Origin of the sequence: Actinoplanes sp. NPDC026619 (assembly GCF_040638295.1) — a bacterium.
In the GTDB taxonomy this organism is placed as follows: Bacteria; Actinomycetota; Actinomycetes; order Mycobacteriales; family Micromonosporaceae; genus Actinoplanes.
Map to the genome: position 1 here is coordinate 115344 of NZ_JBEZYA010000016.1, position 57671 is coordinate 173014.

Annotated in this window: 48 protein-coding genes (2 of these 48 cut by a window edge); 23 read left to right on the top strand and 25 right to left on the bottom strand. The window is 71.0% G+C overall.

Features of this window, described 5'->3' with window-relative positions:
- Together AB0E90_RS30935 and AB0E90_RS30940 are read right to left on the bottom strand one after the other, a co-directional pair.
- Positions 1-804, bottom strand: partial view of a MaoC/PaaZ C-terminal domain-containing protein gene (locus AB0E90_RS30935; RefSeq protein ID WP_360413641.1) — the 5' portion only. The gene continues 21 nt to the left of window position 1, outside the view; 804 of the gene's 825 nt are visible here — the first part of the coding sequence; its start codon is at positions 802-804; its stop codon lies beyond the left edge, outside the window.
- A complete protein-coding gene (locus AB0E90_RS30940) occupies positions 804-2129 on the bottom strand; it encodes a 3-oxoacyl-ACP reductase (RefSeq protein WP_360413644.1) in 1326 nt (441 codons plus the stop codon). Before AB0E90_RS30940 ends, AB0E90_RS30935 begins: the two co-directional genes overlap by 1 nt.
- A gap of 61 nt (positions 2130-2190) precedes the next feature.
- Between AB0E90_RS30940 and AB0E90_RS30945 the strand changes: the two genes are divergently transcribed.
- Positions 2191-3468, top strand: a complete 1278-nt coding sequence (locus tag AB0E90_RS30945; RefSeq protein ID WP_360413647.1) for an acetyl-CoA C-acetyltransferase — start codon at positions 2191-2193, stop codon at positions 3466-3468.
- Here the strand turns inward: AB0E90_RS30945 and AB0E90_RS30950 are convergent.
- The gene (locus tag AB0E90_RS30950) at positions 3438-5669 is read right to left on the bottom strand and encodes an EAL domain-containing protein (protein ID WP_360413650.1); all 2232 of its coding nucleotides are present in this window, start codon (positions 5667-5669) and stop codon (positions 3438-3440) included. The genes AB0E90_RS30945 and AB0E90_RS30950 overlap by 31 nt on opposite strands.
- A gap of 204 nt (positions 5670-5873) precedes the next feature.
- Between AB0E90_RS30950 and AB0E90_RS30955 the strand changes: the two genes are divergently transcribed.
- The 5 genes from AB0E90_RS30955 to AB0E90_RS30975 all read left to right on the top strand — a co-directional run bounded on the left by AB0E90_RS30955 (position 5874) and on the right by AB0E90_RS30975 (position 13085).
- Positions 5874-7463 (top strand): MFS transporter, encoded by a 1590-nt coding sequence (locus AB0E90_RS30955; protein WP_360413653.1) that lies wholly within the window; start codon positions 5874-5876, stop codon positions 7461-7463.
- Positions 7464-7485: 22 nt separating this feature from the next.
- Positions 7486-8100, top strand: coding sequence for a TetR/AcrR family transcriptional regulator (locus AB0E90_RS30960; RefSeq protein ID WP_360413656.1), 615 nt, complete (start codon positions 7486-7488; stop codon positions 8098-8100).
- Positions 8084-8488, top strand: coding sequence for a cupin domain-containing protein (locus tag AB0E90_RS30965; RefSeq protein WP_360413659.1), 405 nt, complete (start codon positions 8084-8086; stop codon positions 8486-8488). The genes AB0E90_RS30960 and AB0E90_RS30965 overlap by 17 nt, the downstream gene beginning before the upstream one ends.
- Positions 8489-8572: 84 nt before the next feature.
- A complete protein-coding gene (locus AB0E90_RS30970) occupies positions 8573-9847 on the top strand; it encodes a cellulose binding domain-containing protein (RefSeq protein ID WP_360413662.1) in 1275 nt (424 codons plus the stop codon).
- Positions 9848-9857: 10 nt separating this feature from the next.
- Positions 9858-13085, top strand: coding sequence for a hypothetical protein (locus AB0E90_RS30975; RefSeq protein WP_360413665.1), 3228 nt, complete (start codon positions 9858-9860; stop codon positions 13083-13085).
- A 41-nt stretch (positions 13086-13126) separates the two neighbouring features.
- Here the strand turns inward: AB0E90_RS30975 and AB0E90_RS30980 are convergent, their stop codons facing one another.
- Entirely contained in the window at positions 13127-15556 is a 2430-nt protein-coding gene (locus AB0E90_RS30980; RefSeq protein ID WP_360413668.1) for a glycogen/starch/alpha-glucan phosphorylase, read from the bottom strand.
- Positions 15557-15592: 36 nt separating this feature from the next.
- Positions 15593-17011: a diguanylate cyclase gene (locus tag AB0E90_RS30985; protein WP_360413671.1), complete on the bottom strand. Its 1419-nt coding sequence runs from the start codon at positions 17009-17011 to the stop codon at positions 15593-15595.
- A 209-nt stretch (positions 17012-17220) separates the two neighbouring features.
- On the opposite strand from AB0E90_RS30985, the gene AB0E90_RS30990 reads away from it, so the two are divergent.
- Positions 17221-19725: a glycoside hydrolase family 3 C-terminal domain-containing protein gene (locus AB0E90_RS30990; protein WP_360413674.1), complete on the top strand. Its 2505-nt coding sequence runs from the start codon at positions 17221-17223 to the stop codon at positions 19723-19725.
- 435 nt (positions 19726-20160) lie between these two features.
- On the opposite strand, the gene AB0E90_RS30995 is transcribed toward AB0E90_RS30990, so the two are convergent.
- Positions 20161-21204 (bottom strand): serine/threonine protein phosphatase, encoded by a 1044-nt coding sequence (locus tag AB0E90_RS30995; RefSeq protein WP_360413677.1) that lies wholly within the window; start codon positions 21202-21204, stop codon positions 20161-20163.
- Entirely contained in the window at positions 21201-21800 is a 600-nt protein-coding gene (locus tag AB0E90_RS31000; protein ID WP_360413680.1) for a TetR/AcrR family transcriptional regulator, read from the bottom strand. The genes AB0E90_RS30995 and AB0E90_RS31000 overlap by 4 nt, the downstream gene beginning before the upstream one ends.
- Before the next feature lie 71 nt (positions 21801-21871).
- Here AB0E90_RS31000 and AB0E90_RS31005 point away from each other — a divergent pair, with 71 nt between their 5' ends.
- Positions 21872-23281 carry an MDR family MFS transporter gene (locus AB0E90_RS31005; protein WP_360413683.1) on the top strand — a complete coding sequence of 470 codons (1410 nt, stop codon included), beginning with the start codon at positions 21872-21874 and terminating at the stop codon, positions 23279-23281.
- Here the strand turns inward: AB0E90_RS31005 and AB0E90_RS31010 are convergent.
- Together AB0E90_RS31010 and AB0E90_RS31015 are read right to left on the bottom strand one after the other, a co-directional pair.
- Positions 23265-24131, bottom strand: coding sequence for a sigma-70 family RNA polymerase sigma factor (locus AB0E90_RS31010; protein ID WP_360413686.1), 867 nt, complete (start codon positions 24129-24131; stop codon positions 23265-23267). The genes AB0E90_RS31005 and AB0E90_RS31010 overlap by 17 nt on opposite strands.
- A complete protein-coding gene (locus AB0E90_RS31015; protein ID WP_360413688.1) occupies positions 24104-24931 on the bottom strand; it encodes an alpha/beta hydrolase in 828 nt (275 codons plus the stop codon). The genes AB0E90_RS31010 and AB0E90_RS31015 overlap by 28 nt, the downstream gene beginning before the upstream one ends.
- 50 nt (positions 24932-24981) lie before the next feature.
- Here AB0E90_RS31015 and AB0E90_RS31020 point away from each other — a divergent pair, with 50 nt between their 5' ends.
- Positions 24982-25467: a GNAT family N-acetyltransferase gene (locus AB0E90_RS31020; protein ID WP_360413691.1), complete on the top strand. Its 486-nt coding sequence runs from the start codon at positions 24982-24984 to the stop codon at positions 25465-25467.
- Here AB0E90_RS31020 and AB0E90_RS31025 read toward each other — a convergent pair.
- The 4 genes from AB0E90_RS31025 to AB0E90_RS31040 are packed head-to-tail and all read right to left on the bottom strand — an operon-like array spanning position 25464 to position 28903.
- Positions 25464-26108, bottom strand: coding sequence for a response regulator transcription factor (locus tag AB0E90_RS31025; RefSeq protein ID WP_360414064.1), 645 nt, complete (start codon positions 26106-26108; stop codon positions 25464-25466). The two genes, AB0E90_RS31020 and AB0E90_RS31025, sit on opposite strands and share 4 nt — an antisense overlap.
- A gap of 2 nt (positions 26109-26110) precedes the next feature.
- On the bottom strand, positions 26111-27397 hold the full coding sequence (locus AB0E90_RS31030) for a sensor domain-containing protein (RefSeq protein WP_360413694.1): 1287 nt from the start codon (positions 27395-27397) through the stop codon (positions 26111-26113).
- Positions 27398-27410: 13 nt separating this feature from the next.
- A complete protein-coding gene (locus AB0E90_RS31035) occupies positions 27411-28184 on the bottom strand; it encodes an ABC transporter permease (RefSeq protein WP_360413697.1) in 774 nt (257 codons plus the stop codon).
- Entirely contained in the window at positions 28181-28903 is a 723-nt protein-coding gene (locus tag AB0E90_RS31040; RefSeq protein WP_360413700.1) for an ATP-binding cassette domain-containing protein, read from the bottom strand. The genes AB0E90_RS31035 and AB0E90_RS31040 overlap by 4 nt, the downstream gene beginning before the upstream one ends.
- A 384-nt stretch (positions 28904-29287) precedes the next feature.
- Between AB0E90_RS31040 and AB0E90_RS31045 the strand changes: the two genes are divergently transcribed.
- The 3 genes from AB0E90_RS31045 (at position 29288) to AB0E90_RS31055 (ending at position 33321) form a co-directional block, all read left to right on the top strand.
- Positions 29288-32038 carry a S8 family serine peptidase gene (locus AB0E90_RS31045; protein ID WP_360413703.1) on the top strand — a complete coding sequence of 917 codons (2751 nt, stop codon included), beginning with the start codon at positions 29288-29290 and terminating at the stop codon, positions 32036-32038.
- 89 nt (positions 32039-32127) lie between these two features.
- Positions 32128-32340: a hypothetical protein gene (locus tag AB0E90_RS31050; RefSeq protein WP_360413706.1), complete on the top strand. Its 213-nt coding sequence runs from the start codon at positions 32128-32130 to the stop codon at positions 32338-32340.
- A 45-nt stretch (positions 32341-32385) separates the two neighbouring features.
- Complete coding sequence (locus tag AB0E90_RS31055; RefSeq protein WP_360413709.1) at positions 32386-33321, top strand: cation diffusion facilitator family transporter; 936 nt, start codon at positions 32386-32388, stop codon at positions 33319-33321.
- Here AB0E90_RS31055 and AB0E90_RS31060 read toward each other — a convergent pair.
- Positions 33313-34182: a PfkB family carbohydrate kinase gene (locus AB0E90_RS31060; protein WP_360413712.1), complete on the bottom strand. Its 870-nt coding sequence runs from the start codon at positions 34180-34182 to the stop codon at positions 33313-33315. The two genes, AB0E90_RS31055 and AB0E90_RS31060, sit on opposite strands and share 9 nt — an antisense overlap.
- The gene (locus AB0E90_RS31065) at positions 34172-34783 is read right to left on the bottom strand and encodes a hypothetical protein (protein WP_360413715.1); all 612 of its coding nucleotides are present in this window, start codon (positions 34781-34783) and stop codon (positions 34172-34174) included. Before AB0E90_RS31065 ends, AB0E90_RS31060 begins: the two co-directional genes overlap by 11 nt.
- A gap of 214 nt (positions 34784-34997) precedes the next feature.
- Here AB0E90_RS31065 and AB0E90_RS31070 point away from each other — a divergent pair, with 214 nt between their 5' ends.
- From AB0E90_RS31070 to AB0E90_RS31080, 3 genes are all read left to right on the top strand, one after another.
- Positions 34998-35372: a hypothetical protein gene (locus tag AB0E90_RS31070; protein ID WP_360413718.1), complete on the top strand. Its 375-nt coding sequence runs from the start codon at positions 34998-35000 to the stop codon at positions 35370-35372.
- 65 nt (positions 35373-35437) lie between these two features.
- Positions 35438-36172: an NAD(P)H-binding protein gene (locus AB0E90_RS31075; protein WP_360413721.1), complete on the top strand. Its 735-nt coding sequence runs from the start codon at positions 35438-35440 to the stop codon at positions 36170-36172.
- Between the two features lie 205 nt (positions 36173-36377).
- Complete coding sequence (locus AB0E90_RS31080; protein ID WP_360413724.1) at positions 36378-37085, top strand: GAF domain-containing protein; 708 nt, start codon at positions 36378-36380, stop codon at positions 37083-37085.
- 5 nt (positions 37086-37090) lie between these two features.
- On the opposite strand, the gene AB0E90_RS31085 is transcribed toward AB0E90_RS31080, so the two are convergent.
- From AB0E90_RS31085 to AB0E90_RS31105, 5 genes are all read right to left on the bottom strand, one after another.
- Positions 37091-37426 carry a siderophore-interacting protein gene (locus tag AB0E90_RS31085; protein WP_360413727.1) on the bottom strand — a complete coding sequence of 112 codons (336 nt, stop codon included), beginning with the start codon at positions 37424-37426 and terminating at the stop codon, positions 37091-37093.
- A gap of 6 nt (positions 37427-37432) precedes the next feature.
- Positions 37433-38317, bottom strand: coding sequence for an RNA polymerase sigma factor SigJ (gene sigJ, locus AB0E90_RS31090; protein WP_360413730.1), 885 nt, complete (start codon positions 38315-38317; stop codon positions 37433-37435).
- Between the two features lie 69 nt (positions 38318-38386).
- The gene (locus AB0E90_RS31095) at positions 38387-40738 is read right to left on the bottom strand and encodes an excinuclease ABC subunit UvrA (RefSeq protein WP_360413733.1); all 2352 of its coding nucleotides are present in this window, start codon (positions 40736-40738) and stop codon (positions 38387-38389) included.
- A 15-nt stretch (positions 40739-40753) separates the two neighbouring features.
- Positions 40754-41197: a pyridoxamine 5'-phosphate oxidase family protein gene (locus AB0E90_RS31100; protein WP_360413736.1), complete on the bottom strand. Its 444-nt coding sequence runs from the start codon at positions 41195-41197 to the stop codon at positions 40754-40756.
- A complete protein-coding gene (locus AB0E90_RS31105) occupies positions 41194-41538 on the bottom strand; it encodes a VOC family protein (protein ID WP_360413739.1) in 345 nt (114 codons plus the stop codon). Before AB0E90_RS31105 ends, AB0E90_RS31100 begins: the two co-directional genes overlap by 4 nt.
- 102 nt (positions 41539-41640) lie before the next feature.
- On the opposite strand from AB0E90_RS31105, the gene AB0E90_RS31110 reads away from it, so the two are divergent.
- From AB0E90_RS31110 to AB0E90_RS31120, 3 genes are all read left to right on the top strand, one after another.
- Entirely contained in the window at positions 41641-41811 is a 171-nt protein-coding gene (locus AB0E90_RS31110; RefSeq protein ID WP_360413742.1) for a hypothetical protein, read from the top strand.
- A 162-nt stretch (positions 41812-41973) separates the two neighbouring features.
- Entirely contained in the window at positions 41974-44388 is a 2415-nt protein-coding gene (locus tag AB0E90_RS31115; protein ID WP_360414067.1) for an immune inhibitor A domain-containing protein, read from the top strand.
- Between the two features lie 525 nt (positions 44389-44913).
- The gene (locus AB0E90_RS31120) at positions 44914-45207 is read left to right on the top strand and encodes a hypothetical protein (protein ID WP_360413745.1); all 294 of its coding nucleotides are present in this window, start codon (positions 44914-44916) and stop codon (positions 45205-45207) included.
- Positions 45208-45220: 13 nt separating this feature from the next.
- Here the strand turns inward: AB0E90_RS31120 and AB0E90_RS31125 are convergent, their stop codons facing one another.
- A complete protein-coding gene (locus AB0E90_RS31125; RefSeq protein ID WP_360413748.1) occupies positions 45221-46402 on the bottom strand; it encodes a hypothetical protein in 1182 nt (393 codons plus the stop codon).
- 142 nt (positions 46403-46544) lie between these two features.
- Between AB0E90_RS31125 and AB0E90_RS31130 the strand changes: the two genes are divergently transcribed.
- From AB0E90_RS31130 to AB0E90_RS31140, 3 genes are all read left to right on the top strand, one after another.
- Positions 46545-48092 carry an alpha/beta hydrolase gene (locus AB0E90_RS31130; RefSeq protein WP_360413751.1) on the top strand — a complete coding sequence of 516 codons (1548 nt, stop codon included), beginning with the start codon at positions 46545-46547 and terminating at the stop codon, positions 48090-48092.
- Positions 48093-48140: 48 nt separating this feature from the next.
- Complete coding sequence (locus AB0E90_RS31135; protein WP_360413754.1) at positions 48141-48455, top strand: hypothetical protein; 315 nt, start codon at positions 48141-48143, stop codon at positions 48453-48455.
- 201 nt (positions 48456-48656) lie between these two features.
- Positions 48657-49871, top strand: a complete 1215-nt coding sequence (locus AB0E90_RS31140) for a 2Fe-2S iron-sulfur cluster-binding protein (protein ID WP_360413757.1) — start codon at positions 48657-48659, stop codon at positions 49869-49871.
- Positions 49872-50373: 502 nt separating this feature from the next.
- On the opposite strand, the gene AB0E90_RS31145 is transcribed toward AB0E90_RS31140, so the two are convergent.
- Positions 50374-50661, bottom strand: coding sequence for a hypothetical protein (locus AB0E90_RS31145; protein WP_360413760.1), 288 nt, complete (start codon positions 50659-50661; stop codon positions 50374-50376).
- Between the two features lie 210 nt (positions 50662-50871).
- On the opposite strand from AB0E90_RS31145, the gene AB0E90_RS31150 reads away from it, so the two are divergent.
- Positions 50872-51762, top strand: coding sequence for a carbon-nitrogen hydrolase family protein (locus AB0E90_RS31150; protein ID WP_360413762.1), 891 nt, complete (start codon positions 50872-50874; stop codon positions 51760-51762).
- Here AB0E90_RS31150 and AB0E90_RS31155 read toward each other — a convergent pair.
- The gene (locus AB0E90_RS31155; RefSeq protein WP_360413765.1) at positions 51717-54809 is read right to left on the bottom strand and encodes a BTAD domain-containing putative transcriptional regulator; all 3093 of its coding nucleotides are present in this window, start codon (positions 54807-54809) and stop codon (positions 51717-51719) included. The genes AB0E90_RS31150 and AB0E90_RS31155 overlap by 46 nt on opposite strands.
- A 39-nt stretch (positions 54810-54848) precedes the next feature.
- Between AB0E90_RS31155 and AB0E90_RS31160 the strand changes: the two genes are divergently transcribed.
- Complete coding sequence (locus tag AB0E90_RS31160; protein WP_360413768.1) at positions 54849-55448, top strand: DUF998 domain-containing protein; 600 nt, start codon at positions 54849-54851, stop codon at positions 55446-55448.
- Here AB0E90_RS31160 and AB0E90_RS31165 read toward each other — a convergent pair.
- Both AB0E90_RS31165 and AB0E90_RS31170 read right to left on the bottom strand, forming a co-directional pair.
- Complete coding sequence (locus AB0E90_RS31165) at positions 55396-57156, bottom strand: HAMP domain-containing sensor histidine kinase (protein WP_360413771.1); 1761 nt, start codon at positions 57154-57156, stop codon at positions 55396-55398. The genes AB0E90_RS31160 and AB0E90_RS31165 overlap by 53 nt on opposite strands.
- Positions 57143-57671, bottom strand: partial view of a response regulator transcription factor gene (locus AB0E90_RS31170; RefSeq protein WP_360413774.1) — the 3' portion only. It continues 140 nt past the right edge of the window; 529 of the gene's 669 nt are visible here — the last part of the coding sequence; its start codon lies beyond the right edge, outside the window; its stop codon occupies positions 57143-57145. Before AB0E90_RS31170 ends, AB0E90_RS31165 begins: the two co-directional genes overlap by 14 nt.

Here is a 57671-nt window from a genome sequence, read left to right on the forward strand (position 1 = left end):
CGCAAGATGCGGCCGCTTGCCGTCGACCCGGAATTCCCAGCCGTCGTTCGCCGCCGACGCGGTGAAGCCGACGGTCGACGGAAGCAGGATGGGCTGCTTGAACGCGACGTCCACTGTGTACTGCGCGGGCAGCCGGCCCTCGAGCGCGGCGAGGCTGCGCGCCTTGCTCCACATGCCGTGTGCGATCGGCCGCGGAAAGCCGAACACGCGCGCCCCGATCCGCGACGTGTGAATGGGATTCCGGTCGCCGGACACGTCGGCATAGCGGGCGCCGATGTTCGCCGGCACCCGCCAGCGAGCGGTCGGGGCCGGCGGCAGCGGCTGGTCGCGCTTGGCGCCCTTGGCACCGCTTTTCGAGAGGTACGTCGAAACGCCGCTCCACACGATCTCGTCGCCGATCGCGGCCGAGGCGTGCACGTCGAACTGCTGCCCGCGGTCGTGCGGTCGCAGATCCTCGCACCACACGGTCAGGTCGAGCACCTCGCCGGCGTCGATCGGCCGGGACACCGTGATGCGGTTGGCGATGTGCACGACGCCGACCACCGGGAACGGGAAGTCGCCCGCCGACATCAACCGCATCGCGAGCGGAAAGGCGAGGATGTGCGGATAGGTCGGTGGCAGGGTGTCGCCGAGCCGGAATCCGCAGACCCGGTTGTAGCGGGCGAGGTGGTCGCGATCGACCGGCACGCCGCGGCGGAGGAGCGACAGGTCGGGCAGGCCGGCCGGGCGCCGGCCGGGCAGCAGACCCAGCGCCGCCCGCAGATAGAGCCCCGACGGCTCGGCGGTGACCTCGACGACGGCCATCACGCCCCCAGCAGGCTCTGACCGCAGACGCGCACCACGTTCCCGGTGATCGTGGCGGACCCGGGGGAGGCGAACCAGGCGATCGTCTCGGCCACGTCGACCGGCAGCCCGCCCTGCGACAGGCTGTTCATCCGCCGGCCGGCCTCGCGCAGGAACAGCGGCATCTTCGCGGTCATCGCCGTCTCGATGAAGCCCGGCGCGACCGCGTTGATCGTGATGTTCCGGTCCGCCAGGACCGGGGCCATCGACTGGACCAGCCCGATCACGCCGGCCTTGCTGGTGGCGTAGTTGGTCTGGCCGCGGTTGCCGGCGATGCCCGCCATCGAGGACACCCCGATGATCCGCCCGCCGGAGTTGATCAGCCCCTGCTCCAGAAGCAGGTCGTTGATCCGCTCCTGGCTGGACAGGTTCACGTCGATGACCGAGTCCCAGCGGCTCTCGTCCATCCGCGCGATCGTCTTGTCCCGGGTGATGCCGGCGTTGTGCACGATGATGTCGAGGCCGGTGAGCCGCTCGGCCAGGCGCTGCGGCGCGTCGGCCGCGGTGAGGTCGAGCTGCAGCGCCCGGCCGCGCACGTCGTTGGCGACGGTGGCGAGCGCGTCGCCGGCGGCCGGGATGTCCAGGGCGATCACCTCGGCGCCGTCGCGGGCGAAGACCCGGGCGATGGCCGCGCCGATGCCCCGGGCGGCGCCGGTGACCAGCACGGTCTTGCCCGCCAGCGGCCGGTCCCAGTCGGCCGGGGCGGCCGGCGTGCCGGCGCCGATCCCGATGACCTGGCCGGACACGTACGCCGATCGGCCGCTCAGCAGGAAACGCAGGGTCGACTCCACCGCGGTCTCGCCGCCGGGTTCGACGTAGACGAGCTGGGCGGTGATGCCCCGCCCGAACTCCTTGCCGATGCTGCGGGTCAGCCCTTCCAGGGCGCGCTGCGCGGTGGCCTCGCGCGGGGTCGCGGCCGAGGACGGCGGGGTGCCGAGCACGACGACCCGGCCGGACGTGCGCCCGCTGCGGGCGACCGGGTGGAAGAAGTCGTAGAGCGCGCGCAACTGCGCCGAGTCGGTGATCCCGGTGGCGTCGAAGACGAGGGCGGCGTACCGCGCGCCGTCGGCGGCCGTCTCGGACACCTCGACGCCGGCCGCTTCCAGCAGCTTGCCGACCGTGCCCGCGAGGCGCCCGCCGTCGGCGGCGCCGAGCAGCACCGGGCCGTCGGTCAGCGGCGTGCCCGGCGAGAAACGGCGCAGCCGCGGGGGATCGGGCAGCCCGAGACGCTTGACGACACCACGACCCATCCCGGAGTTTGCGAAGCTCGCATACCTGTCACCCATGGAGGTAGCCTACTCACCGGTAGTAAATGGTAGCTAGATGGCCAGCCGTTGGAGGAATGCAGTGCCGAACGTGCGTCGCGTCGCCGTCCTGGGGGGAAACCGCATCCCGTTCGCCCGCTCCAACGCCAAGTACGCGGAGGCGTCGAACCAGGACATGCTGACCGCCGCGCTGGACGGCCTGGTGGCCCGGTTCGGGCTGGCGGGGGAGCGGCTCGGCGAGGTGGTCGCGGGCGCGGTGCTCAAGCACTCACGGGACTTCAACCTGACCCGCGAGACGGTGCTCGGCTCCCGGCTCGACCCGCGCACCCCGGCCTACGACATCCAGCAGGCGTGCGGCACCGGCCTCGAAGCGGCGATCCTGGTCGCCAACAAGATCGCGCTGGGCCAGATCGACGCCGGCGTGGCGGGCGGGGTGGACACGACCTCCGACGCGCCGCTGCAGCTCAACGAGGACATGCGCCGCGCGCTGCTCGCGCTCAACCGGGCCCGCACGCTCGGCGACCGGCTCAAGGCGGTGGCGCGGATCCGGCCGCAGCAGGCGTTCATGCCGGCCGTCCCGCGCAACGCCGAGCCGCGCACCGGGTTGTCGATGGGCGACCACGCGGCGATCACCGCGCTGCGCTGGCAGATCGGCCGCGAGGCCCAGGACGAGCTCGCTCTCGCGTCGCATCAGAAGCTTGCCGCGGCGTACGACAGCGGCTTCTTCGATGATCTGGTGACGCCGTTCCAGGGACTGACCCGTGACCAGAACCTGCGGGCCGACACCACCCTGGAGAAGCTGGCCAAGCTCAAGCCGGTGTTCGGCAAGGAGGAAGCGACGATGACGGCGGGCAACTCGTCGCCGCTGACCGACGGCGCCTCGACGGTGCTGCTGTCGAGCGAGGAGTGGGCCGAGCAGCACGGTGTGCCGGTGCAGGCCTATTTCGTCGACGGCGAGGACGCGGCGGTCGACTTCGTGCACGGCGAGGAGGGGCTGCTGATGGCCCCGGCCTACGCGGTGCCGCGGCTTCTCGCCCGCAACGGGCTCACTTTGCAGGACTTCGACTTCTACGAGATCCACGAGGCGTTCGCCTCGCAGGTTCTGGCGACCCTGGCCGCCTGGGAGTCGCCCGAGTTCTGCAAGGACAAACTCGGGCTGGACGCGCCGCTCGGCTCGATCGACCGGGCCAAGCTCAACGTCAACGGCTCGTCGCTGGCCGCCGGGCACCCGTTCGCGGCCACCGGCGGCCGGATCGTCGCGACCCTGGCCAAGCTGCTCGCACAGAAGGGCTCGGGCCGTGGCCTGATCTCCGTCTGTGCGGCCGGCGGTCAGGGCGTGGTGGCCATCCTCGAGCGCTGAAGCCGCTCGCTGAACTCGTCCGGCGGCATCGGCTTGCCGAAGAGGTAGCCCTGCAGCAGCTCACAGCCGGCCGCGTGCAGCGCGTGCTGGTCGGCCTCCTCCTCGACACCCTCGGCCACCGCCGACATGCCGAGCGACTTGGCCAGCCAGAGCACGGCCTGGATGATCGACGTCTTGCGGGGGTCGGTGGACAGGCCGGCCACGAACGAGCGGTCCAGCTTGACCACGTCGGCCGGGATGTTCTGCAGCCAGGTGAGCGAGCTGTAGCCGGTGCCGAAGTCGTCGAGCGCGATCCGTACGCCCAATTCCTTGATCATCTCGAGCCGTTCGGTGACGTCGCGCGACGAGCCGAGCAGGGCCGTCTCGGTGATCTCCAGGATCAGGCGCTTCGGGTCGATCTCCGGCGCGGCGGCGAGCAGGTCGGCGAGCAGCGGCACGAAGTCCGGCTCGGCGAGCTGCCGCGGGCTGACGTTGACCGAGATGTAGCCGATCTGGTCGCGCCATGCCATCAGCTGGCGGAGCGCCATGATCAGCACGTGCTCGCCGAGCGGCACGATCAGGCCGGTCTCCTCGGCGGCCGGGATGAAGTGGCCGGGAGCGAGGATGGAGCCGTCCGCGGCCCGCATCCGGATCAGGGCCTCGGCGCCGAGGATCTCGCCGTCCGCGGCCCGCACGATCGGCTGGAACCAGACCGGCAGGGTTTGCTCGCGGTCGCCGGCCAGCGCCTCACGCAGCATCTTCTCGCCGGCGATGCGCGCCTGCACGGAGACCCGCATCTGCTCGTTGAAGATCTTCAGCCGGTTGCCGCCGGACCGCTTGGCCGAGTACATCGCGGTGTCCGCGGCCAGAACCGCGTCCTCCGCCTGGTCGGCGTCGCCGGCGACGGCGAGGCCGATGCTGAGCGAGACGGTGAGCAGGTTGTCCTCGACCGGCAGCGGCTCGCCGAACGCGGCCAGGATGGACTCGCCCACGTGCGCGCCGACCTCCGGGCCGCCCGGGACCGCGACGACGAACTCGTCGCCGCCGAAGCGGGTGATCAGCGAGCCTCCCGGCACCAGGGCGGTGAGCCGGGCCGCGATGGCCTTCAGCACGCTGTCGCCGGCCGAGTGGCCGGAGCCGTCGTTGATCGATTTGAAGCGGTCGACGTCCAGGTAGAGCACGGTCGCGCCGTCGCCGCCGGTGAGCAGGCCCTCCAGGTCGATCTCGAACGCGGAACGGGAGAGCAGCCCGGTGAGCGCGTCGTGGCGCACCCGGTGGTTCAGCTCCTCCTGCTGGCGCCGGGACTCGGTGACGTCCTGGCAGTGGATGAAGATCAGCTTGAGTCGGCCGTCCTTGTCGAACAGCGAGGTGCTGTGCGCCTCGGCCCAGATGATCTCGCCGGTGTCGTTGCGGCGGTACTGCCGGGTCGCGTTGTAGGTGCTCTTGTCGGCCAGGTTGTCGAACAGCCCGTCCATGGTGTTGCCGACCGGGGTGATCGGCAGGTCGGCGACGCCGAACCCGGCCGGCAGCTCGTCCGGCAGGCGCAGCCACCGCTTGTACGCGGTGTTCATGCGCAGCAGCTCGCCGGTCGGGGAGAACATCGCCATCGGCACCGGCGTCTCGTCGAACGCCACCGACAGCTGCGCCTCGCGGTCGTCCAGGTTCTCCTGGGCGCGCCGCTCCTCGTCCTCGGTCAGCGCCCACTGCACCAGCTGGAAGCCGGCGGCGAGCAGCACCGCGACGCCGTGCAGGGCGGCCCACATCAGCGGGTGCACGTGGGCGCCGTGGTGATCGAAGGTGTGCTCGCTCGCGACGCTGCCGAGCACGGCGTGGTCGAGCGTGGTAGCCACCAGGAAGACGCCGAACGGCGCCCAGTCGCGATAGAGCGCAAGGGCCGCCACGGCGATGAAGAAGGTGAAGTGCGCCTCGGTGAGGCCGTCGCACATGGCGACGAAGCCGGCGCACACGACGACGAAGCCGAACGCGACCGCGACCGACGCGAGCCGGCGGTGCCGGACCCGGGCCGCCGCCACCACGCACGGCAGCACCAGCAGCACCGAGATCAGCCAGGGGCTGGTCAGGGCGTCGCGGAACGCGCCGAAGATGGTCAGACCTGCCACCGACGCGGCGAGCAGCAGGGTCAGCAGCCGATGCCGGCGCGCCCAGTCCTCGTCGCGGAGCCCGCCCCCGGCGGGAATCCAGCTCTGCCATCGTTTCAGCACGTTTGAACAATCGGTCCGGCCGGGACCCGCTGCAGGATCTGCACGGGTGCGGCTGAGTTGCGGCCTTCAACCGGCTTCCTCGACCGGGTGACGTGACGAGACCCACATTCCGATACGGATACGTTCCGTTTCTCTGTCCGGCCGTACTAAAGTCCCTCACTGATACGGAACAGTCTCGTTTCGAAATGAACGGGGAAGCAGAACATGGACACTCCCGCCACCACCGCGACCGGGCATCCCCGGCGCTGGGCAATTCTCGGAGTGCTGGTCATCAGCCTCCTGGTGGTTGTCCTCGACAACACCGTGCTCAACGTCGCGCTGCGCACCATCGCCGACCCGGAGCACGGGCTGGGCGCCACTCAGAGCGAGCTCGAGTGGGCAATCAACTCGTACACCCTGGTCTTTGCCGGTCTGCTCTTCACCGCCGGCATCCTGGCCGACCGGGTCGGCCGCCGGCTCACCCTGACCATCGGCCTGGTGCTCTTCGGTATCGCGTCGCTGGTCTCCGCGTACGCGGACAGCGCCTCCCAGCTGATCGCCGCCCGTGCCCTGATGGGTCTCGGCGCCGCGGCCGTCATGCCGGCCACCCTGGCGATCATCGCGAACGTCTTCGACCCCCGGGAGCGCGGCCGCGCCATCGGCGTCTGGGCCGGCGCGGTCGGCCTCGGCGTGGCCATCGGCCCGATCGTCGGCGGCCTGCTGCTCGAGAACTTCTGGTGGGGCTCGGTCTTCCTGATCAACGTGCCGATCGTCATCGCCGGCGTGGTGCTGGTGCTGGTGCTGGTGCCGGAGTCGCGTGACCCGAAGCCCGGCCGCATCGACTTCCTCGGCGTCATCCTGTCGATCATCGGCCTGTCGCTGCTCACCTACGGCGTGATCAAGGGCGGCGAGGACGGCTTCGGCGACACCCTGGCCTGGACCACGCTGGTCGGCTCGGTCGTCGTGCTCACCGGCTTCGTCCTCTGGGAGCGGCGCGTCGCCCTCCCGTCGCTGGACGTGAAGCTCTTCGCCAACAAGCAGTTCTCCGCCTCGACCGCCGTCATCGGCCTGGTCTTCTTCGGGGCCATGGGCGCGATGTTCTTCGGCGCCTTCTACCTGCAGCTGGTCCGCGGTTACGGTCCGCTCGCCTCCGGCGCGCTGTTCGTCCCGTTCGCGGTCGCTCAGATGATCTTCGCGCCGCGCAGCGCCGCGATGGTCAAGCGGTTCGGCCCGAAGGCGGTCAGCACGGTCGGCCTGCTCCTGGTCGCGATCGGCCTCTCGGCCTGGCCGTTCATCGGGGCCACCACCCCGATCTGGATCGTCGGCGCGGCGTTCTTCCTGATGGGCGTCGGCATGGCGAACGTGATGCCGTCCGCCACCGAATCGATCATGGCAGCGCTGCCCCGCGAGAAGGCCGGCGTCGGCTCGGCGGTCAGCAACACGATCCGCCAGCTCGGTGGCGCCCTCGGCGTGGCCGTTCTCGGCGCGATCCTCTCCTCGGCCTACCGCGACAACCTGGGCTCGGCCACCGACGGCCTGCCGCAGGCAGCGGCGGACGCCGCCAAGGAATCCATCTCCGGCGCGTACGGCGTGGCCGAGCGGGCCGGGGCCGCGGCTCCGAACCTGATCAGCGGCGCCAACGACGCCTTCCTCACCGCCATGCACTACGCCGCGATCGGCAGCGTCATCTTCGCCCTGCTGGGCGCGGTCGTCGCCCTGGTCTGGCTCCCCGGCAAGCGCCCCGCGGCCGCTCCCGCCCCCACCTCGGCCGAGGGTCTGGCCGAGGAGCAGGGTGTGGAACTGGTCGAGGCGTAACGCGTAAGCAACAATGAACACCATGCACACGGCAGTGAACGGGGAGGCCGCCCAGGAGCGCAAAGCTCCTGGGCGGCCCCGCAACGCGCAGGCCGACGAAGCCATCCTTGATGCCGTGCTCGAGATGCTGAGCTCCGGCCAGAGCGTCGCGGCCATCTCCATCGAAGCCGTCGCCGCCAAGGCCGGGGTCGGCAAGGCCACCATCTACCGGCGGTGGCCCAACAAAGAGGCTCTGATCATCGACGCGGTCGCGGCGATGAAAGGCCCATTGCCCGAGCCGGCCGGCGTCTCGGTCCGCGACGACCTGGTGATGCTGGTCAAGGCAAACCGGTCGGGCCGGGCCAAGCGCTTCGGCAAGGCCACCGTCTGCCTGCTGCCCGAGTTCCTCCGCGACGAGCAACTGGGCCAGATGCACCAGGCGATCGTCGAGCCACGCCGCGACGTGATGCGCGGGGTGCTGCGCCGCGGCATCGAGAACGGCGAGCTGCGCCCCGACCTGGACATCGAGCTCACCCTGCTGATGATCCAGAGCCCGTCGATGATGCAGAACATGCTGAACTGGAACCCCAATGTCCCCGAGGAGGGCTTCGCCGAGGCCCTGATTGATGGGATTCTCCGCGGTGCGCGAGCCGTTTGAGACGGTCGCCCTCGGCGCGGCGCCAGTGGTGGCCGCGCCGGACGGCTCAGCGGTGCGCCCGCTGTGCGTCATCCCCGGCGCCGGCAGCTTCGCGAATTTCCGGCTGGACGCCGGCGAGGTGGCCAAGGCAGTCGTCCACCGCACGGTCCAGGAGATTTGGTACGTCGTGGGCGGCGCCGGCACGATGTGGCGCCGAGCCGGCGACATCACCGAGACAGTCGACCTGTACCCGGGTGTCTGCGTGACCATCCCGCTCGGCACCCACTTCCAGTTCCGCGCCGCGGTCGCGGAGCCGCTGGAGGTCGTCGCCGCGACGATGCCGCCGTGGCCGGTCGACTCGCCCGACGAGGCCACCGTGGTCACCGGCCCCTGGAAGCCGACCTTCTAGGTTTTCTGCGTCACGCAGGCTTATCATCGATGCCCACCGATGGGAGCGCTCCCACGCCGTCTGGTCGTCGAATGGAGAACCGTCATGGCCTCCCGTACCCGAAGCTGGCTGGCCGCGGCGGTCGCCGCCATAGCCGCCGCCTTCTTCCTCATCTACGCGCTGCCGTCCGCGCACGCCGACCCGGTAGTCGGCAACGCCACCTACTTCGACGCGCTGGGCGCCCCCTACGGCGGTTGCGGCCTGCCCCAGGCGGAGCTGGACACGCAGAACTTCGTGGCGCTCAACGTCTACAACACCCCGGGTGACTACAACTTCTATCCGCGCCCGGTCACCGACGCGGCCAAGGTCGGCGCGTGGAACAACGGCCTGAACTGCGGCCGCTTCGTGCAGGTCACGATCGGCGACTTCTGCACCGGCGTCAACGACGGCGCGCAGAACCAGCCGTTCTGCCGCAACGGCTCCTGGGTCGCCGACGCCTACAACGGCAAGAGCCTGACCATGCAGGTCGCCGACAGCTGCGGCGACACGAACGCCTGGTGCCGCGACGACCCGAACCACCTGGACCTGGCGAAGGACTCGCTCAACCAGTTCGCCGCCGGCCTCTCCGACCACTTCAACAACCGGCACATCAGCTGGGAGTACGTCGCCGCCCCGTCCTACGCGGGCGACATCAAGGTCGGCTTCCTGCAGGGCGCGCAGGTCTACTGGCCGGCGATAGCGGTCGGCCACCTGGCCAACGGCATCCACGGCGTCGAGTACCTGCAGGGCGGCACCTGGGTAACGGCGAAAATGAACGGCGACATGGGCCAGTCGTACGTGATCGGCGGCCTGACCGCGGGCACGAGCAACTTCCAGATCCGCGTCCGCGACGTCAACGACCAACTGATCAACAACGGCCGGGTGTACAGCTTCGCCCTGCCGTCGTCCTGCGGCACCCAGTGCTCCCAGGCCTACACGGCCACGACGTACACCACGAGCGACGGCGGCACGTCCACCACGTCCCCGACCTCCCCGGCCTCTCCGACACCGACCCCGTCGGCCACCACCTCGTCCCCGGCCCCGACCGGCGCCTGCACCGCCACGTCGGTGGTGGCAAGCTCGTGGAACGGCGGCTTCCAGTCCACCGTGACGGTGAAGGCCGGCAGCGCCCCGATCACCGGCTGGACCACCAGCTGGACCTTCACCGGCGGCGAATCGGTGAGCCAGATCTGGAGCGCCACCTACACCACCAGCGCAAACACGGTGACAGCCAAGAACGTCAGCTTCAACGGCGCCCTGGCCGCGGGAGCGTCCACAACGTTCGGTTACATCGGAAGCGGGACCCCTTCGGCGGTATCGGTGACGTGCACGACCCCGTAATACTGCCCGGGTGGGACGAGAGGTCAGCTACGAAGACGCAGTAAAGCTCCTGGGCGGCGACACCGCCAAGATCGTGAAGCTGGTCGACACCCTCACGGGTGTCGGCCTGCTCGCGCTGGTGGGCCCGTTCAAGGACATACTCGGCTGGTTCGACGCCAAGGCCGAACTCTCCAAGATCACCGAGCACCTGGTGACCGCCCTGGCCGAGAAGCGCTCGAAACTCTCCCGCTACGAACGCACCGAGCGGCTTCAGGCCGCCCATGCCGCACTGGCCCTGACCGCCTTCTTCGAGGCGATGGCCGAAGCGGACTGGCCCTACCGGGATCTCGAGCTCACCGCGGCGGAGCAGCGGTCGCTGGGCTCGGTGAGCGGCCGCACCCACGCTGGCGCCTGGCGGGCGCCGGTGCCCGAGCCGGCCGAGTCCCACCCGGAGTTCCGCCGTCACCTCCTCGACTACTACCGGCTCCTGGTGCCCCGGGTCGAGGATTTCGCCGCCGAGCTTGCGTTCTGGGAGCGGCTGGACGAGCAGAGCCGATCGAAGGCCGCGGCGGTGCTGGAGGGCGTCCCGCCGGCCGCGGTGGCCCGGTTCGACAGCCTGCTCGGCCGGCTCGCCGCCGACTTCCCGGAGGTGGCTTTCTGGGCCGGCATGCGCGAGCAGGCCGCTGTCCAAGCCCGCCTGCGCCAGGTCACGACCGGCCTGGTCGCGCTGCGTGAGGTCCTCGCCGAGATCGCCGGTGACCGGGTGGCCGACGAGCGCCGCCGTCAGGTCGCCGCGGCCTACCAGGCGGCGCTGCGGCGGCCGATCGCCGAGTCCGGCGAGGTGCCCGATGGGCTGCGGGTCCCGACGCTCGGCGAGGCGTTCCTGCCCCAGCTCTACCGGGCGGTCGTGGTTGCCGACGAGGCTCCGCTCAGCAGCGAGGACTGGTGGGAGCACCAGCCGGTCCGGGACGACCTGCTGGCGTTCTTCACCCGCCACCTGACGCTGCCGCCGGCCACGGTGGCGCCGCTGCTGATCCTCGGGCAGCCGGGGTCGGGCAAGTCGGTGCTTGCCAAGGTGCTCGCAGCGCAGCTGCCGCCGGCCGACTTCATGACGGTGCTGGTCACCCTGCGCACCGTGCCCGCCGACGCCGAACTGCAGGACCAGATCGAGCACGCGATCCGCAGGGACACCGGCGAGCGGATGGACTGGCCGGCGATCTGCCGTTCGGCGGGTGGCGCGCTCCCGGTCGTCATCCTTGACGGCTTCGACGAACTGCTCCAGGCCACTGGGGTCAGCCAGACCGATTACCTGCGCCGGGTCGCGGCGTTCCAGCGGCGCGAGGCCGACCTCGGGCGCCCGGTCGCCGTGATCGTCACCAGCCGTACGAGCGTCGCCGACCGGGCCTACCCGGCTAAGGGCTCGCTCGCCGTCCGCCTGGAACCGTTCGACCGGCTCCGGGTTGCCGCCTGGCTCGACGTCTGGAACGCGACCAACGCCGAGCGGTTCGCCTCCGGCTCGGAGGAGCCGCTGGACGTCGAGACCGTCATGCGCTATCCCGATCTCGCGGCGCAGCCGCTGTTGCTGCTGATGCTGGCGCTCTACGACGCCGAGGGCAACGTCCTCCGCAACGCCGCCTCGATGCGCGCCGAGGAGCTCTACGAGCGACTGCTGGAGCGCTTCGCCGCTCGCGAGGTGACCAAGTTCGGCGATACGCTGCCACGGCGCGAGCGGGCCGGGCGGATCGAGGCCGAGCTGCGCAAACTCAGCGTGGTGGCGTTCGCGATGTTCAACCGCGACGCCCAATGGGTCACTGAGGCCCAACTGGAAGCCGACATGCGGGCGTTGCCCGGCCTGAGCGGTGCGACGCCGGCCCCGGCCTCGACGGCGGACATGCGGGCGCCCCTGGGGTCGGCTGAGCGGGCGCTCGGCTCGTTCTTCTTCGTGCACCGCGCGCAGGCCTCCCGCGGCGGCATCTCGCTGGAGACCTACGAGTTCCTGCACGCTACCTTTGGTGAATATCTGGTCGCCCGGCTGGTGCACGGCGTGGTGCAGAGCATGGTCGCCCGGGAACGGGCATCAACCTTCCCGTCCGGTGCCGCGGTCGACGACGACCTGCTCTATTCGCTGCTCTCGTTCGCCCCGCTCGTCGGACGCCGCCAGACCGTGGACTTCCTGCGCGGCCTCGTGCAGGCGATGCGCGGCGACAAAACGGATGACTGGACGGACCTGCTGATCCGGCTCTTCCGGCAGGCTGTCATGCCCCGGCCGCCGCGGGCCTTCGACAACTATGTCCCCAAGCGACTCCCGGTACCAGCCCGGTTGGCCGCATACACCTCGAACCTGCTGGTTCTACTGCTGTGTGCGGGTGAGATCAAGACCTCGTTCCTCTACGAGCAGAAACATTCCGTCGGAAGTTGGCGACGCACGTGCATTCTGTGGCGATCGGAGGAGACAGCCAGTGGGTGGGCGGAATGGACGGCTGATCTGGCGGTGGATCGCGTGGGCCAGAGCCCGGCTATTGATGTGATCTTGAGATGGGGTGGCGACCAGATCAGCACCCCCGCCGTCGATCTGTCCTGGATGATCGGCCGTAAGGGCGTGGGGAACAACAGCTTGTTCCTCCGATCCGAGGCGTTCGAGCAAGGGCGCCGCGAGACTCGCATCATGTGCGACCTCATCGCCGACATCCGGCAACACTCGCTGGATCCGCTGGTCGAGGCCGGCCTGGACGTCACGGGCGACACGATTTACGACGCCAGACGCTTCGGCCATGTCAGTCTGCTCAATCTGTTCCTGCGTACCCTGACCGCGGCCGACTTGCCGATGCGGGAAAGGTTGAAGGTCTACCGGACTACCGCAGAACTAGGCGAGAAGCATCCGGTGATCTTTCGGCAGGTCATTCGCCAGATGGAGGAGGACGAGCAGCTCGGCCCTCGTCAGGTGGCGGTGATCCTGCGGAGACTTCGGAGTCGCAGGCCGGACGCCAGCGCCGCGATCGTGCGGTGCGGGCTGGTGCACCTGGACCCCGCGCTTGATCCGGAGGGCACTCGGGCCCTCGCCGCGGTGATCGAGCAATACATTCCGAAAGAGGCCACGGGCTGGTCCGAGATCGAGACCGACGCGGCAATCCGGCTGGCCGAGCTGGGCTTGCTCACGCGGCCTGTTCCGCGACAGCAGGCGGCGGAACTGGCGCGCCGCCACGCCGCCCGCCGCCCGGACTTCGTCCGCCGCGTCAAAGTCCTGACTGTTGACGACTGAGGGCCCGGGCGAAACGCCCAGGCCCTCGTGAAGCGATCAGGTCAGTGCTTGACCTGGACCGGGTTTACGTGCCAGATCTCGGAGATGTAGTCGCGGACGGTGCGGTCTGCCGAGAAGAAGCCGCTTCGGGCGGTGTTCAGGATTGACTTGCGGAGCCACTGCTCCTCGTCCTTCCATGCCACGTCCACCTCGTCCTGGGCGTCCACGTAGGAGCGGTAGTCCGCCAGCGTCAAATACTCGTCCCAGCCCAGCAGCGACTCCGCCACCTCGCGGCCGACGCCGAGGAACTTGCCGTCGAGGATGGCGTCCAGGGCGTGGCGCAGCTCGGGGTCCTGCTCGTAGTACGCGCGAGGGCTGTAGTCGCCGCCGTTGCGCAGGGCCAGGGCGGCCGGCGTGTCCAGGCCGAACAGGAAGAAGTTGTCGCCGCCGACCCGGTCGCGGATCTCGATGTTGGCGCCGTCCAGGGTGCCGATCGTCAGCGCGCCGTTCAGGGCCAGCTTCATGTTGCCGGTGCCGGAGGCTTCCTTGCCGGCCATCGAGATCTGCTCGCTGAGGTCGGCGGCCGGGATGATCAGCGAGCCGAGGGTGACGTTGTAGTTGGCCGGGAAGACGACCTTCAGGTACGGGGAGACGGCCGGGTCGGCGTCGATCGTGGCGGCGACCGCGTTGATCAGGCGGATGATGTGTTTCGCCGCGTGGTAGGCGGGAGCTGCCTTTCCGGCGAACAGGACGGTGCGAGGAACGTACGCCTGGCCGGGGTTCTGCTTGATGCGGTGGTACTGGGTGATGATGTGCAGCAGCTTGAGCTGCTGGCGCTTGTACTCGTGGAAGCGCTTGATCATCACGTCGGTGAGCGAGTCGGGGTCGCCGAGGCCGAGCCGCTCCTTGTTCGCGCGCTTGACGGCCTTCCAGCGGGAACGGAACGCGGCGTCGTCGGCGAGCGGTTCGAGGCCGGAGAGCAGCGAGAGGTCGTTGATCCAGGCCTCGCTGCCGAGGGCCTCGGTGATCAGCGAGGAGAGCGTGGGGTTGGCGAGCTTGATGAAGCGCCGCGGTGAGATGCCGTTGGTGACGTTGTGGAACTTGGCCGGCCACAGCTCGGCGAAGTCGCGGAGGGTGGTCTCCTTGAGCAGGTCGGAGTGCAGTTCGGCGACGCCGTTGACGGCCTGGGTGCCGACCACCGCGAGGTTCGCCATGCGGACGCGGCGCTCCGGTTCCTCCTGGATGAGCGACATGCGGCGGACCCGGTCGACGTCGCCGGGGAAGCGGTCGCGGACCTCGGCCAGGAACTCCTCGTTGATCCGGTAGATGATCTCCAGGTGGCGGGGGAGGAGGCGCTCGAACATGCCGATCGCCCAGGTCTCCAGCGCCTCCGGGAGCAGGGTGTGGCAGGTGTAGGCGAAGGTCTGCTTGCACAGTGCCCAGGCCAGGTCCCAGCTCAGGCCCTCCTCGTCGACCAGGAGGCGCATGAGCTCCGGGATGGCGAGGGTGGGGTGGGTGTCGTTGAGCTGGATCACGGTCTTCTTGGGGAAGTCCGACCAGTCGGAGTTGCGCAGGCGGAAGCGGCGGATGATGTCCCGCAGCGAGCAGGAGACCAGGAAGTACTGCTGCTTGAGGCGCAGCTCGCGGCCGGAGTCGGTGCTGTCGTCCGGGTAGAGCACCTTGCTGATGTTCTCGGCGTGCACGGCCTCGTCGACCGCCTCGGCGTACTGGCCGGCCGAGAAGCGGGACAGGTCGAACGACGAGGAGCTGCCGCGGGCGCGCCACAGGCGGACGATGTTGACGGTGTCGGTGCCGTGGCCGGGAACCAGCATGTGGCTGGGCTCACCGAGCACGACCTCGCCCGGGATCCACTGCTTCTTGCCGTGCTCGTCGACCTCGGTGTGGCCGTAGAAGAAGACGGTCTGGCGGTCGTCGGGGGCCGGGAACTCCCACGGGTTGCCCTGGAAGGTCCAGTCGTCCGGCCGCTCGACCTGCTTGCCGTCCTGGAAGTCCTGCTTGAAGATGCCGAAGTCGTAACGGATGCCGTAACCGACGGCCGGAATGTCCAGTGTGGCCATCGCGTCGAGCAGGCAGGCCGCGAGCCGGCCGAGGCCGCCGTTGCCGAGGCCGGGTTCGACGTCGAGGCCCTCGACCTCGGCCGGGTCCAGGCCGAGCTGCTGCAGCGCGATCCGGGCGATCCGGTCGGTGCCGGAGTAGAGCATGTTCTGCTCGAGCTGCTTGCCCAGCAGGTATTCCGCGGACAGGTAGTAGACCCAGCGGGGGTTGGCCGCGTAGTGGGCGGCGGCGGTGCGGACCCGGCGCTCGGCCAGACGGTCGCGGACGGTGAGCGCGAGGGTCTCGTACGCGTCCTGCGTGCTCGCCGACTCGACGGTGGTGCCGCGCCGGTAGTAGAGGTTGCTCAGCAGGTCCTGTTCGAACTCGGCCGCCGAAGTGCCAAGTGGCCGCAGGCCCATCCCGTTGCGTACGTCCATGTCCGCACCCTTCCCCAGTAAGATTGCCAGCAGCTGTCAGCCATGTGCCGGTTGCAGAGATTCCTCCACGACATGTGCGTCGTAGAGCTGGGCATCATGGGTGCCACGCCGCTTGGCCGTGTACATCGCCAGGTCCGCCTGGTGCAACAGATCGGTAACGCCGGTGCCCGGTTTAGGAACCGCGATGCCGATACTGGCTTGCACCCGCAACACCCGGCCGTCCACCGTGATCGGTTCGATCATGGCCGCGAGTATGCGCTCCGCGATCGCGACCGCACGTTCGGCCGTCACCGGTGTGGCGAGTGCGACGGCGAACTCGTCACCGCCGAGCCGGCCGGCGAAGTCCGCTCCCGAGATGCTCCGTTCGAGCACCCGGGAAACTCCGATCAGCACCCCGTCGCCGTACCGGTGGCCGTGGGTGTCGTTGATCGGTTTGAAGCCGTCGAGGTCGATGAAGAGGATCGCCGGCGGCTCGGTCATCTGCTCTACCTGACCGAGAAACGCCGATCTGTTCATCAATCCGGTGAGTTGATCGTGCCGGGCCTCGTAGGCGAGCCGTCGCTGCGTCGCGCGACGCTCGGTGACGTCACGCAGGGTGGCGACCACACCACCGACGGCCGGTTTGTCGCGGAAGTCGCGCATGGTCGCCTCGGTCCAGCGCCAGTCGCCGTCCCGGTGCATGATCCGCACGTGAAAGGTGATGTGGCGGCCGGGGGCGGCATGGACGTGCTCGAGGGCGCCGACCACGGCCGGCAGGTCGTCCGGGTGCACGTGCACCGCGTAACCGCCGTCGACGGCGTAGTACGAGGCCGGATGACCGGTGAGTTTCTCGACGGCGGGGCTGAGGTAGGTCGGCGCGCCGTTCTCGTCGAGGATGCTGAGCACGTCGGTGGAGTCCTGCACGAGCAGCCGGAAACGTTCCTCCCGGTCGCGCAGCCGCACCTCGACGGCCTCGCGTTCCTCGGCGCTGCGGCCGATCGCCCGGATGAACATGATGGTGACCACCAGCCCGAGCAGCCCGGCCGGCTGGGCCAGATGATTCGGCAGGTAGCAGTTGATCCAGCCGAGCGCGACGCCGGCCTGCCCGGCCGCGATGACGGCCGCCGACCAGACCGCGATCGGCCGCCACACGGCCGCGCTGATCAACCGGATCTGGTACGTGACGACCAGCGCGAACACCAGCGGCAGCACCGGGCCCCAGCCCAGCGCATAGATGATCCAGCCGCACATGACGACGTTGACGATGGCCGGCGCGGAGAGCCAGGGGCCGCGCCGCATCCAGGCCACCGGCCCGGGTTCGGCCAGGATGATGATGAGGACCAGCGGCGCCAGGGTGAACCACAGGGCCGACGGGCCGGCCCACCCATAGGGATGCAGCAGCGCGATCACCACGATCGCGACCAGCGGTTCGAGAGCCCGGGCGAGGAAGGGCTTGGGGGCAGGTCTCCTCGTCACGGCGGCCCTCATCGACCCCGGCCTGCGAAATTCAAGAAGAACGAAGCAGGAGTACGGGCATGACGAGTCCCGTGGCGCACGGACCGCCCGGTCGGTGGCCCGGGCCGTCCCCGGCCTCCGGCCCCGGACCGGTGGTCACCCTGGAACCGCTCCCATTCGGGGCTGCGCGCCGCCCCGGCGCCGCGCGAAGATGTCCTATGCGTCGAGCGATGGCACTGACCGTGGTGGTGGTCCTGCTGCTCGTCACGGCCGCGGACGGCGCGGCCCGGGCGAGCACCCCGGTCTACCTCGACCCGGCCTATTCGCCGGCCGAGCGGGCCGCCGACCTGGTCTCCCGGATGACCCTGCCGGAGAAGGCGTCGCAGCTGGTCAGCAGCCAGTCGGCGGCGATTCCGCGGCTCGGTGTCGCGGCCTACGGCTGGTGGAACGAGGCCGCGCACGGTGTCGCCCGCGAGCAGACCAACGACGGCGACCAGCCACCGACCCTGATCAACACCACGTCGTACCCGGTGTCGCTGTCGCTCGCCTCATCGTGGGACCCGGAACTGGTGCGCCGCGAGGCCTCGATGATCTCCGACGAGGCCCGCGAGGTCGTCCGCGACAACCGGCTCGACCTCGACTTCTACTCACCGACGGTCAACCTGGCGCGGGACCCGCGGTGGGGCCGCAACGACGAGACGTTCGGCGAGGACCCGTTCCTGACCGCGACGATGGCCGCCCAGTTCGTGTCCGGTCTGCAGGGCGACGGCCCCTACCTGAAGGCCGTCGCCACCCTGAAGCACTACGCCGCCAACAACAGCGAGTCGAGCCGGCTCAACGGCTCATCGGACATGGACGAGCGGACCCTGCGGGAGTACTACACCGCCCAGTTCCGCGACGTGATCCGCTGGGCCCGGCCCGGTTCGATCATGAGCGCCTACAACAGCGTCAACGGCACGCCCGCCGCGGCCAGCTCGCACCTGATCGAGACCCTGGCCCGGCAGACCTACGGCTTCGGCGGCTATTTCACCTCCGACTGCGACGCCGTCTACGAGATGATGGCCGGCCAGAACTGGCAGCCCCCGGGCGGCGGCCTGCTCGACCAGTACTCGCGGACCGCATACGCCCTGACCGCCGGCGAGGACCTGAACTGCACCCAGGGTTATCACGATGAGTGGAACTACGCGAACACCATCCCGGCCGCCGTGGCCCGGAGCATCGGCGGCCTCACCGAGAACGACGTGGACGTGTCGGTGGCCCGGCTGTTCACCGCCCGGATGGCGCTGGGGGAGTTCGATGCGCAATCGCAGGTCCCGTGGGTGACCGCCGCCCGGGCCCGGCTGGCCGCGCGCACCTCGACCGGCACCGAGACCCCCGAGCGCCTGGACATGGCCCGCGCGGCCGCCGCCGAGAGCCTCGTCCTGCTGAAGAACCAGGTCCTGCCGCTCCCTCGCCGCGGCCGGATCGCGGTGGTCGGCGCGTTCGCCGACCCACCCGAGATCTACCTGGGCGGCTACTCGAGCATCCAGACCAGCGCCGGCGTGGCGAAGTCGGTCACCCCGTTGCAGGGCATCACGGCCGCCGCCGCACCTGCGAAGGTCGACTTCCTGCCCGGCATGATCCCCGGCAGCCTGGACACGGTCGACCCGGCCGCGGTGAAGGCGGCGGCCGGCTACGACGCGGTGATCGTGGTGGCCGGCACCGACCGGTCCACCGCCAGCGAGGACCACGACCGGGCAACGCTGGCCCTGCCCGGCGCCCAAGCCGACCTGATCGGGCAGATCGCGCGGGCGAACCCGCACACCATCGCCTACCTGGAAACCGTCGGCCAGGTCGACGTCGCGCCGTTCGCCGGCGCCGCCGCCGCGATCCTGTGGAGCTCGTTCAACGGCCAGCAGAAGGGCGCCGGCCTCGCCGACGTGCTGTTCGGCGCGGTCAACCCGAGCGGCCGGCTGCCCTTCACCTGGTACGCGTCGGAGGCCCAGCTGCCGCCGATGGAGGACTTCGGCATCCGTCCGACCGCGACCACGCCCGGCCGCACCTACCAGTACTTCACCGGCGCCCCGGCCTATCCGTTCGGCTACGGCCTCACCTACACGACCTTCCGGTACGACGCCCTGCACGTGACCAGGTCCGGCGACACCCTCACCGCGACCGCCACGATCACCAACACCGGCGCGCGGCCCGGCGCCGAGGTCGTCCAGCTCTACGCCACGACACCGTCGGCCCGCCCGTCGGACGAGCGCCCGCGCCGGCGCCTGGTCGCCTTCCGCAAGGTGTCCCTGGCCGCACACGAGTCGGCGCCGGTGACGCTGACTTTTCCGGTCGGCGCGCTCGCGTTCTACGACGACGACGCGTTCCGGGTGACCCCGGGCGCCTACGGCCTGGAGCTGTCCGCGTCGAGCGCCGACGTCCGGCAGCGCGCGATAGTGGACATCAGTGAGCCCCCGCCGCCGGCCCTGGCCGTGGTGACCGCCGACCCCCCGCGCCTCCAGCTCCCGACCGGCACCCGCATCGACCCGCAGGTGACGGTCGCGATGACCGACCAGACCCGCTACGGTCCGGGCAAGCTGCCGGCCGGCATGACCGTCCGCTACGACAGCAACCGCCCGTCCGTGATCCGCCCGGACGGCACCGCCCTGATCGCCGTACACCCTGGTGTCGCCACCGTCACCGCGACCGTGACCGACCGCGGTGTTTCCGCCCGGGGCACGTTCGTGCTGGTGGTCCGCTAAGCCTGCGCCCGCAGGTGAGCGCCGCGTCTGGCAGACGAGCGCGGCGACCCCGTCGCCGGCCGCCTGGTGCGCGGCGCCGAGGGCGGTCAGCGCGTGGGCCTCGAGGTGCCGATCCGTCACCTCACGCGAGAGCATCAGGGCCGCCCGGGCGTGCTCCCGGTGAGAACGCGAACGCCCGTCCGGCCCGAGAGGGACCGATCGGGCGTTTCGGTCTGCTAGACGCGTAGGCCGTGATCCACGCGGAGACTCGCGAAGGCCCGATTTCCAGAGCAAAGCCGGCGGGTGTGGGGTCGGCTTGCCCGAAAGTCGCGGCACGTGCCCGTGTTGCACGGCGGTCGCGTGGTGCCGGCGGTCGGGTGAGAGTGCGGTTGTGGACATCGCAGCCCGTACAGGGAAGAGGCTTTGATTGTCGCGACCCTGACCACCCAAAGCTCGCTAGACGAGGGCGCGCTCGATCTGCCCGGCGGGATAGGGCGTGGTCCGGCTCGAACCGAAGAAGTCCCAGTAGAAGTCGTTCACGACGGTCGCGACCGGCGCGTGGCGGCGGAGGAGCGCGGCGATCGGCGGCGGGACATTGCCGGTCGGGGCCCCGGCCGCGCACCGCCGGACGTACTCGTAACGTTCGGCGACCGGCGCCACCCCGGCGACGTTGGCGGTGATCCAGTTGACCAGCTCCCGCATCACATAGCCGGCGTCGTGGCCGGTGTTGCGCGCGACGAAGTCCCGCTCGGCCGGCGACAGATCGAACCGGGGCGACATGGCCAAACCGAGATCCGCGAGGTAGAGCCGGTGGCCGTCGGTCAGGATGTTGCGGAAGTGGGCGTCGAAGTGCAGCAGGCCGCCCGCGTTCATGAAGGCGACGTCGGCGCGCAGGCGGCGCTCCACCATCGCGCAGGCGGCGGCGACCGCCTCCGGGCCGGCGGCGAGCTGCGCGGCCAGCCAGTCGTGCAGCGTCGCCGGGAGGTGTTCGAGGAAAAGCACCAGGCTCGCCGACGCTCCGGCCAGGGCCTGCAGTCGTCGACGCACCGCCGCCGACTCGTCCCAGTAGGCGACGACCCGGCCGATGTCCGCGTGCTCCTCGGCCGGTGGCGCCGCTCCGGGCAGCACGCGCCAGTGGTACATCAGCGGGAATGCCTCGCTCTCCCCGGCGAGCACCCAGCGCGTCGTCATGGTGTTCGCGGTGAGCTCCCGCCAGGCGCCGAAGCCGGGGCCGGCCAGCCGGGCGATGCCGTAGTGGCAGAACGCCGGCACCTCGAACAGGTTCGCGGTCGACAGGACGTTGGCCGGCTCGCGTTCCCGGTCGGTCAGCGGGATCCGCTTCACGAAGACCGGCGCGCCGGCGATCTCCAGCGCCGCGGAGGCGCCCCCGACGCCGGAGCCGGTGGTGGGGGCCGCGTCCACGAGCCGGCCGAGCTGCTGGTCGTCGAGCCGGGCCAGTGCCGTGGACACCGCACCGAACCGGTCGGCGCGGGCGGTCACGATGCTCGCAGGAGCGGCAGCCAGACCTGGTCGATGATCTCCACGATCGATTCCCGGGACATCGGGCGCATCGTCATCAGCATGTCGTGGCGGAGCAGGTCGAACGGCAGGTTCACGACGCGGGAGATGCGCGGCACGTCGGGGAGTTCGCCGCGCCCGACCGCGCGGGCGACGATCTGCTCGAAGGCGGTGGTGCGGTACGGCTTGCGCAGGAGGTCGCGCAGCTCGCTGAAGCTGGTGCCGGTGTCCCGGAAGTAGTCGGCCAGTTGCACGCTCACCAGGGTGATCATGTGTGAGCGGCCGGCCACCGTGTTCTGCATCATGGCGATCGCGTCGTCGCGCAGGTTGCCGGTGTCCGGCACCACGACCGGCTGCGCCGTCCAGAACTTGCGGAGCGTGGCCAGCAGCAGGTCGTTGCGCTGGGGCCAGCGACGGTAGAGCACCGGGCGGCTGGTGCCGGCGCGCGCGGCGATCGCCTCGAAGGTGAAGCCGGGATAACCGTGCTCCAGCAGGATCTCCCAGGCCGCGTCCAGGATCGCGTCTTCGAGGTCGGCGCCACGACGGCGCTGCTTCAGATCGGGCTGCTTAAGACTCACTTGCGTATCTTATCGCGGCGTCGTACCGTCGCAAGCGTTAGATACAGACGCGTACCTTAAGGTGGCGCTTGATGTCCTCACCCCGCATCGACCCGACGGCTCTGCGCACCGCGATCGCGGTGCTCACCGGCGGTGTCGCGGTCATCCTCGACTCCACGATCGTCAGCGTGGCGCTGCACGAGCTCGCCGCCGACCTCGGCGCGGACGTCAGCACCATCCAGTGGGTCAGCACCGCCTATCTGCTGGCCCTGGGCGTGGTGATCCCGGTCGTCGGCTGGCTGCAGAGCCACCTCGGGGCCAAGCGGCTGTGGATGGCCGCCCTCACCGTCTTCCTGATCGGCTCGGTGCTCTGCGCGTTCGCCTGGGACGCGTCCAGCCTGATCGCGTTCCGGGTGGTCCAGGGCGTCGGGGGCGGCGCGATGATGCCGCTGATGATGACCATGATCATGCAGGCCGCCACCGGCGGCGACCGCACCCGCCTGATGTCCACCGTCGCGCTGCCGGCCGCGGTCGGCCCGATCCTCGGTCCGGTGATCGGCGGCCTGATCCTCGGCGCCGGCGACTGGCGCTGGCTGTTCCTGGTCAACGTGCCGCTCTGCCTGGCCGGGCTCTACCTGGCGTGGCGGATGATCCCGGCCGACGAGCCCGGCCGCCGTGTCCGCCTCGACGTGGTCGGCCTGATCCTGCTGTCACCCTCCCTCGTGGCACTGCTGTGGGGCCTGTCGAATGTGTCCGGCCCCGGTGGCTTCACCCGCGCCGACGTGCTCGTCCCGCTGATCGCCGGCGCGTTGCTCCTGGCCGCGTTCGTGCTCTGGGCCCTGCGCCGTCGCGGCGACGCGCTGGTCGACCTGGAGATCCTGCGCTCCCGGCCAACCTGGGCGGCCACAGCGCTGATGTTTCTCTCCGGCGCCTCGCTCTACGGCGCGATGCTGCTGCTCCCGCTCTACTTCCAGGAGCTGCGCGGGATGAGCGCCCTGGACGCCGGCCTGCTGCTGCTCCCGCAGGGCGTCGGTTCGCTGTTGAGCCGCACCGTGGCCGTCCGGCTGCAGGAGCGCCTGGGTGCCCGGGTGGTCGCCGTCCTCGGGTTCGCTCTGGTCGGCGTGGCCACCGTTCCGTTCGCGTTCGCCGGCGGCGGCACGACGCTCTGGCCGCTGATGGCCACCCTGTTCGTGCGTGGCCTTGGCATGGGCATGGTGATGATCCCGCTGATGACGGTCGCGTTCCTCGGCCTGGAGCGCGACCAGGTGCCGCACGCCAGCATCGTGACCCGGATCGCCCAACAGGTCGGCGGCTCGGTCGGGGTGGCCCTGCTGGCCGTGATCCTGGCGACCGCGGCGACGAGCAACTCCCTGGCGACCGCGTTCGGCATCGCGTTCTGGTGGACCGTCGGCTTCACCGGTGTGGCCGTTCTGCTGTCCTTCGTCCTCCCCGAGAAGATGGCCCCGGCACCCGCCCCGGCGGCGGTCAAGGCGTCGGCGTGAAGGCGTCCGCCAGCTTCGGGTCGCCGAAGAGCGTGATCGCCAGGATCCCGTCCGCGGCGACGGTCAGCACCGCCACGCCGAACGGCTCGCCGCGGAACCACGACACCGCGGCGGGCTGGCCGTTCGCCTCGGTCGCCACCATCCGCCAGTCACCCGCGGCGCCCATCGACGGCGTTGCGAAGGCCAGGCAGGCTTCCCGCCCGGAATACACGGCCGGGTGGCCGATCGGCTCGATGGCCGCGTCCGCCCGCAACACCTCGCGGAACGCGGCGGCGTCGGACGCCTCCCACGCCGCCATGTAACCGGCGAGCAGTTCCCGGGCCCGCGGCGAGGAGGCGTCCAGCACGTCGTCGCGAGCCGGGGCCGCCTCGGCGAGCCGGGCCCGGGCCCGCTGCAGGGCGCTCTTCACGGCCGGCACCGACATGCTCAGCGCCTCGCCGGTCTCGGCCGCCGAGAAGGCCAGCACCTCCCGCAGCAGCAGGACGGCACGCTGCCGCGGGGCGAGGTGCCGCAGGCCGGCCACGAAGGCGAGCCGCACGCTCTCCCGCGCGGTGACGACCTCGGCCGGGTCGGCCGGAAACGGCTCGAGCAGCGGGCCGGCCGCCGTCGCGCGCCGGCCGCGAATCTCGATCGTGGACAGGCAGACATTGGTGGCGATCCGGTAGAGCCAGGTCGCGACCGACGACCGATGCTCGAACGCCGCCCACCCGCGCAGCGCCCGCACGTAGGTGTCCTGCACGACGTCCTCGGCCTCGTGATAGGCCCCGAGCATCCGGTACGCATGGGCCAGCAACCCCCGCCGTTCCCGCTCGAACGCCTCGGTCAGAGCCCCAGCTTCGGGCGCACCCATGCGGCCAACCCCCTGATCGCCTCGTCGGCAACCGGCGCCCGCCCGGCGGCCATCTGGAACGTGTGCAACTGCCCGTCGAAGACGTCCAGCCGGGCGCCGGTCACCTTGGCGAGGCGCTCGCTGTCACCCCGGCCGCTCTCGTCGCCGCCGCACTGCACGTAGACCGGCGGCAGCCCGGACAGGTCGGCGTGGAACGCGTTGACCTCCGGCGCCGAGCCGCTCATATCCTCCGGCAGGTACATCCCGATCAGACCCTGCACCATCGGCCGGGTGAAGAAAAGGTCGGTGGCGGCGTTCTCCTCGTACGAGGTCGCGGTCTGCGCCGGGTCCATGTCGATCCACGGCGACAGCAACAGCAGCGCGGCCGCGCCCGGTTCACGGAGCGCGACCTGCACGGCCAGACCGCCACCGGACGAGTCGCCGGCCAGCGCCACCGTCCGGGCCCCGGCTGCCGCCCAGCGGTACGCGGTGACCACGTCCTCGATCTGTGCCGGGTAACGGAACTCGGGCGTGTGCCGGTAGGTCGCGAGCAGCACCCGTACGCCGGCCGCCTTGGCGAGATGGCCGTACATCTTGCGGTGGGTGTAGAGCGAGCCGCCCACGAAGCCGCCGCCGTGCAGCGCGACGATCACCCGGTCGGGGCCGGCGCCGTGCGGGCTGAGCCACATCGCCGGCACACCGCCCGCCGACACCTCCACATAGTCCAGGCCACGCGGCTCGGCCGTCACGTCGCCCCACTGGTCGTCCGCGCCCATGTCGCCGGCGGCCCAGCGGGCGTACATCTCTCTTATCGGATCCATGTGGGTACCGACCGCCGCCGTACACAAAAGGAATCGGGTAACTTGCGGCGATGATCGTGCGTGATTACCGGGAATCGGACTGGCCGCAGGTGTGGGCGATCGTCCAGCAGGTCGTGCGGGCCGCCGACACCTTCCCCTTCGACCCGGCGATGACCGAGGCGCAGGCGCGGAGCATCTGGCTCGAGGCGCCGCCGGGGCGGACCGTCGTCGCCGCCGAGGGCGACCGCGTGCTCGGCACCGCCAAGATGGGCGCCAACCGGGGCGGGCCGGGCGCGCACATCTCGACGGCCAGCTTCATGGTCGCGGAAAACGAGCGCGGGCACGGCGTCGGCTCGGCCCTGTGCCGCGACGCCACCGGCTGGGCGCAATTGCAGGGGTACGCCGGAATGCAGTTCAACGCCGTGGTCGAAACCAACCGCGGCGCCGTCGCGGTCTACGAGCGCCAGGGTTTCCAGGTCCTCGGCACCGTCCCGCGCGCCTTCGAGCACCCGTCCCTGGGTCGCGTCGGCCTGCACCTGATGTACCGCGAGTTTTAACTGCTCAGGTAGCGCAGGACCGCGAGGACGCGGCGGTTGTCGGCCTCGGCCGGGGGCAGTCCGAGCTTGTCGAAGATGCCGGCGATGTGTTTCTCGACGGTGCCGCCGGTCACCACCAGGGCGTCGGCGATGCCGGCGTTCGACCGGCCCTCGGCCATCAGCGTGAGCACGTGACGCTCGCGCGCGGTCAGCGCGGCCAGGCCGTCGGCGCGGCGGCTGGCCCGCAGCAGCTGGCCGACGACCTCGGGGTCGAGCGCCGTGCCGCCGCCCGCGACCCGCTCCAGCGCGCCGGTGAACTCGGCGACGTCGGCGACCCGCTCCTTCAGCAGGTAGCCGGCGCCGGCCGCGTTGCCTTCCAGCAGCCGGGCGGTGTACTTGGTCTCGATGTACTGGGACAGCACCAGCACCCCGGTGCCAGGGTGGGTGCGGCGGATCTCGATCGCGGCCCGCAGTCCCTCGTCGGTGTGCGCCGGCGGCATCCGGATGTCGGCCACCACGACGTCCGGCCGATGCTCGGCCACCGCGGCCAGCAGCGCGCCGCCGTCGCCCACGGCGGCGCACACGCGGTGGCCGCGGTCCTCGATCAGCCGGGTGAGCCCGGCCCGGAACAGGACCGCGTCCTCGGCGATCACCACCCGCACGCTCATGCGCGCATCGGGAGCTCGACGGTGATCGTGGTCGGCCCGCCGGGTGGGCTGGTGATCGTGAGCCGGCCGTCGACCACGGCGACCCGCTGCGCGAGCCCGGTCAGGCCGGTGCCGCGGGCCGGGTCGGCGCCGCCGGTGCCGTCGTCGGCGACACTGAGCAGCAGAATGTCCCGCTGCCCGGCCGCCCGGACGGCGAGCCGGCCGGCGTTGCTGTGCTTGGCCGCGTTGGCCAGCAGCTCGGCGGCGCAGAAGTAGGCGATGGTCTCGATCGCCGGGGTGGGGCGATGCGGGATGCGGACGTCCAGCTCGACCGGGATCGCCCGGTCGGCGGCCAGCGAGGCGAGGGCGTCGGCCAGCCCGTTGTCGAGCACCGGCGGGTGCATGCCGCGGGCCAGGACGCGCAGCTCGCCGATCGCGTCCTTGGCGCCCCGCAGCGCGGCGTCGACCAGCTCGCGGGCGGCCGCGGCGTCCGGCACCTCGGGGCCGTCGCCGAGCTTCTCCCGGGCCATGCCGAGGTTCATCGCCAGGGTGGCCAGCCGGATCTGCGCGCCGTCGTGCAGGTTGCGCTCGAGCCGGCGCAGCAGAGCGGCCGAGTCGTCGACCGCCAGGGCCCGGCTCAGCTCCAGATCGTGGACGCGCTGCGCCAGCCGCCCGGGCCCGAGCAGGCGGCGGATGAGCCAGGCGTCGGCGGACACGACGGCCGGGGTGATCCACGGGGCGGCCAGCAGCATGGCCGCTCCGGCCGCGGCGGCGGCGAACGTGCCGGGGAGGGTGGCGACGTGGAAGGTGCCCTCGCCGAACAGCCCGAGCGGCGTGAACACCGGCACCGGGCTCAGCTCGGTGCCGGCCGGGTGGTTGCGGAACGCGCCCCACCAGAGCGGGTAACACAGGTTGACCAGGCCGCCGATCCAGAAGTACACGGCGTACAGCTCGACCAGGCCGACCGGCAGCTTGATGAACTGGTAGGCGATGACCCGCCAGCCGGCGCCGTCGCCGGGGTGCCGCCGCGCCGGCGGCGCGGCGACCCGTAGTCCGAGCAGCCGGTCAGCGAGTCGCCGCTGCAGTGCGCCGAGCCGCCGGGCCGCCCCGGTGGCCACCGCCAGCACGAGCAGCAGTCCCACGCCCGCGATGGCGACGGCGATCTCGGCCGGCGACGGGTTGCCCCGCCCGCCGTCGGCCGCCCACCAGGTCAGGTCCACCGCGAGGACGGCGAGCACCGGCGGGCTGATCAGCGCGAACGGCGCCCCGGCCAGGCAGAACCACAGCTCGCGAAGGCGCATCATCACATCCTCCCGCTTACGCGTTCCGCTTGGACAGCAGCCATCCGCCGGCGGCGAGGGCAATCGCGGCGTACAGCGACAGCATGCCGAGCCCGGCCCACGCGGACAGGAAGTCCGGACAGGACGGGTCGCTGCCGCAGGTCACCGGCCTGGTCGTGCTGAGCGAGTTCTCCAGGATCAGGATCGGCATGTACGCCGCCGCGTCGCGCGCGAGGAAGCCGACGACCTGCGCGACCACGTACACGCCGGCCACCAGCACCCCGACCGCCGCGGCGCTGTACCGGATGATCGCGCCCAATCCCAGGCCGAGCAGCCCGATCAGGCAGAACGCCGCCCCGGACAGTACGACCGCCCGCAGCACGCCGGGATCGCCCAGCGCCGGCGCCGCGATGCCGTGGCGCACGGTGGCCGCGGCGGCGAGGAACGCGGTGAATGCCGCGAGCTCTCCGACGACCAGAGTCACCGCCCCGAAAACCGCTGCCTTCGCCGCCAGCACCAGCGGGCGGCGCGGGATGACGGCGAGGGTGGCCCGGATCGTTCCCGAGCTGTATTCGCCGGTCATGGTCAGGACGCCGAGCGCGCCCGCCAGCAGCAGCCCGGGAACCACCCCGGCCAGCGCGTTGTTGGTCAGGTCCGCGTCGGCGTTCCGGCTGTTCAGGCCGACCGCGAGGCCGATGCCGACGGTGCCGGCGGCGGTGACGGCCAGGGTCCACCAGGTGGAGCGCAGGCTGCGCAGTTTGATCCATTCCATCCGCGCCGCCTGGGCCAGGCCGTAACTGCCGCCGCTCATGACGTCGCCCCCCGGTACTCGACCGCTCCGCTGGTGAGCCGGAAGAACGCGTCCTCCAGCGATGCCGCCCCGGCCGACAACTCGGCGACGGTCGTGTCGGCGAGCAGCCGGCCCTGGCCGATCACCACCAGCCGCTCGGCGGTCAGCGCCATCTCGCTGATCAGGTGACTGGACACGAACACCGTGCGGCCCTGCGCGGCCAGCGACCGCAGCAGCGTGCGGATCCAGCGGACCCCCTCCGGATCCAGGCCGTTGACCGGCTCGTCCAGCAGCAGCACCGCCGGATCGCCGAGCAGCGCCGCGGCCACCCCGAGACGCTGCCCCATCCCGAGGGAGAACTTTCCGGCCCGCCGCCCGGCCGCGCCGGTCAGGCCGACCATGTCGAGGACCTCGTCGACCCGGGACCGCGGAATCGCGTTGCCGGCGGCCAGCGCGGCCAGGTGGCTGCGGGCGCTGCGGCCCGGGTGGAACGCCTTGGCCTCGAGCATCGCGCCGACCTCGCGCAGCGGCCGGCGCAACTCGCGGTAGCGGCGGCCGCCGATCAGCGCCTGGCCGGCGTCGGGCCGGTCCAGGCCGAGGATCAGCCGCATCGTGGTGGACTTGCCCGACCCGTTGGGGCCGAGGAAGCCGGTGACGCTGCCCGGCCGCACCTCGAAGCTGAGCGCGTCCACCGCCAGCGTCGGTCCATATCGCCTGGTGAGTTCCCGAACCTCGATCACCCGAGCTCCTTCCGTTGCCGTTGCTTACGGAAGATGACGCTAGGGAGGTGGTGGCCCGGGCGGGATCCGGCTGGCTGCCGTCTTCGGCTGGGGGATTTCCCCCGTACGGCCGCCTGAGAGTTCTTGCAAGACCGTCCACAATGCCGGGTACGACGTCGGCCGCGCAACCCCGAATCGCGTTTCTTCGCCATGCGCGACCAAATGTGGTCGTCCACAACAAATCATCTAGCTGCGCCGATGGTGTTCACCTGGCGTTGTCTCGGTCCTGACATGCTTACGAAACAAGACTGCAAGAACTGCAAGAACTTGCATGACGTCCAGCCGCGTCGATACCTTCCGTCCGTTCGCGGGGGCGACCGTTCCCCGCGGGCTGGGGGGATTTGGATGAGATTCCGATCTTGGGCAGCCGTGCTCGCCACGGCTGCCGTCATGACCGGAACAGTCGCGGCGCCGGCTTCCGCGGCTTCCTCGGCCGCCGGACCTGACAAGGTCGCCGCGAAGGTCAAGGCGCAAGTTGCGGGGGGCCGCAAGGCCGCGTTCTGGGTGCTGCTGCGTGGGTCGGACAACCTGGCGGCCGCCCGCAAGGCCACTGGCAAGGCGGCCAAGGCTTCTGCCGTTCTGCGGGACGGCAAGGCCGGCGCGAGCCGCGACCAGGCCGCGTTGCGCACGCTGCTCGGCAAGCGCAAGGCCACGTTCGAGACGTACTGGATCGCCGACACCATGCGCGTCACCGGCGACGCCGCGACCCTCGCGGCCGTGGCCGCCCGGCCCGAGGTCAAGGCGATCCTGCCGGACGACCCGATCCGGCTGCCGGCGGTGCAGGCCGGCGCCGCGCAGGCCGAGGCCGGCGGGGTCGAGTGGAACATCGACCGGATCAACGCGCCGCGGGTCTGGACCGAGCGCGGCGACACCGGCGCCGGCATCGTGGTCGCCAACGTGGACACCGGCGTCCAGTTCGACCACCCGGCGCTCGCCGCCAACTACCGCGGGCGTAACGCCGACGGCAGCGTCAGCCACGACCACAACTGGTACGACCCGTCACACACCTGCCCGGACAACGTGCCCTGCGACAACGCCGGGCACGGCACGCACACCATGGGCACGATGGCCGGGGCCGACGGGATCGGCGTCGCCCCGGGCGTGAGGTGGATCGCGGCGAAGGGCTGCGAGAGCACCTCCTGCTCGATCGGCTCGCTGCTCGCCGCCGGCCAGTGGATCGTCGCCCCGACCGACCGGGACGGCAACGACCCGCGCCCCGACCTGGCCCCCGACGTCGTCAACAACTCGTGGGGCGGCGGCTCCGGCTTCGACCCGTGGTACTCCGACATCGTCAACAGCTGGGTGGCGGCCGGGATCTTCCCGGCGTTCTCCAACGGCAACAACGGCCCCGGCTGCGGCACCGCGAGCACGCCGGGCAGCTACAACGCGACGTACGCGTCCGGCGCGTTCGACGTCAACAACGCGATCGCGTCGTTCTCCAGCCGCGGCACCGGTGAGGCCGGCTCGATCAAGCCGGACATCGCAGCGCCCGGCGTCGACGTGCGGTCCAGCGTCCCGGGCGGCTACGGCGTCTACAGCGGCACCTCGATGGCGTCGCCGCACACCGCCGCCACGGTCGCGCTGATGTGGGCGGCGGCCCCGGCGCTGCGGCACGACATCGCCGCGACCCGGGAGATCCTCGACGAGACGGCGATCGACACCGACGACACCGGCTGCGGCGGGACGGCCGCCGACAACAACGTCTGGGGCCAGGGCAAACTCGACGCGTACGCGGCGGTCACGATGGCCGTGAGCCCGAGCGGCAGCCTGACCGGCACGGTGACCGGCGTGGGCGTCCCGCTGACCGGCGCCACCGTGACGGTCAGCGGGCCGGCGAACCGGACGCTGACCACCGCGGCCGACGGCGGCTACCGGTTCGGCCGGCTCCTCGCCGGCCGCTACCACCTGCGGATCAGCGCCTTCGGCTACGACACGTTCGAGGGGGACGTGTCGATCGCCGGGGGAGACGCCGCGCACGCCGACGCGGCTCTGACCACCAGCGCTTCCGCGCTGCTCTCCGGGCTGATCATCAGCGGCGGGAGCCCGGTTCCGGGTGTGACGGTGGCTTTGGCGGGTACGCCGGTGTCGGTCACCAGCGATTCGGGCGGCCATTACCGGCTCGCCGCACCGCTCGGCAGTTACTCACTCGCCGCCCGCCCGGCCGGTGGTTGCGCGTCGCCGGTCACCCGCGCGATCACCCTGACCGCCGACCAGAGCCTCGACCTGGACCTGCCGCTGCTGGCCGACCACTACGGATACACCTGCAACGCCGCCATCGAGGGTTATAGAGCGGGCGACCAGCAGTTGCAGATCACGGGCGACGACAGTTCCGTATCGGTGACGCTGCCGTTCTCGTTCCCGCTCTACGGAGTCGGGCACACCCAGGCCTGGGTGGGCAGCAACGGGCTGATCGCGTTCGACAACGCCTCGACCTCGTTCGCGAACACCACCCTGCCGCTGAACACCGAGCCCAACGACGCGCTCTATCCGTTCTGGGACGACCTCTACCTCGATTCGGCGGCCGGGATCTACACCGCGGCCGGCGCGGACACGTTCGTGGTCGAGTGGCGCAACGTGATGTTCTTCGGCGACTCGTCCCAGCGGGTGTCGGTCAGCGCGATCCTGCACGCCGACGGGGCCGTCACCTACAAGTACCGCGGGTTGACGGGGGAGCGGGCCAGCGGCACGAGCGCGACGATCGGCCTGGAGAACACCGGTGGCACCGACGGCTTCACGTACGCGTACATGACAAGTGCCGTCACCGACGGCAGCGGGGTGACCCTGCACCCGCCGGCCGATCGCATCGCCGCCACGTTCAACGTCACCGGCTCCACCGTCTACGGCCAGAACCTCTACGTCGTCGGCAGCATCCCGGAGCTGGGCCAGTGGGACCCGGCGCGGGCGATCCCGCTGTCCGCCGCGACCTACCCGGTCTGGTCGGCGAGCGTCTCGCTGCCGCCGAACACCGCCATCGAGTTCAAGTACCTGATCCGCAACACCGACGGCAGCTGGACGTGGGAGTCCACCCCGAATCGCTCGACCGTGACCCCGCCGACCGGTCAATACATCACCCACGACACGTTCGACCAGCATTAAGCACACCTAGTCGACCGGTCGGAGATGTGGTTATGGTGGGGCCGGTACGACCCGACTCGACCGGGAGGCCCCACCACACCGACTGCGGCATGCTCACCTTCACCGACGACGAGTTCAAGAGCGCGATCGAGCGCGAGGTCGGCATCCGCCCGCCGTGGGCGGCCGAGGCCTTCAGCGACCTCGACGCGGACGTGCGGCAGTCGTTGCGCCGCATCCTCGAGGACCCGTTCGTCCCGGTGAAGGAGTCGGTGCGCGGCTTCGTCTACGAGGTGGAGACCGGCAAACTCCGCGAGGTGCACTGACCGCAAGGCTGGTTGCGCCGGCCCGCCGATGGGTAGGTGCGCTCCGTGGCCGAGAGCAGCAGTAGCCGTACGGTGATCGTCGCAGTCATCGCCAACCTGGGAATCGCCGTCGCCAAGATCGTGGCGGCGCTGCTGACCGGGTCGGCGTCCATGTGGGCGGAGGCGGCGCACTCGGTCGCGGACACCGGCAACGAGATCCTTCTTTTCATCGGCCTGCGGAAATCGGCGCGCGGACCGGACTCCGAACGACCTTTCGGGTACGGGCAGGAGCGCTACTTCTGGTCGTTCCTCGCCGCGCTCGGCATCTTCCTCGTCGGCGGCACGCTGTCGATCGGCGAGGGCGTGCGCAGCCTGCTGCTGCCCGAGCCGGTCGAGTCGCTGTGGGTCGGCGTCGGGGTCCTGGTCGTGGCGTTCGGCTTCGAGGCGTACTCCTGGCAGACCGCCCGCAAGCAGCTCAAGAGCGACGCCGCCGAGCAGCAACGCTCGATGCGCGAGCATCTGGCCCGGGCGTCCGATCCCAGCGCCACCACCGTGTTCATGGAGGATACGGCCGCGCTGATCGGTCTCGGCATCGCGATGGCCGCGCTGCTGCTGCACGCCGGCACCGGCTGGGCCGCTTGGGATGCGATCGGCAGCATGCTGATCGGCGTGCTGCTGATCGTGGTGGCGTTTCTGCTGGCCCGCCGCTCCAAGGCGCTGCTGGTGGAGGAGGCCGCCCCGGACGACGTGGTCGACCCGATCCGGCAGCAGGTCGGCGCCGCGGACTGGGTGGCCGAGCCGACCACGGTGCACGCCGTCTACATGGGCCCGTCCAACCTGCTCGTCAACATCCGCCTGACGCCGCAGCGCCAGGACGGCCCGGTCGGCGACCTGCTCGCGAAGGTGGACCAGATGCACGCCGACCTGCTGGCCGACCCGTCCATCGCACAGGTGACGATCACCCTGACCGGCCAGGCCGGCGACGGGCCCGATTCACGCTGAGCGGTCGTCGCGTCCGAGGTCGGGGCGGCCACCGGGGCGGCGGACGGTGTCGCCGGCCGCGTCGACGGCCTTTCGCGCCGCGTCGGCGGGGGAGTCGCCGCGCAGCAGCGCGACAGTGAGCGCCGCGGTGAACGAGTCGCCCGCCCCGGTGGTGTCGACGACCGGGCCGCCGGTGAGTGGCAGCTCCAGTCGTCCTTCACCCCAGCGCGGCCCACGCCACGCGAAGAGATTTCCGTCCGTGGTGGCGAACGCGACCAGCTCCGGGCCGGAATCGAGGACCTTGTCGATGTCTCCGAGCATCCCGGCCTCGTGCTCGTCGGCGCGCACCACGTCGGCCCGGGCGATGATCCCGGCGTCGGCGAAACCGTCGGCCACCACCAGCGCGTCGCCCTCCCGGGCGAGCCGGATGGCGGTTTTGACGGCGTCGGCGGGCTGCTGCAGCTGGATCGTGACCGCGCCGGCGTCCCGCAGCAGATTGGCGGCACCGTCGACGTCGGTCGGGGTGAGCAGCACCGACTCGGGAAGATGTTGCAGGTAGCGCCACTGGCCGTCGGCTTCGAGGACCTCCACGATCAACCCGGTGGGCGCGCCGCGGCGCCGCACGACCGGCCGCACGTCGATGCCGTCGCTGATCGCCCGCGCGAGGAGCTGGTCGCAGACGAAGTCGTCGCCGACCACCGCCACCAGGCTCACCGGCACGCCGAGCTGAGCGACCGCCACCGCCTGGTTGGCGCCCTTGCCGCCGAGCATCTCCCGCCGCCCGGACACGTCCCCGGCCGTCCCGGCCTCCGGGATCCCGTCCACCTGCAGCACGATGTCCCGGGCCAGTTGCCCGACCACCACGATCCGGTCAGTGCTCACGGCCGACCCGCACCAGCGCCGACATCAGAACGGGAAGCTCTCCGGCCGGGACCAGACCCGCGAGCTCGTCCGGGTCCGCCGGCAGATGGGCGCGCCGCGCTCCGTCGAGCACCTTCTGGTCGGCGTACGGGGCGATGTCCGGCCACACACCTTGCACCTCGCGCAGGAAGATGTCGGCCCCGGTCGGCCCGATTCCCGGGAACCGGGTGAGAAGGTCCTTCAGCGCGCGCACATCGCTGCCGCCCTCCTCGTGGAGGCGGCGCAGGTCGCCGCCCCAGCTGTCCAGGCACAGCTGGGCGCTGTCGGCGAGGATCGTGGCGGTGCTCTCGTCGTAGCGCCGGTAGTGCCCCCGGCCCAGCGCGTCGACCCGGTCCTGCCAACTGGCGGCGAGCATGCGCTGCGGCGTACGGCAGCCGGCCTTGAACAATTCCCGGGCGGCGGCGACCGCGACTCCCGACGAGATCGGTTTGCTGAGCAGCGTGGCCAGAACGAGCAGCCGGTACAGCGGCGACGGTTTGTCGCCCAGCGTGATGCCGGCCTCCTCGGCATAGCTCTGCCCGCGCTGCTCCAGCAGCTCCTTGACCGTGTCCCGTTGCTCCATGCGCATGGGGTTACCCGCCGCCCCGGCGATGAATCGGGGTGTCGCGGGCCGGCCAATTGATCTGACTATTCGGTTGATCTTGGGATGGCCGGGCCGGAACTACCATCTGCGCGGCTTGTTCAGATCGAAGAACGGGATCGTCATGCAAGAGAAGCTCCAGACTCGCGCGTTTGCGCAGGTAGAGACCATTCTTCAGCCCGGTGAGGCGCCCATCGTGGCGACTCGCGCGATGGTCGGGAAGTTCTCGTCCGGCCGACTCGGTGCCATCGCCAAGCAGGCGATCCTCCAGGAGGCCGTCGGCTCGGTGCTGGCGAACAAACTGGCGAAGTCGAAGAAGCAGTTCATCGTGGTCACCAACCGGCGGCTGATCTTCCTGCCGCAGACCTTCCTGGGCGGCCCCGGCAAGGCGATCCTCGGCGAGATGCCGCGCGAGGTGGTGTCGCTGGCCGAGGTCAAGATGGGCGTCATGAGCCTGGTGCGGATCGCGTTCGGCAACGCGGGCGACGGCATCGCGCTGACCTTCCCGCGGGTCGACAAGAAGAACGCCGAGGCCCTCGCCCAGGCGCTGCAGCAGACGCCGGTCGTCTGAGGCCGGTCACAGATCCGGAGCCGGTTCGGTCTCAGTTGGCAAAACCCCAACGGAAGGCCGAAACAATGAAGGTCGCAGTCATCGGCGGAACCGGGCTCATCGGCTCCCAGGTCGTCCGGATTCTCAACGCCGCCGGGCACGAGGCGGTGCCGCACTCGCCGTCCAGCGGTCTCGACCTGCTCAGCGGCGCCGGGCTGGCCGAAGCGCTGGCCGGCGCCGACGTGGTGGTCAACCTCACGAACTCGCCGACGTTCGACGAGGCGTCGCTCGCGTTCTTCCGCACGACCATGGACAACCTGCTCGCCGCGGCCCAGGAAGCCGGCGTCGCGCACGCGGTCGTGCTGTCGATCGTCGGCGCCGAGCTGGTGCCGGAGCTCGACTACTACCGGGCGAAGGTGCTCCAGGAGGACATCCTCAAGGCCGGCCCGATCCCGTACTCCGTCGTCCGGGTCACGCAGTTCTTCGAGTTCATGAACGCGGTGCTGACGTGGACCGCCGACGGGAACGCCGTCCGCCTGCCCGCGACGCTGGTCCAGCCGATGGCGGCCGCCGAGGTGGCGCAGGCGGTGGCCGACGTCAGTGTCGGCAGCCCGCTGATGGGCACCCGCAACTACGCCGGCCCGGAGGTGTTCGCCCTCGACGAGCTCGGCCGCCTGACCCTGGAGGCGCGCGGCGACAAGCGCCCGGTGGTCACCGACGACACGGCCGGCATGTTCGCCGCCGCGAAGGGCGACGCGCTGATCGCCAAGGACGGCACGGTCATCGAGAAGACCTCGTACCGGGAGTGGCTGGCCCGATAGACCCAGCAGGTCGCGCCCGGCGGTGCCGTAGGTTGGTGCCGCCGGGACGCTCGCCGGGCCGGAGCACGTGGTGGCGACGGCGAACCCGGCGTTCTTCGCGGCCATCGGGAGGAACGGCACCGCACCGGGGTCGCGTTCGCCGAGCTGATGCCCGAGCTGGCCGGGCAGGGTTTCCTCGCCCTGCTCGACGAGGTCTACGCCACGGGTGAGTCCTACACCGGCCGTGACGTGCGGGTGGAGCTGGGCGCCGGCGCGCACGCCCGGGATCGCCGCCGGCGAAGGCGTCGGCTCCGGTGGCACCGCCGCCCATCGGCGGCAACCGGTCATCGTCACCGACATCGGCACCGACCCGTTCTGGGACGACTTCCGGCAGCTGGCCGGCCGGGCCGGGCTGGCCGCCTGCTGGTCCACGCCGATCCTGGCCCGCGACGGCGGCCTGCTGGGCACCTTCGCCATGTACCACCGCACCCCGCGCGTCCCGCAGGAGTCCGACCTGGCGCTCGCCCGGCTCTTCGCCGGAACCGCTGCCCTGGCCATCGAGCGCCACCACATCGAACAGGCGAAGGCGGCCGCCGAGGCGCGCGCCAAGTCGGCCCACGACGGCCTGGCCAAGGCGGTGCTCGCGGAGCGGGAGCTGCGCGCCGATACCGAGAAGCGGGCCGCGGCCGCCGCCGGCCTCACCGCCCAGATGCACGCCGCCACGGCCGTGCAGGCCGCCCGGCCGCACCCCGAACGCTGCCGGCTCGGCGGCGGCGCCGCGTGCACCGCGCCGGCCGAGATCAAGATCGCCGACTCGTGGGGCGCCGCCGCCTGGGGCTGCCCCGCGCACGTCGAGGAGGCCATCATCAACGTGCGGTCGGTGTTCATCGCCAGCGAGGAGCTCGGCGGCCTGGCCGCCTACCGCAACCGCTGACCGGTTCAGCGGCGGCGCCAGCCGCGCAGCTTCGCCGGGCTGAGCACGATCCACAGCGCGATGATCCGGGCCGCGACCAGGTCCACGGCCACCACCGCCAGCGCCTGGCCGGAGACCGACCACAGCGCCAGCCCCTCGGACCCGTTGACCGATTCCAGGGTCAGCGACGTGTCCGGCCGGCCGCACAGCAGCTCCAGAACGAGCCGGGCGACGGCCGGGGCGCCGGAGACCGATCCGACGCCGTCGCAGATCGCGACCACGTCGGCGTCGAGGGCGGCCCGGATCCCGGCCAGGTCGGATGACCGGCAGGCTTCGGCGAAGTCGCACACGACATCGTGCATGCCCGGCTAAGACCGGGCAGCAACCGACTTTGTGACTGCCGCGATCTTCTCCTGGCTGGCCATCCAGAGGATCTGTTCGATGCCGTCGGGCGATCCGATGACGGTCAGCACCCCCTCGACCGCGCCGTCGCGGCTCAGCACCGCCGACGCCTGGCCGTTCGTGGTGACATAGGAGATCTCCACGCCGTCCCAGTACGAATGGGAGAGCGCGGCGTGGAACTTCGCCACCCGCTCCCGGCCGAGCACCGGCCGCCGGGCCACCCGGATCGCGCCGTTGCCGTCCGAGATGCTGGCCACGTCGGCGGCCAGGAGCTTCTCCAGCGCGGCCAGGTCACCCGAGCGCGCCGCCGCCAGGAACGTGCTGAGCAGCTCCTTCTGTGCCGCCGGGACCACCTGCGCGCGTTTCTCGCCGGTCATGTGTTTGCGGGCGCGACTGACCAACTGCCGAACCGCCGGTTCGGTCGACTGCACAATGCCGGCGATCTGGGCGTACGGGTAATCGAAAGCCTCTCGCAGCACGAAGGCCGCACGTTCCGTCGGGGTGAGTTTTTCCATCAGCAGCAGCGACGCGAAGGCGAGGGCCTCGTCGCGCTCGGCGCCCAGGTAGGGGTCGGCGCTGGTGTCGACCGGCTCGGGCAACCATGGCCCGATGTAGGTCTCCCGGCGCACCCGCGCCGACTGCAGCTCGTTGATCGCGAGCCGCGTCGTGGTCGTCGCGAGGAACGCGCCCGGATTTTCCACCCGGGCGCGGTCGGTGGTCTGCCAGCGCAGCCACGCGTCCTGCACCAGGTCTTCCGCCTCGGAGGCGCTGCCCAGCATGCGGTAGGCGATGCCGAACAGCCGAGGCCGCACGCTCGCGAAAACCCGGGCGGCATCTTCGAGATCGGTCACCCCGCCATCCTCGCCCCCTTTCGCCGCCCTGTCTGTCACCGACTTCACCGCCGCCGTTGCGGCCGTTGCTCAGGCCCGGACGTACTCCGCCAGGTGCTGCCCGGTCAGCGTGGACCGGTCGGCGATCAGGTCGCGCGGCGTGCCCTCGAAGACGATCTGGCCGCCGTCGTGGCCGGCGCCGGGGCCCAGGTCGATGATCCAGTCGGCGTGGGCCATGACGGCCTGGTGGTGCTCGATGACGATCACCGACTTGCCCGCCTCGACCAGCCGGTCGAGCAGGGCCAGCAGGTGGTCGACGTCGGCCAGGTGCAGGCCGGTGGTCGGCTCGTCCAGCACGTAGAGGCCGCCCTTGTCGCCCATGTGGGTGGCCAGCTTGAGGCGTTGCCGCTCGCCGCCGGACAGGGTGGTGAGCGGCTGGCCCAGGCTGACGTAGCCGAGGCCCACCTCGGACAGGTGCGTGAGGATCTTGTGGGCGGCCGGCGTCTTCGCGTCGCCGTCGGCGAAGAACTCGACCGCCTCGGCCACCGGCATCGACAGGACCTCGCTGATGTCGCGGCCGCCGAACTGGTATTCGAGCACCGCGTCGTCGAAGCGCCGCCCCTCGCACACCTCGCAGGTGGTGGCGATGCCGGCCATCACGCCGAGGTCGACGTAGGTGACGCCGGCGCCGTTGCAGTTCGGGCAGGCGCCCTCGGAGTTGGCGCTGAACAGCGCCGGCTTGACGCCGTTGGCCTTGGCGAAGGCTTTGCGGATCGGTTCGAGCAGTCCGGTGTACGTCGCCGGGCTGCTCCGCCGGGACCCGCGGATCGGCGTCTGGTCGACCGAGACGACGTCGTCCTTCTTGGCCAATGACCCGTGGATCAGCGAGCTCTTGCCCGAGCCGGCCACGCCGGTGACCACGACGAGCACGCCGAGCGGGATGTCCACGCTGACGTTCCGCAGGTTGTGGGCGTTCGCGTCGGCGATCTTCAAGAACCCGGACGCCTTGCGCACGTCGTCCTTCAGTGACGCCCGGTCGTCGAGGTGCCGGCCGGTCAGGGTGCCGCTCTTGCGCAGCCCGGCGACGGTGCCCTCGAACATCACCTGGCCACCCTCGGTGCCCGCCTTGGGGCCGAGGTCGACGACGTGGTCGGCGATCGCGATCATCTCCGGCTTGTGCTCCACCACCAGGACCGTGTTGCCCTTGTCCCGCAGCTGCTTGAGCAGGTCGTTCATCCGCTGGATGTCGTGCGGGTGCAGGCCGATGGACGGCTCGTCGAAGACGTACGTGACGTCGGTGAGCGCCGAGCCCAGGTGCCGGATCATCTTGGTGCGCTGCGCCTCGCCACCGGAGAGGGTGCCGGACGGCCGCTCCAGCGACAGGTAGCCGAGCCCGATCTCCACGAACGAGTCGAGCGTGTGCCGCAGCGACGCCAGCAGCGGCGCCACCGACGGCTCGTCGAGGCCGCCCACCCACTCGGCCAGGTCGCTGATCTGCATCGCGCAGCAGTCGGCGATGCTGATGCCCTTGATCTTGGACGAGCGGGCCGCCTCGGAAAGGCGAGTGCCGTCGCACTCGGGGCAGGTGGTGAACGTGACGACCCGCTCGACGAACGCGCGGATGTGCGGCTGGAGCGCGTCGATGTCCTTGGACAGCATCGACTTCTGGATGCGGGGGATGAGTCCCTCGTACGTCAGATTGATGCCTTCGACCTTGATCTTGGTGGGTTCCTTGTAGAGGAGGTCGTGCATCTCCTTCTTGGTGAACTTGCCGACCGGCTTGTCCGGGTCGAAGAAGCCGCAGCCGCGGAAGATGCGCCCGTACCAGCCCTCCATGCTGTAGCCCGGCAGCACCAGGGCGCCCTCGTTGAGCGACTTGTCCGCGTCGTACAGCTGGGTGAGGTCGAAGTCGGTGACCGCGCCGCGGCCCTCGCAGCGCGGGCACATGCCGCCGACGATGCTGAACGAGCGCCGCTCCTTGACCTTCTCGCCGTTTTTCTCCGTCGTCACCGCGCCCGCGCCGGAGATCGAGGCGACGTTGAAGGAGAACGCCTGCGGTGAGCCGATGTGCGGCGTGCCGAGGCGGGAGAACAGGATGCGCAGCATCGCGCTGGCGTCGGTGGCGGTGCCCACGGTCGAGCGCGGGTCGGCGCCCATCCGCTGCTGGTCCACGATGATCGCAGTGGTCAGGCCCTCGAGCACGTCGACGTCCGGGCGGGCCAGGGTCGGCATGAACCCCTGGATGAACGAGCTGTACGTCTCGTTGATCATCCGCTGCGACTCGGCCGCGATCGTGTCGAACACCAGCGAGCTCTTGCCCGACCCGGACACCCCGGTGAAGACGCTCAGCCGGCGTTTCGGGATCTCGATGCTGACGTCTTTGAGATTGTTCTCCCGCGCACCGTGCACGCGGATCAGGTCGTGGGCATCGGCCTCGTGCATCGGTCGTTTCTCCCCTTATAGCCAGCGGCCGGCGCGCATCAGCACGCGGCCGGGCAACTCGTTCTCCTCGCGCCAGGCCTGCACCCGGCGCGGTGTCACCCGGAACCAGCGGTAACCGGAAAGGCCACGCGGGTCGAACCCGGTGCGCGCCGCGAACCGGTCACCCCGCTCCCGCGGCAGCGCGCCCATCTCGAGGACCTCGACGTCGCCATCGATCATAGCCACGTCGCGGACGTCGCCCAGACCCAGCCGGACGGCGCCTTTGTCCAGGTTACGGCCGGTCGGGCTGATCGCGGACGTGGCCAGCAGCAGTGTCTGGCCGTCCCACTCGAAAGAGAGCGGGATCAGCCACGGCACGCCGTCCGCGGAGGCGGTGGCGACCCAGAGATCGACGTCGTGGGCGAGGCGGCGCTCGGTGTCGAGGCGGCGCTGCTCGCGGGAGCGGGGTGCGGCGGTCACTTGTCCTGGACCAGGCCCAGCAGGTTGCCGTCGGCGTCGGTGAACGAGGCCACCAGCCGCCCGCCGCCGACGTCGTTCGGCTGGTCCTTGACGGTGGCGCCGGCCGCGGTCACCTCGGCGAGCTTGGCCTCGATGTCGTCGACGTGCCAGTAGGCGGTCGGCCCGGTGAGCCCCTGCGGCCCACCACCGGGCACCAGCCCGATGTGCTGCCCGGCGACGTCGAAGCCGACATACCACTCACTGTCCGCCGACGGCTGCGTTTCCAGCAGAGCGGCGTAGACAGCCTTGGCTTTGCCCAGGTCAGCAACGGGGTGCAGGACAGTCTTGATGCCGTGGTTCATGATCTTCCTTCTCTCGCTCGTCCTGCCCGAAACGCTAACCGCGCCCCTCCGCCGAAACTTCTCGTTTCCTGATCGGTTCGGCGGCCGGGCATCGTTGGCGCGGTGCGCACTCTCATCGTCGGCGACATCCACGGCTACGAGAACGACGACGTCCGGGTGGTGCACGGGACCGCCGCGAAACGCGACGAGGCCGCCGTCGCCCGGAAGTGCCCGACGCCGCGCCGGACGATCGAGCCGGCCGCCACGCTCGGTATCGACACGCCCACATTCTGACAAGACGCGATCACCGCGAATATTGGATCGAGATCGGTCTAACTCTTCCCCTTGCGTCGGATCGATGCCTACCTTCCTAAGGTCTTTGCATCCGGGCCGCGCCCGTTCCACCGGCGGGTGTCGGCATGACCGCTTCGGGGGTAGTCGATGCGCAAAATTGTCGTGGGACTGCTGGGCCTCGGCCTGGCTTCAGGATTAGGCATTTCGGCAAGTCCGGCGGCCGTGGCCGCTCCGCCGGCGGACTCGACCGCCGTGACCCCGTCCACTGATAGAAGCGACGAACTCGTCGGACCGCTCGAACAGAAGCGACGGGCGCTCCGCGAGAAAGCCGTCAGTGACGTCGCCTCCGGTCGCGCCACAGTGGAGAACCGCAACGGCAGCACGGTCGTCAAGGTCGGCCAGGCGGCCGGCGGGGGAGCGTTCGGCGGCCGGGCCCGCAACCGGCACGGTTCGAAGGACAACCGTGATCAGTACGTGGAGCTGGCCCGGGAGAAGACCGATCGGATCTTCGTGATCCTGGCCGAGTTCGGCAACGATCGCGATCCGCGGTTCCCGGACCAGGACACCGACCCCACCACGGCCGGGCCGGCGCGGTTCGACGGGCCGCTGCACAACCAGATCCCGGCGCCGAACCGGGCGCTCGACAACACCACCGTCTGGCAGGCCGACTACAACCGGCAGCACTACCAGGACCTCTACTTCGGCAAGGGCCGCAACACCGAGTCGGTCAAGACCTACTACGAGACGCAGTCGTCCGGGCGGTACAGCGTGGACGGCACCGTCACCGACTGGGTGAAGGTCAACTACAACGAGGCCCGGTACGGGCGGTCCGGTGACGACCCCACCGATGAGAACGGCGACGACCCGAACGTCTGCGCGGGCAACGTCTGCAACACCACGTACGACCTGGTGCGCGACGCGGCCAACCAGTGGGTGGCCGATCAGCTGGCGCTCGGGCGCACCAAGGCCCAGGTGGTGGCCGAGCTCAAGACGTTCGACCAGTGGGACCGGTACGACTTCGACGGGGACGGCAACTTCAACGAGCCGGACGGCTACCTCGACCACTTCCAGATCGTGCACGCCGGCGGCGACGAGGCGGACGGCGACCCGAACCAGGGCGAGGACGCCATCTGGAGCCACCGAGCCTTCGCGTACGGCGATGACGAGGGCGACCGCGGCCCGTCCGGCAATCTGCTCGGCGGCACCGAGATCGCCGACACCGGCCTGTGGATCGGCGACTACACGATGCAGCCGGAGAACGGCGGCCTGAGCGTGTTCGTCCACGAGTACGGCCACGATCTGGGCCTGCCGGACGACTACAACGTGCTGGCCGGCGGCAACGGCAACAACGAGTACTGGACGCTGATGGCGCAGAGCCGCCTCAACGCCGCGGGGGAGCCGCTCGGCACCCGGCCGGGCGATCTCGGCGCGTGGAACAAGCTGCAGCTCGGCTGGCTCGACTACGAGACGGTGGTGGCGAAGCAGAAACGCACCATCGACCTCGGTCCACAGGAGTACAACAGCTCCAAGGCTCAGGCCGCCGTCGTGGTCCTGCCGAAGAAGACCGTCACCACGCAGTTCGGGGCGCCGTTCGCGGGAAGCGGGCAATACTTCTCCGGCAACGCCGACGACCTGCGCAACTCGATGACCCGCCAGTTCGATCTGACCGGCGCGGCCGCACCGGCCTTGACGCTCAAGGCGCGATACAACATCGAGGAAGGCTTCGACTATCTGTACGTGCGGGCGTCGCTCGACGGCCAGAAGTGGACCGCTCTCGACGGCACGGTCAACGGGCAGCCGTTCATCCGGGACGGGGCCAACCCGCCGCGGCCGGCGCTCGGTGGCAGCACCGGCGATCAGTGGGTGGACGTGTCGGTGCCGCTCAACGCGTACGCCGGCCAGAAGGTTTATCTGCAGTTCTACTACCGCACCGACGGTGGCTTCGCGGCCGGCGGCTTCTTCTCCGACAACATCCAGGTCACCGACGGCGCCGCGGTGCTGTTCAGCGACGACGCTGAGGGCGCCTCGCCATGGACGCTGCACGGCTTCTCGATCGTCGCCACCAGCGCGACCAACCAGTACGACAACTACTACATCGCCGGCCACCGGACGTACGTCTCCTATGACCGCTACCTCAAGACCGGCCCGTACAACTTCGGCTTCCTCAACACGAAACCGGACTGGGTCGAGCATTACTCGTACCAGCCAGGTCTGTTGATCTCGTATTGGGATCGTTCGCAGGTCGACAACGACACCAACTGGCATCCGGGCGTCGGCCGCAACCTCTACATCGACGCGCATCCGCGCCCGTTCTACCGGATGGACGGTCTGCCGTTCAGCTCCCGCATCCAGGTCTACGACGCACCCTTCGGCCTGCGCAAGGCCGACTCGATGACGCTGCACATCAACGGCCAGGCGTCTTATGTACGCGGTCAGCCCGCCCAGCCGCTGTTCGACGACACCCAGAAGTACTTCTACGACGAGCTGCCGAACCACGGCGTCAAGCTCCCGGCAGTCGGCGTGAAGATCCGCGTCCTCTCCGAGAACGGCACCTCCGCCAAGATCCGCATCTCGTGATCCACTGAGCACGCCCGCGCGGCGGCCCGGAAACCTCTTGGTTCCCGGGCCGTCGTCGCATCCAGCCAGGCAACATCCTCCGCCGCCGTTTTCGCCCGAGCGGCGTGCCCCCGAGATCCTCGATCAGGGGCCCTCCGCCGCGTCCGAGAGCCCAACTTCAATGAAACGCGGCGCGCCCCTGCGGGTAGAGATCCCTGGTCGTGGTCGCGGGTGCGGTGCCGCCCCAGCGGCATTCCGTTGCTGCCGATAACGCACCGTCATTGGCAGCCCGCGGCGGCACCAGTCGTGGCGCGGCTTTGCTCTGCTTACTTATACGCGCCGATCCGTACCGAATGGCTTGAGCTGCAGGAACGCTTGCGGTAGCGGAAAGTCTCAGGCTGAGATGCCGTCACCGTGGGTAGTTGGTGCGTATAGGTAAGCAGAGCAAAGTCCCCGCGACGAGGCATCCGTGACCGGCGGAGTGGCGCGATCACTGCGCGCCGCCGGGCTCAGTGGCTGGTTGCGTGCGGCTGGTTCGATGGGTCGATGGATGCGTGGGAAGCGATTCTGCTCGTCATCGCCACTATCGGGTCGGTCGCCGCGGCGGCCGGGGCCTGGTTCCAGGAGCGGCGCAGCTCGGCCGCGCAGCTGGCGGCCGTCCAGCGGAAACTCGATCTGGTGATGGGCCACCTGGGCATCGCCTCGCCCGAGGAGCCGGAGGTGGTCCGGCTCCTGGAGAACGGGCAGATGATCGAGGCCGTCCGCGCTTACCGCAAGCAGACCGGCGCGAGCCTGCTCGAGGCCAAGCAGGCGGTGGACCGCATCGCCGCCGGCCGGTGACGATGCGTCCGGATCAGCAGGCGCCCTTGACGACCTTCGGCTCGCCGTTGGTGGTGGCCGGCAGCTTCACGCAGGCCTTGCTGCCGCCGGCGGTCACCTCGGCGACGCCGGTGCGCACGAGGCGGGCGGTGGCGCCCGACCCGGCCATGTCGGCGATGGCTTCCTTGAGGTGCTTCGACGGCTTGCCGCCGTTCTCGTCGGCCAGGCTGATGGCCTCGTAGCCGAGCATCTCGGCGAACCCGGTCGCGCCTGCGGGCTCGGCGCCCGAGCCGATCAGGCTGGAGAGCGCCGACGAGTCGACCTTCGTGGCGCCGGTCGGCACGTCGATCGTGGCGCCGGTGGTCACGTCGAGGCGGATCGCGGCGCGGCCGGTCGCGCCGTCGATGAACTGCAGCACGTTCACCTCGAGCGCGGTCAGGTTGCCCTTGTCGATCCACAGGTCCAGCACGATCGGCCGGTCCTTCGGGGCTTCGTCCATCTCGTCGGTGAGATCGGCGGTCTCGGCCCCACCGACCGCGGTGACCAGGCGCTTCACCTCGGTGTACGCCTTCGTGGTCGACGACGTGACGATCAGGTGCTTGCTGTCGGCGGCGTCGCGGACGATGGTGGCGCCGTCGAACAGGGCCGTCCCGCTCTTCTTCACCTCGGTGAGGGCCTTCGCCGAGTCGACGTCCTCGGCCGGAAGGCCTGCCTTGGCGGCGTCCTTGACGTCGAGGGCGACCCACTTGCCGTCGAAGAACGCGTCGAACCCGCCGACCCCGGTCGTGACCTCCTCGCGCAGGATTTCCGGGTCGTCTTCGCCGAATTTCTTGGCCAGCTCCTTCACCGGCGCCTTGGCGTAGAGCGTGGTGCCGACGACGCGGATCTCGGTGCCGGTGACGCCGTCGATGGTGGCCGACAGCATCGACCGGTCGTCGTCGGGCCCGTCGCCGCCCGCGTCGTACGCGATCGTGGCGGAGGAGTTGAGCAGGGTCCGCAGATCGTCGCCGTCGGTCTTGGCAGCCTTGATCAACGCGTCGGCGTCGCCGGTGAACTTGACCGTGAAGCCGGCCTGCTTCGCGTCGGCGAGGTGCTGCGCGGCCGCGCGCAGCTCCAGCTTCGGCTCCAATTTCTTGATCTCGCCGGCGCAGGCGCCCGCGAAGGCCAGAGCGGTGACACCGGCGACGGCGCCCGCCGTCAAACGCTTAGCACGCATTGTTTCTCCCCGTTTGCGGCGGTCAGCATCCCCGATCGTGACGGCCCGGCGCAAGCCCGTTCACGGGACCACGATCAACGTCGATACGTGCCACGATGACGGCGGGTCCGATCCTCCGCACTTACCACCGGAAGGATGTGACATGACCGTTTTCCGACCGTTCCTCGCTGTTCTGGCCGGTGCCGCCGTCGCGCTCACCGCGGCGGTGGCCGCACCGGGCGCCGCGACCGCCGCGGCCCGCGTGCAGTGGGCCGCCTGCACCGAGGCGTCGCTGGCCGGTTTCGAGTGCGCCACCCGGGAGGTGCCGCTCGACTACGACAAGCCGCACGGCGCCACCACCACGATCGCGCTCTCCCGCCGCTCCGCCGACGACCCCGCCCACAAGATCGGCACCATCTTCCTGAACCCCGGCGGCCCGGGCGGCGCCGGCCGCGGCATGGTCGTCGCGGCGGCGGCCGGCCGGTTGGTCGCGCCCGACGTCCTCGCCCGCTTCGACATGGTCGGGTTCGACCCGCGCGGCATCGGCGCCAGCGACCCGCTGCAGTGCTTCCCGACCGACGCCGAGGCCGAGGCGCTGTTCGCGCAGATGCGGCTGGTGCCGCTGAGCCGCTCCGAGATCAGCAGCACGATCCGTGCCAATGTGAAGTACACCGAGGGCTGCGTGCGCAACGCCGGCCCGCTGCTGACCCACATGAGCACGCTGAACGTCGCGAAGGACCTCGACCAGTTGCGGCAGGCGGTCGGCGACAACAAGCTCAACTACATCGGCTATTCGTACGGGACATTGATCGGCGCCACCTACGCCAACCTGTACCCCGGCAAGGTCCGTGCCGTGATCATCGACGGCAACGTCGACCCCGACCAGCGCACCAACCGCCGGCTGGACAACAAGTTCGACCGGGCCGGCGGCTTCGAGATCGTGCTGAGCGGTTTCCTGTCGGAATGCGACAAGGCCGGCGCGAACTGCGCGTTCGCCGGGAACGCCCGCACCAAGTTCGACGCCCTGCGTGATCGCCTGCGTCACGGCCCGGCCGAGGTGCCCGACCTCGGTGGCACCGTGACCATCGACGATCTGACCGACTTCATCTCCGGCACCATGTACAACATCGCGACCTGGCCGGACGCCGCGCTTCAGCTCCAGATCGCCTATGACGCGATCTTCGGTGGTGGCTCGGCGCCGGCCGCCCTGGCCGCCCATCCGTTCCCGAAGGCCAAGCCGGGTCCGGGCTGGTCGGCGGACGACTACCTCTACAACGGCAACGACTCGTTCCTCGCGGTGAACTGCGCGGACGCGCCGCTGCCGCGCGACCCGTGGCTCTACCCGTCCATCGCTGCCGGCTTCGAGAAGGCCAGCCCGACGTTCGGCCGGGCCGAGGCGTTCGGCGAGGTGGCCTGCGCCAACTGGCCGCGGATCAGCGAGCGTTACGACGGACCGTGGGACCGGAAGACGGCGAACACCGTGCTGGTGGTCAACCCGACCTACGACCCGGCCACGCGCTACGACTTCGCCAAGCGGATGACCACGGAGCTGGGCAACGCCCGGCTGCTGACGCTGGACGGCTACGGCCACACCACCCGTTACAGCGCATGCATCACCGGCTGGTACAGCCAGTACCTGATCAACGGCGCCCTGCCGCCGGCCGGAACCCACTGCAAGCAGGACCGCGCACCGTTCCCGGCGGCGCCCTGACCGAACGGGTCAAGTATTTGTTCACTGGTCTGCGGCAGCGTGGGCCGGGTGGATGACGACGCGGTGCCGAGCGGGCCGGTGCTGGACGACGAGCAGTTCCGGCGGCTGGCGGGGTACGGCGAGGCCGAGCCGGTGGCGGCCGGGCGGCAGCTGTTCGCGTCCGGGGCGGAGTCCTACGACTTCTTCCTGCTCGACACGGCGGCGGTGGACATCGTCCGGGACGCCACCGTGGCCGAGCCGGAGCGGCTGATCTACCGGGGCCGGCCGGGTGACTTCCTCGGCTCGGGTTGCGTACCTATGTCACCCAGCTGTACCTGCCGCATTCCTGGCTGGACGCGGCGTCGTCGGCCGGGCGGGCGCTGATGAGCTCGGCCGACATCGGCGCGGGCGACCTTCCGGCCGCGGTGGTGAACGGCCGGGTGCTGCGGCGGGCAACGCCCGGAACGGTCGGGAAGGCGCTCGGGCTTACTTACCGCGCCGGCGACGGCCACGCCGCTGTCGTTCGAGACCTATCAGCACAGCGCGCTGGGCTCGTTCTACGGCCTGGCGGCAACACCGCAGCGGTTGCGGTCGGCGCGCGCCGGGTGCCGTACGCCGGTCAAGGGCCTGTTCGTCGCCGGGCAGGACGCCTGGGGTTCCGGCGTGGTCGGTGCGCTGGCCGGCGGCCTGATGGCGGCGAACGCCGTGCTGAAACCGCGGCAGCTCGGCACCATGTGGCGGACCATCCGCGCCGGCCGCCCGGCCCCGTCGCTTCCCTGGCAGGGTTACCTGCGGGTGGCCGCGGTCGAGGCGCTGACCCCGCAGATCCGGCGGATCCGTCTGGAACCGCTGGACGGTGGGGCGATGCCGTTCGCGTTCACCGCCGGGCAGTACGTGAAGGTCGACCTGCCGGTGGCCGTCGAGCCGATCGAACGCTCCTACTCGATCTGCAGCGGCCCGGGGGAGACCGGCTTCGTCGAGATCGCCGTCAAGCACGAACCGGACGGCCTCGGCTCCGGCTTCCTGCACGACGCGCTGGCGACCGGCCAGGCGCTGCGGGTGAGCGGCCCGCACGGCGAGTTCACCTGGGCGCCCGCCGCCGCCGAGGCGACCCTGCTGCTGATCGCCGGCGGCGTCGGGATCACCCCGCTGATGAGCGTGCTGGTCGCCGCGGCCGATGCCGGCCACGCCGGGCGGATCGTGCTGCTGGCGAGCTTCCGCACCGAGGAGGAGGTGGTGTTCCGCCCGGAGATCACGGCGCTGCAGGACCGCCTGCCCGGCCTCGAGGTGTCGATCTTCATAACCGGCAGGGAGGGCCGGATCGGCGCGGCGGCGCTGCGGCCCTATGCGGGCGCGATGACCCGCGTCCACCTCTGCGGGCCGGCGCCGATGATGCAGGACCTGATCGGCCACCTGACCGAGCTGCAGGTGCCACGCGAGGCCATCCGCACCGAGGCGTTCGTGTCCGGCCGCAGCCAGGAGACCCGGCGCGAGAAGGCACACACCATCGCCCTGACCGCGGCGGCGTCCGGCATCACCGAGTTCACGATCGGGATGGCCGGCGGCGAACCCGGCTTCCCGTGCCGGCCCGGCCAGTCGGTCCTCGACGCGGCCAACACGGCCGGGGTCGACCTGCCACAGTCGTGCGGCGAGGGCGCCTGCGGCACCTGCCGGGTGCGGGTGCTCACCGGCGCCTACGAGACCGACACGCGCGGCATGTTCTCAGCCGGCGAACTGGCCGCCGGCTGGCGCCTGGCCTGCCAGACCCTCCCCACGGAGGACCTGCTAATCGACCGCTAGCACCTTTCGCGGCCAAGGTCCGGTTCCCACCTCCCCATGCACGCCGCGCGTCGGCCGTGCTCCGCGCGAAGGCCCGATTTCAAGAAAACTGGTCTGCCGCGGCGTCGCGCGTTTCGCTAACGCTCTCTTTTCGCGTACGCGCCGCCCTGCTCCCGTGGCAGTCGGTCCCGGCAGGTGCAGCTCACCCTCCGCGCGCCCGCTACGGGCGGGCCCGGCCCCAACGCCCTCCCGGGCCGCCGACCGGCCCCGGGACCATCCACGCTGACCCGGGCGGACACCGGCCTGTTCGGGGCTTTGCTTTGCGTACATATCCGCGCGGATCCGCGCGCATATGTACGCAAAGCAAAGCCGGCGGGTGTGGGGTCCGGTTGCCCGAAGGTCGCGGCGCGTGCTCGTGTTGCACGCCGGCCGCGTGGTGCCGGCGGTCGGGCGAGGGTGCGGTTGTGGACGTCGCAGCCCGTACCGGAAGAGGCTTTGATTGTCGCGACCCTGACCGTAAAGCTCACTGGAGAGCCAGCAGGAGCACGCTGACCAGCAGGCTGCCGAGGATGTTGTAGCCGCCGGAGATCGCGGCGTAGAACAGCGGCCGTGGGAAGTTCGGGTTGATCGCGATGTTGACGGTGTTGGCGGTCAGGTAGCCGACGTTCTCGGGCCGGCCGAACTGACCCAGGCGTTCGCCGATCTGGCCCGGCGATTCGCGATGGCGGCCGCCCCGACGAGCTGCTAACGTCGTCCCCGGCGTGGCCCACGCCCAACCTCTGGTGACCGTCCCCGACGCGCGGTCCTCCACAGAGGCAAAGGGATCACCTCTCGGGTCGCTGTCCTGGTTCGTCTGTCCCGGTTGTGGAGATCGCGCGGGGGGTCGACGCACGGGACGGCGGAGGGCCAGATGACAGCGAAGAGGAACTTCAAGCGCCAGGTTCGCGCGCGAGCCGCCCGGACGGGCGAGTCCTACACCGCTGCGCTACGGCATTTCCGCACGGCTCCGCGAGGAGAAACGATGCCGGAGACCACGTTCATGCGACTGTCCGTCGCTCAACTCGAAGTCCAGCCCGACCCGGGCGACACCACGGCGCTGCGTGAGAGCGGCGCCGAGATCCGCCGGCTCATGCATGCCGCCCACGCCGCCGGCGCCCGGCTGCTGCACCTTCCCGAAGGGGCGCTCACCTGCCCCGGCAAGCGTGTCATGTCGTCCACCGGACCGGCCGAGGTCGGCCCGGCCGACTGGGACCGGGCGGACTGGGAGACACTCGCCGGGGAGCTGCGGGCGATCGCTGCCCTGGCCGGTGAGCTGCGACTGTGGACGGTCGTCGGCTCGGTCCACCGGCTGACCCCGCCGAGCCGGCCGCACCTCAGTCTCTACGTCATCTCCGACCGCGGCGCGATCGTCACCCGATATGACGAGCGGATGCTGTCGAACACCAAGGTCAGCCACATGTACACGCCCGGCTCGGCGCCGGTCACCTTCACCGTCGACGGCGTCCGGTTCGGCTGCGCGCTCGGCATGGAGGCGACCTACCCCGAGGTGTTCCTGGAATACGAACGGCTCGACGTCGACTGCGTCCTGTTCTCCACCCACGGCGCGGGATCCGCGGTCAACAACGGCCCGTTCGCGCTGCAGGCACAGGCGCTGGCCGCGGCCAACAGCTACTGGGTCAGCTACGCCGGCACCGCCCAGGACGCCCCGAACGCGGCCTCCGGCATCATCTCGCCGGACGGCGACTGGGTGACCCGCTGCCGGCCGGACCCGGTTGCCGCCCTCGCGACCGCCGACCTCGACCTGGCCGCCGAGAACCTCGCCCGGCCCTGGCGCCGGACCGCCCGAAGCGGTCTCTACGCCCAGCATCAGGTCGCCGACGATCCGCGAAGTCTCGATCGGGCGCGCCCCTGATCAGGGTCCAGTAGTGCCTTCGCCGCCGCCGCGTCCAGCTCCCAGCCGGCCGCGTAGGCGGCGGCGAAGGCGTCCTCGCCGAGGGCGGCGCGGCCGCCTTCGGTGAGCTCACGCACCTGCGGGTCGGTGCGGTCGTGCGCGCCCCGCAGCCGGGCGGCCGCGCCGAGCAGCGTGGCCGCGTCGGCGCGGTGTCCACGCGCTTCGGCGAGCGCGGCGGCGTGCACCGTGACCGGCGCCAGAACGGGCAGTTCGTGGGTTTCCAGCGCGGCCGCGTGCGCCTCCCGCAACGCCTTGTCTGCGCCGGGCAGGTCGCCCCGTGCCAAGCAGAGCGCAGTCCGCACGCCGGCGGCCAGCGCCTGTGCATGGGGCGTGGCGGAAGCGAAGCCGAGCAGATCGGCCGCGCGGTCGAGGTCGCCGAGCCGCACCCGGATGCCGGCCTCGTGCACGTCGACCAGCACCCGCATCTCCGCCGAGGACACGTGCCGCGCACGTTCCCGGGCCGAGTCGATCAGTGCCAGCGCCCGGCCGGTGTCGCCGCGCCGCAGGAACAGGTCGATCCAGCGCAGGTCGCGGTAGAGCTGGTCGCCGAGACTGAGCGACCCGAAACGGTCGGCCAGCTCCCGGGCCTCGCGCAGGTCGGCCAGCGCGCCCTCGAGGTCGTCGTAGCGCCGCAGCTGGGCGCGCATCGGCAGGATCGCGGCCCGGCCCCAGCCGTCGCCGGCCTGCCCGAAACCGGCCAGCGCCGCCTCGACGTGGCCACGCATCCGGTCCAGCTCGCCCGCGTTCCCGGCGATCTCGGCCAGGAACATGTGCGCCAGCCCGGCCAGCCACCGGTCGTCGCCACCGGCCAGACCCTCGAAGTCGGCCAGCGCGGCCGGCTGGTCCTGCAGGAAGAGCAGGATCGGGCCGATCACCCGGTAGTGGCTGGGCAGCTCCGGATAGGTCCGCAGCCGGCCGGCCAGCTCGCGCATCTCGGCCCGGTCGAGCGCGGCCTCCCCGGCGGTGATCCCGGACAGGATGTCGGCCCGGTTGAGCAGGTAGGCGGCGCGGGCGCAGTCGCGCGCGGCGCTGGCCGCGCCACCGGGCACGCCCAGCGCCTCGGCCAGCCAGAAGGCGGCGTCGGAGTGCCGGCCGAACATCTGCCAGTACCAGGTCAGGGCCAGGGCGAGAGTGATCGCGCCGGCCGAGTCGCCGGTGGCGCAGAGATGGCGCAGGGCGGCGAGCGTGTTGTCGTAGTCGGCCCCGATGACCCGCATGGCGGCCGGCTGGCCGGGCCCGCGCAGCTGCGGGTCCTGCCGGGACATCAGCTCGGTGAAGTAGGCGGCGGCGAGGTCGCGGGCCGGGCCGGCCGCGCCCGAGCCGTACTCGCGAATGGTTTCCAGCATGCGGTAGCGGCCGCTCTCCGGCGCGAGCTGCACCAGCGACCGGTCGACCAGGGTGGCGAGCAGTTCCGGGATCTCGTCCGGGGGTATCTCCGGGGCCACCGCGCGCGCCGATGCCGCGGTGACGCCGCCAGGCAGCACCGAGATGCGTTCGGCAAGGGTGCGTTCGTCGTCGCCGAGCAGGTCCCAGCTCCAGGCGATGACCGCGCGCAGGGTGCGGTGCCGTGGCGGCGCGCTGCGGCTGCCGGTGGTGAGCAGCCGGAACCGGTCGGAGAGCCGGTCGGCCAGCTCGTCGAGGGACATCGTGCGCAACCGGGCGGCGGCCAGTTCCAGGGCGAGCGGCAGGCCGTCCAGGCCGCGCACCACTCGCACGATGCCGGGCAGCGTGGCCTCGTCGGCGGCGAACCCGGGGCGGACCGCGGCGGCCCGCTCGACGAACAGTCGCACCGAGGCGGCCCGGTCGGCGGGGGCGTCCGGTTCAGGCAGCGCGAGCGGGCCGAGCGGCACGAGCGCCTCGCCGTCGATCGCGAGCGGCTCGCGGCTGGTGGCGAGCACGCGCAGGCCGGGGCAGCGGGTCAGCAATCCCGAGACCAGCTGGGCAACCGCGTCGATGAGATGCTCGCAGTTGTCGACCAGCAGCAGGCTCTCCCGGCCGCCGAGCTCACCGACCAGGACGTCGAGCTCGTCGCCCTCGGCCCGGCCGCCGCGCAGCCCGATCGCGGCGAGCACCGCCGTGGCGATCTTGGCAGGCTCGGTGACCGGCGCCAGATCGATGAACCGGGCGTCCAGGTGGTGGCTGCGGGCGGCCTCCAGCGCGAGCCGGGTCTTGCCGGCGCCGCCGGGGCCGAGCACCGTGACCAGGCGCCCGGTCGTGAGCAGCGTGTGGATCCGGTCGAGGTCGTCGTCGCGGCCGATGAAGCTGGTCAGCGAGGCGGGCAGGCTTTCGGGAGCCGCGGGCGGCGCCGGTCGCAGCAGCCGCAGGTGCCGTTCGCGCAACGCGGCGCCCGGGTCGGTGCCGAGGGTCTCGGCCAGCGCCTGCCGGGTCTGCTCGTAACGGGCCAGCGCGTCGGCCTGCCGGCCCTGGGCGGCGAGCGCGTCGATCAGCAGGGCGGCCGCCCGCTCGTGGACCGGGTGGCCGGCCAGCAGCCCGGTCAGCCGGGTGGTGGCGGCCCCGGCCCGGCCCCGGGACAGCTCGGCGGCGGCGAGGTCGGTGACCGCCTCGACCGACAGCTGCGCGAGCCGGGTGGCGACCGTCGGCGCGACCGCGGCGACGACCGCGGGCTCGGCGCCGGGGTGGTCGCCCCAGAGCGCCACCGCCTCGGCGAGCGCTTCCGGGTCGCCGGCCGCGATGAGCTGCTCGAAGCGCAGGGCGTCCACGTCGGCCGGTTCCACCGCCAGCCGGTAGCCGCCGGGGCCCTGCCGCACCAGGTCGGCGGAGAGGACGCGGCGCAGCCGGGAGACGAGGGTCTGCAGCGCGGGGCCGGCGCCGGACGGCGGCTGCTCGGGCCAGATCGCGTCGATCAGCACGGCCGGCTCGACCGGACGGCCACCGGCGAGCGCCAGCCGGACGAGCAGGCCCCGCAACCGCGCGCCCACGACAGGCAGCACCGTGTCGTCACGGGACACCCGGAACGCGCCGAGCAGCGTGACGCGTGTCAGCGCCACGTTTGCCGCGTGTCAGTCGTCCGTCCCAGTCTTCGCCCCATGAACGACAACATAGGCCGCAGGGCCGGGACGACGCTCGTCGCGGGCGGCATCATCTATCTCCTCGCCGAGTTCATCGCCGCCGCGGCGTGGACGGATCCGCCGTACAGCTACACCTATCACTTCATCAGCGACCTCGGGGTGCACGGCCCCTCGACCGGCTTCGGGCAGTACATGTACTCGCCGCTGGCGTGGGTGATGAACGCCGGCTTCCTCCTGTTCGCGCTGGCCGCGCTGGTCGGCGTCGCCCTGCTGCGGGACCGGGTGGCGACCGCTCTGGCGGTGCCGCTGGCCGCCGGCATGACCCTGGTGGCGCTGTTCCCGGGTTCCGGTGAGGCGATCGAGAACGGCACGGCCGCCTATCACGGTCTCGGCGCGTTCGCCGCGTTCATCTGCGGGAACATCCTGGTGATGCGGCTCGGCCGGCGGTGGCTCGGGATCGTCGGCCTGGCCGGCGTGGTCGCCTTCATGGTCGACATGTCGACCGGCGGCATCCTGATCGGCCTGATCGAGCGCGGGGCCGTCTATCCGGTCGTGTTCGGGCTGATCAGCGTGGGGCTGGCACGGCGGCGGGTGCGGCCCGCGACAGTGGCAGCGTGACCGTGAAGGTGCTGCCCACGCCGACCCGGCTGGTCGCGGTGACCCGGCCGTCGTGGGCCTCGGCCAGCTTCCGGGCGATGGCCAGGCCGAGCCCGCTGCCGCCGGTGGCCCGGCTGCGGGAGGCGTCGGTGCGCCAGAAACGGTCGAAGACCTTCGCCAGGTCGGCCTCGGCGATGCCCTCGCCGGTGTCGGTGACCTCGATGACGAGGTCGTCGCCGGTCACACAGGTGCGGACGATTACCTTGCCGCCCGGGTCGGAGTGCCGGATCGCATTGGAGAGCAGGTTGCCGACGATCTGGCGCAGCCGGACCGGATCGACCGACAGTTCCAGATCGACGGTGAAGTCGGTGGCCAGCCGCACGGTCCCGCGGTGCGCCTCGACGACCTGGGTCAGGGCGTCGTTCACGAAGACGAACTCGGGGTAGATCTGGAGGGTCCCGGTGTCCGCGGCCGCGAGATCGCGCAGGTCGTCCACGATGCGCTGCAGCACGGCGGTCTCGTCGAGCAGCACCTCCAGCAGCCGCGGGCCGGTCGGGGTGATCCCGTCCTGGGCGGCCTCGAGCCGGCCGCGGATGTTGGTCAGTGGCGTACGCAATTCGTGGGCCAGATCGCTGACCAGCGCCTGACGCTGGGCCTGGAGGGTCTCACGCCGGTCGAACAGGTCGTTCAGGGCCATCGCCAGGTAACCGATCTCGTCGCGGCTGCCGACCGGGACCCGGCTCTGCAGTTCGACCGGCCGCCGGACCGACTCGGTGAGCCGGCGCAGCGGGCGGACCAGCCGGGTGCCGACCAGCACGGTGACCGCGACCGCGATCACCAGCACGAGCGCGGTCCCGGCGGCGATGCGGAGCAGGTTGCCGCGGGTGAGACTGATCGACGGCTGCGTGGTGCCGCTGCCGGCGTCGGTGATGAAGAGCAGAACGGCCGGCGCCACGTACGGCGTGAGCTGCGCCTGCCGTGCCGAGGCCAGGCATTTCTGGATGTCCGCCGAGGTGACGACGCGGGGGAGTGGCCGGTCGAGCGGCGTCACGTCGAACAACGGCCCGATGCTGAGGTACGACGCGGTCTTCACCCCGGTGCAGCCGTCCATCATCCCGGTCAGCGCGGTGAGCGCCTTCGCCTCCGTCGGGGTCGGGGCGAGGAGTTCCTTGGCGGCGCAGACACCGGTCTCGACCGGCAGCGGGGTCACCACCGGCCGGCCGTTGGGCAGGTGCACCAGCCGGATGTTGAGGTTCCCCTTCATGCAGGCCATCGCCTGCTGCGCGTAGCCGTCGAGTTCCCGGCGCTCCGCGGAAGTTAGCCGGTACGGCCCGACGGCGCGGGGATCGATCGCCCCGTTGACCCGCAGCGCGTCGACGGTCGCCGAGGGCCGGGCGGCGGCCAGGGACGGTCCGGCCGGCGCCGAGTCGGCGATGACCTGGCGGTCCCGGGTGAGCAGGGTGATCCGGTGTCCGGTGCGCCGGCTGAGATCGGCGACGGTGGGTGCGACGCCGTCCCATCGGGGGTGGGTGGCCGCGAACCCGGTCAGCGTGTCGTAGACCAGGGTGTCGTCGGTGATCGACCGTCCCTGCTGCTGCTGGATCGCCTGCGTCGTGGTGTGCACGGTCAGCCAGGTGGCGGCGGTGATCGCGGTGATCGCGACCAGCACCGACGTGGCCAGCAGCCGCATGATCAGGCTGCGGTGGAACGGCAGGTCAGGAACGCGCATCGGTGAGCCGGTACCCGAGTCCGTACACCGACTGCAGCCGCACCGGCCGCCGGGGATCGGTCTCGATCTTGCGCCGCAGGTTCAGCACGTGGGTGTCGACCGCCCGGTCGGCGGCGTCCGGATCCAGCTGTTTGCGGGAGAAGACCCGATCGGGCTGCCCGGCCAGCACCGCCAGGATCGCGAACTCGGCCGGCGTGCAGGCGATCCGCCGGTCCCCGACGGTGACGGTCCGCCGGCCCAGGTCGACGGTCAGGTCACCGACGTGCAGGACGGTGTCGTCGCCGCGGACCCGGTCCACCCGCCGCAGCAGCGTCCGCACCCGGGCCACCAGCTCCCGCGGGCTGTACGGCTTGGTCAGGTAGTCGTCGGCGCCCAGATCCAGCCCCAGCAGCAGGTCCTCCTCGCCGGCGCGGGCGGTGAGCATCAGGATCAGGACGGACGACTCCCGGCGCAGGATCCGGCACACGTTCAAGCCGTCGAGACCGGGCATCAGCACGTCCAGGATGATCAGATCC

What these genes read in the sequence shown, in the direction of transcription:
- AB0E90_RS30940 (WP_360413644.1), bottom strand. Translation starts at nt 2,129, where the DNA reads ATGGGTGACAGGTATGCGAGCTTCGCAAACTCCGGGATGGGTCGTGGT.
- AB0E90_RS30955 (WP_360413653.1), top strand. Translation starts at nt 5,874, where the DNA reads ATGGACACTCCCGCCACCACCGCGACCGGGCATCCCCGGCGCTGGGCA.
- AB0E90_RS30960 (WP_360413656.1), top strand. Translation starts at nt 7,486, where the DNA reads ATGCACACGGCAGTGAACGGGGAGGCCGCCCAGGAGCGCAAAGCTCCT.
- AB0E90_RS30970 (WP_360413662.1), top strand. Translation starts at nt 8,573, where the DNA reads ATGGCCTCCCGTACCCGAAGCTGGCTGGCCGCGGCGGTCGCCGCCATA.
- AB0E90_RS30980 (WP_360413668.1), bottom strand. Translation starts at nt 15,556, where the DNA reads ATGGACGTACGCAACGGGATGGGCCTGCGGCCACTTGGCACTTCGGCG.
- AB0E90_RS30990 (WP_360413674.1), top strand. Translation starts at nt 17,221, where the DNA reads ATGGCACTGACCGTGGTGGTGGTCCTGCTGCTCGTCACGGCCGCGGAC.
- AB0E90_RS31005 (WP_360413683.1), top strand. Translation starts at nt 21,872, where the DNA reads ATGTCCTCACCCCGCATCGACCCGACGGCTCTGCGCACCGCGATCGCG.
- AB0E90_RS31010 (WP_360413686.1), bottom strand. Translation starts at nt 24,131, where the DNA reads ATGGGTGCGCCCGAAGCTGGGGCTCTGACCGAGGCGTTCGAGCGGGAA.
- AB0E90_RS31015 (WP_360413688.1), bottom strand. Translation starts at nt 24,931, where the DNA reads ATGGATCCGATAAGAGAGATGTACGCCCGCTGGGCCGCCGGCGACATG.
- AB0E90_RS31020 (WP_360413691.1), top strand. Translation starts at nt 24,982, where the DNA reads ATGATCGTGCGTGATTACCGGGAATCGGACTGGCCGCAGGTGTGGGCG.
- AB0E90_RS31030 (WP_360413694.1), bottom strand. Translation starts at nt 27,397, where the DNA reads ATGATGCGCCTTCGCGAGCTGTGGTTCTGCCTGGCCGGGGCGCCGTTC.
- AB0E90_RS31035 (WP_360413697.1), bottom strand. Translation starts at nt 28,184, where the DNA reads ATGAGCGGCGGCAGTTACGGCCTGGCCCAGGCGGCGCGGATGGAATGG.
- AB0E90_RS31045 (WP_360413703.1), top strand. Translation starts at nt 29,288, where the DNA reads ATGAGATTCCGATCTTGGGCAGCCGTGCTCGCCACGGCTGCCGTCATG.
- AB0E90_RS31050 (WP_360413706.1), top strand. Translation starts at nt 32,128, where the DNA reads ATGCTCACCTTCACCGACGACGAGTTCAAGAGCGCGATCGAGCGCGAG.
- AB0E90_RS31065 (WP_360413715.1), bottom strand. Translation starts at nt 34,783, where the DNA reads ATGGAGCAACGGGACACGGTCAAGGAGCTGCTGGAGCAGCGCGGGCAG.
- AB0E90_RS31075 (WP_360413721.1), top strand. Translation starts at nt 35,438, where the DNA reads ATGAAGGTCGCAGTCATCGGCGGAACCGGGCTCATCGGCTCCCAGGTC.
- AB0E90_RS31085 (WP_360413727.1), bottom strand. Translation starts at nt 37,426, where the DNA reads ATGCACGATGTCGTGTGCGACTTCGCCGAAGCCTGCCGGTCATCCGAC.
- AB0E90_RS31095 (WP_360413733.1), bottom strand. Translation starts at nt 40,738, where the DNA reads ATGCACGAGGCCGATGCCCACGACCTGATCCGCGTGCACGGTGCGCGG.
- AB0E90_RS31105 (WP_360413739.1), bottom strand. Translation starts at nt 41,538, where the DNA reads ATGAACCACGGCATCAAGACTGTCCTGCACCCCGTTGCTGACCTGGGC.
- AB0E90_RS31120 (WP_360413745.1), top strand. Translation starts at nt 44,914, where the DNA reads ATGGATGCGTGGGAAGCGATTCTGCTCGTCATCGCCACTATCGGGTCG.
- AB0E90_RS31125 (WP_360413748.1), bottom strand. Translation starts at nt 46,402, where the DNA reads ATGCGTGCTAAGCGTTTGACGGCGGGCGCCGTCGCCGGTGTCACCGCT.
- AB0E90_RS31130 (WP_360413751.1), top strand. Translation starts at nt 46,545, where the DNA reads ATGACCGTTTTCCGACCGTTCCTCGCTGTTCTGGCCGGTGCCGCCGTC.
- AB0E90_RS31150 (WP_360413762.1), top strand. Translation starts at nt 50,872, where the DNA reads ATGCCGGAGACCACGTTCATGCGACTGTCCGTCGCTCAACTCGAAGTC.
- AB0E90_RS31160 (WP_360413768.1), top strand. Translation starts at nt 54,849, where the DNA reads ATGAACGACAACATAGGCCGCAGGGCCGGGACGACGCTCGTCGCGGGC.
- AB0E90_RS31165 (WP_360413771.1), bottom strand. Translation starts at nt 57,156, where the DNA reads ATGCGCGTTCCTGACCTGCCGTTCCACCGCAGCCTGATCATGCGGCTG.